57 protein-coding genes and 1 riboswitch (2 of these 58 only partly in view) are annotated in these 56,526 nt (G+C 55.6%); of the genes, 15 read left to right on the top strand and 42 right to left on the bottom strand.

Annotation, left to right across the window (positions count from 1 at the left end; all coding sequences use genetic code 11):
- The 10 genes from HCR00_RS05045 to HCR00_RS05000 form a co-directional block, all read right to left on the bottom strand.
- On the bottom strand, window positions 1–432 hold the 5' portion of the coding sequence (locus HCR00_RS05045) for an NlpC/P60 family protein (protein WP_166985731.1). 294 nt of this gene lie to the left of the window's left edge; only the first 432 of its 726 coding nucleotides appear in the window; the start codon lies at window positions 430–432; the stop codon falls past the left edge of the window.
- A 203-nt stretch (window positions 433–635) separates the two neighbouring features.
- On the bottom strand, window positions 636–1,664 hold the full coding sequence (locus tag HCR00_RS05040; protein WP_167143317.1) for an HAD-IIA family hydrolase: 1,029 nt from the start codon (window positions 1,662–1,664) through the stop codon (window positions 636–638).
- Window position 1,665: 1 nt separating this feature from the next.
- Window positions 1,666–3,096: a primosomal protein gene (locus HCR00_RS05035; protein ID WP_167143316.1), complete on the bottom strand. Its 1,431-nt coding sequence runs from the start codon at window positions 3,094–3,096 to the stop codon at window positions 1,666–1,668.
- A gap of 163 nt (window positions 3,097–3,259) precedes the next feature.
- A complete protein-coding gene (locus HCR00_RS05030; RefSeq protein ID WP_167143315.1) occupies window positions 3,260–3,946 on the bottom strand; it encodes an N-acetylmannosamine-6-phosphate 2-epimerase in 687 nt (228 codons plus the stop codon).
- Window positions 3,943–4,836: an ROK family protein gene (locus HCR00_RS05025; protein ID WP_167143314.1), complete on the bottom strand. Its 894-nt coding sequence runs from the start codon at window positions 4,834–4,836 to the stop codon at window positions 3,943–3,945. The genes HCR00_RS05030 and HCR00_RS05025 overlap by 4 nt, the downstream gene beginning before the upstream one ends.
- 11 nt (window positions 4,837–4,847) lie before the next feature.
- Window positions 4,848–5,768, bottom strand: coding sequence for a dihydrodipicolinate synthase family protein (locus tag HCR00_RS05020; protein ID WP_166985743.1), 921 nt, complete (start codon window positions 5,766–5,768; stop codon window positions 4,848–4,850).
- Window positions 5,769–5,879: 111 nt separating this feature from the next.
- Entirely contained in the window at window positions 5,880–6,695 is an 816-nt protein-coding gene (locus HCR00_RS05015; RefSeq protein ID WP_166985745.1) for an ABC transporter ATP-binding protein, read from the bottom strand.
- A 2-nt stretch (window positions 6,696–6,697) separates the two neighbouring features.
- Window positions 6,698–8,737 carry a dipeptide/oligopeptide/nickel ABC transporter permease/ATP-binding protein gene (locus HCR00_RS05010; protein WP_167143313.1) on the bottom strand — a complete coding sequence of 680 codons (2,040 nt, stop codon included), beginning with the start codon at window positions 8,735–8,737 and terminating at the stop codon, window positions 6,698–6,700.
- 5 nt (window positions 8,738–8,742) lie between these two features.
- The gene (locus tag HCR00_RS05005) at window positions 8,743–9,690 is read right to left on the bottom strand and encodes an ABC transporter permease (RefSeq protein WP_167143311.1); all 948 of its coding nucleotides are present in this window, start codon (window positions 9,688–9,690) and stop codon (window positions 8,743–8,745) included.
- Window positions 9,691–9,787: 97 nt separating this feature from the next.
- On the bottom strand, window positions 9,788–11,395 hold the full coding sequence (locus HCR00_RS05000) for an ABC transporter substrate-binding protein (protein ID WP_167143306.1): 1,608 nt from the start codon (window positions 11,393–11,395) through the stop codon (window positions 9,788–9,790).
- 182 nt (window positions 11,396–11,577) lie between these two features.
- On the opposite strand from HCR00_RS05000, the gene HCR00_RS04995 reads away from it, so the two are divergent.
- The gene (locus HCR00_RS04995) at window positions 11,578–12,300 is read left to right on the top strand and encodes a FadR/GntR family transcriptional regulator (RefSeq protein ID WP_208317301.1); all 723 of its coding nucleotides are present in this window, start codon (window positions 11,578–11,580) and stop codon (window positions 12,298–12,300) included.
- A 15-nt stretch (window positions 12,301–12,315) separates the two neighbouring features.
- On the opposite strand, the gene HCR00_RS04990 is transcribed toward HCR00_RS04995, so the two are convergent.
- Window positions 12,316–13,326 carry a hypothetical protein gene (locus HCR00_RS04990; protein WP_167143305.1) on the bottom strand — a complete coding sequence of 337 codons (1,011 nt, stop codon included), beginning with the start codon at window positions 13,324–13,326 and terminating at the stop codon, window positions 12,316–12,318.
- Window positions 13,327–13,383: 57 nt separating this feature from the next.
- Complete coding sequence (locus HCR00_RS04985) at window positions 13,384–14,280, bottom strand: UTP--glucose-1-phosphate uridylyltransferase (protein WP_166985758.1); 897 nt, start codon at window positions 14,278–14,280, stop codon at window positions 13,384–13,386.
- Window positions 14,281–14,367: 87 nt separating this feature from the next.
- On the opposite strand from HCR00_RS04985, the gene HCR00_RS04980 reads away from it, so the two are divergent.
- Window positions 14,368–14,982 carry a 5-formyltetrahydrofolate cyclo-ligase gene (locus HCR00_RS04980; protein ID WP_167143302.1) on the top strand — a complete coding sequence of 205 codons (615 nt, stop codon included), beginning with the start codon at window positions 14,368–14,370 and terminating at the stop codon, window positions 14,980–14,982.
- Window positions 14,982–15,662 (top strand): NUDIX hydrolase, encoded by a 681-nt coding sequence (locus HCR00_RS04975; RefSeq protein WP_167143299.1) that lies wholly within the window; start codon window positions 14,982–14,984, stop codon window positions 15,660–15,662. Before HCR00_RS04980 ends, HCR00_RS04975 begins: the two co-directional genes overlap by 1 nt.
- Before the next feature lie 9 nt (window positions 15,663–15,671).
- Here HCR00_RS04975 and HCR00_RS04970 read toward each other — a convergent pair whose 3' ends face one another.
- Complete coding sequence (locus HCR00_RS04970; RefSeq protein WP_167143296.1) at window positions 15,672–16,286, bottom strand: class II aldolase/adducin family protein; 615 nt, start codon at window positions 16,284–16,286, stop codon at window positions 15,672–15,674.
- A 41-nt stretch (window positions 16,287–16,327) separates the two neighbouring features.
- On the opposite strand from HCR00_RS04970, the gene HCR00_RS04965 reads away from it, so the two are divergent.
- Window positions 16,328–17,563: a MalY/PatB family protein gene (locus HCR00_RS04965; protein WP_167143293.1), complete on the top strand. Its 1,236-nt coding sequence runs from the start codon at window positions 16,328–16,330 to the stop codon at window positions 17,561–17,563.
- Between the two features lies 1 nt (window position 17,564).
- Entirely contained in the window at window positions 17,565–19,247 is a 1,683-nt protein-coding gene (locus HCR00_RS04960) for an FAD-binding dehydrogenase (protein WP_167143290.1), read from the top strand.
- 81 nt (window positions 19,248–19,328) lie between these two features.
- Here HCR00_RS04960 and HCR00_RS04955 read toward each other — a convergent pair whose 3' ends face one another.
- From HCR00_RS04955 to tilS, 14 genes are all read right to left on the bottom strand, one after another.
- Window positions 19,329–21,845, bottom strand: a complete 2,517-nt coding sequence (locus HCR00_RS04955) for an ATP-dependent Clp protease ATP-binding subunit (RefSeq protein WP_167143287.1) — start codon at window positions 21,843–21,845, stop codon at window positions 19,329–19,331.
- A 90-nt stretch (window positions 21,846–21,935) separates the two neighbouring features.
- Complete coding sequence (gene cls / locus HCR00_RS04950; protein WP_167143285.1) at window positions 21,936–23,411, bottom strand: cardiolipin synthase; 1,476 nt, start codon at window positions 23,409–23,411, stop codon at window positions 21,936–21,938.
- Window positions 23,412–23,414: 3 nt separating this feature from the next.
- Window positions 23,415–23,585: a hypothetical protein gene (locus HCR00_RS04945; RefSeq protein WP_166985783.1), complete on the bottom strand. Its 171-nt coding sequence runs from the start codon at window positions 23,583–23,585 to the stop codon at window positions 23,415–23,417.
- Between the two features lie 10 nt (window positions 23,586–23,595).
- The gene (gene lysS / locus HCR00_RS04940; protein WP_167143282.1) at window positions 23,596–25,137 is read right to left on the bottom strand and encodes a lysine--tRNA ligase; all 1,542 of its coding nucleotides are present in this window, start codon (window positions 25,135–25,137) and stop codon (window positions 23,596–23,598) included.
- A 131-nt stretch (window positions 25,138–25,268) separates the two neighbouring features.
- The gene (locus HCR00_RS04935) at window positions 25,269–25,970 is read right to left on the bottom strand and encodes a DUF2520 domain-containing protein (RefSeq protein WP_167143276.1); all 702 of its coding nucleotides are present in this window, start codon (window positions 25,968–25,970) and stop codon (window positions 25,269–25,271) included.
- The gene (locus HCR00_RS04930) at window positions 25,960–27,501 is read right to left on the bottom strand and encodes a PH domain-containing protein (RefSeq protein ID WP_167143273.1); all 1,542 of its coding nucleotides are present in this window, start codon (window positions 27,499–27,501) and stop codon (window positions 25,960–25,962) included. The genes HCR00_RS04935 and HCR00_RS04930 overlap by 11 nt, the downstream gene beginning before the upstream one ends.
- Before the next feature lie 6 nt (window positions 27,502–27,507).
- On the bottom strand, window positions 27,508–28,095 hold the full coding sequence (locus HCR00_RS04925; RefSeq protein ID WP_167143271.1) for a PH domain-containing protein: 588 nt from the start codon (window positions 28,093–28,095) through the stop codon (window positions 27,508–27,510).
- Window positions 28,096–28,155: 60 nt separating this feature from the next.
- Window positions 28,156–28,689 (bottom strand): DUF3180 domain-containing protein, encoded by a 534-nt coding sequence (locus tag HCR00_RS04920; RefSeq protein WP_166985794.1) that lies wholly within the window; start codon window positions 28,687–28,689, stop codon window positions 28,156–28,158.
- On the bottom strand, window positions 28,676–29,203 hold the full coding sequence (gene folK, locus HCR00_RS04915; protein WP_167143268.1) for a 2-amino-4-hydroxy-6-hydroxymethyldihydropteridine diphosphokinase: 528 nt from the start codon (window positions 29,201–29,203) through the stop codon (window positions 28,676–28,678). Before folK ends, HCR00_RS04920 begins: the two co-directional genes overlap by 14 nt.
- Complete coding sequence (gene folP, locus HCR00_RS04910; protein WP_208317300.1) at window positions 29,191–30,414, bottom strand: dihydropteroate synthase; 1,224 nt, start codon at window positions 30,412–30,414, stop codon at window positions 29,191–29,193. The genes folK and folP overlap by 13 nt, the downstream gene beginning before the upstream one ends.
- Window positions 30,411–30,989, bottom strand: a complete 579-nt coding sequence (gene folE, locus HCR00_RS04905; RefSeq protein ID WP_167143265.1) for a GTP cyclohydrolase I — start codon at window positions 30,987–30,989, stop codon at window positions 30,411–30,413. The genes folP and folE overlap by 4 nt, the downstream gene beginning before the upstream one ends.
- Before the next feature lie 5 nt (window positions 30,990–30,994).
- Entirely contained in the window at window positions 30,995–32,929 is a 1,935-nt protein-coding gene (gene ftsH / locus HCR00_RS04900) for an ATP-dependent zinc metalloprotease FtsH (protein ID WP_167143467.1), read from the bottom strand.
- Between the two features lie 192 nt (window positions 32,930–33,121).
- Window positions 33,122–33,673, bottom strand: coding sequence for a hypoxanthine phosphoribosyltransferase (hpt, locus tag HCR00_RS04895; RefSeq protein ID WP_167143260.1), 552 nt, complete (start codon window positions 33,671–33,673; stop codon window positions 33,122–33,124).
- Between the two features lie 9 nt (window positions 33,674–33,682).
- Window positions 33,683–34,690 carry a tRNA lysidine(34) synthetase TilS gene (tilS, locus tag HCR00_RS04890; RefSeq protein WP_167143257.1) on the bottom strand — a complete coding sequence of 336 codons (1,008 nt, stop codon included), beginning with the start codon at window positions 34,688–34,690 and terminating at the stop codon, window positions 33,683–33,685.
- A 79-nt stretch (window positions 34,691–34,769) separates the two neighbouring features.
- Here tilS and ppa point away from each other — a divergent pair, with 79 nt between their 5' ends.
- The gene (gene ppa, locus HCR00_RS04885) at window positions 34,770–35,264 is read left to right on the top strand and encodes an inorganic diphosphatase (protein ID WP_167143254.1); all 495 of its coding nucleotides are present in this window, start codon (window positions 34,770–34,772) and stop codon (window positions 35,262–35,264) included.
- A 77-nt stretch (window positions 35,265–35,341) separates the two neighbouring features.
- Here the strand turns inward: ppa and HCR00_RS07025 are convergent, their stop codons facing one another.
- From HCR00_RS07025 to glyA, 5 genes are all read right to left on the bottom strand, one after another.
- On the bottom strand, window positions 35,342–36,706 hold the full coding sequence (locus HCR00_RS07025) for a peptidoglycan DD-metalloendopeptidase family protein (RefSeq protein WP_167143251.1): 1,365 nt from the start codon (window positions 36,704–36,706) through the stop codon (window positions 35,342–35,344).
- A 129-nt stretch (window positions 36,707–36,835) separates the two neighbouring features.
- Window positions 36,836–37,747, bottom strand: coding sequence for a mycothiol synthase (gene mshD, locus HCR00_RS04875; protein ID WP_167143249.1), 912 nt, complete (start codon window positions 37,745–37,747; stop codon window positions 36,836–36,838).
- Window positions 37,748–37,773: 26 nt separating this feature from the next.
- Window positions 37,774–38,304 carry an adenine phosphoribosyltransferase gene (locus HCR00_RS04870; protein WP_167143244.1) on the bottom strand — a complete coding sequence of 177 codons (531 nt, stop codon included), beginning with the start codon at window positions 38,302–38,304 and terminating at the stop codon, window positions 37,774–37,776.
- Window positions 38,301–39,179: a bifunctional methylenetetrahydrofolate dehydrogenase/methenyltetrahydrofolate cyclohydrolase gene (locus HCR00_RS04865; protein ID WP_167143242.1), complete on the bottom strand. Its 879-nt coding sequence runs from the start codon at window positions 39,177–39,179 to the stop codon at window positions 38,301–38,303. Before HCR00_RS04865 ends, HCR00_RS04870 begins: the two co-directional genes overlap by 4 nt.
- A gap of 64 nt (window positions 39,180–39,243) precedes the next feature.
- Window positions 39,244–40,527, bottom strand: coding sequence for a serine hydroxymethyltransferase (glyA, locus tag HCR00_RS04860; protein ID WP_167143239.1), 1,284 nt, complete (start codon window positions 40,525–40,527; stop codon window positions 39,244–39,246).
- Window positions 40,528–40,571: 44 nt separating this feature from the next.
- Window positions 40,572–40,653, bottom strand: a riboswitch (ZMP/ZTP riboswitch).
- A gap of 37 nt (window positions 40,654–40,690) precedes the next feature.
- Between glyA and purU the strand changes: the two genes are divergently transcribed.
- The 7 genes from purU to HCR00_RS04825 all read left to right on the top strand — a co-directional run bounded on the left by purU (window position 40,691) and on the right by HCR00_RS04825 (window position 46,558).
- On the top strand, window positions 40,691–41,551 hold the full coding sequence (gene purU, locus HCR00_RS04855) for a formyltetrahydrofolate deformylase (RefSeq protein WP_167143236.1): 861 nt from the start codon (window positions 40,691–40,693) through the stop codon (window positions 41,549–41,551).
- Window positions 41,552–41,567: 16 nt separating this feature from the next.
- Window positions 41,568–41,927 carry a DUF2568 domain-containing protein gene (locus tag HCR00_RS04850; protein ID WP_166985827.1) on the top strand — a complete coding sequence of 120 codons (360 nt, stop codon included), beginning with the start codon at window positions 41,568–41,570 and terminating at the stop codon, window positions 41,925–41,927.
- A 20-nt stretch (window positions 41,928–41,947) separates the two neighbouring features.
- Window positions 41,948–42,409: a GNAT family N-acetyltransferase gene (locus tag HCR00_RS04845; RefSeq protein ID WP_166985830.1), complete on the top strand. Its 462-nt coding sequence runs from the start codon at window positions 41,948–41,950 to the stop codon at window positions 42,407–42,409.
- A gap of 11 nt (window positions 42,410–42,420) precedes the next feature.
- Entirely contained in the window at window positions 42,421–43,443 is a 1,023-nt protein-coding gene (locus HCR00_RS04840; RefSeq protein WP_167143233.1) for an EamA family transporter, read from the top strand.
- Between the two features lie 89 nt (window positions 43,444–43,532).
- A complete protein-coding gene (gene ppk2 / locus HCR00_RS04835; RefSeq protein ID WP_243854563.1) occupies window positions 43,533–44,453 on the top strand; it encodes a polyphosphate kinase 2 in 921 nt (306 codons plus the stop codon).
- A 142-nt stretch (window positions 44,454–44,595) separates the two neighbouring features.
- Window positions 44,596–45,813 (top strand): cobalamin-independent methionine synthase II family protein, encoded by a 1,218-nt coding sequence (locus tag HCR00_RS04830; RefSeq protein ID WP_167143227.1) that lies wholly within the window; start codon window positions 44,596–44,598, stop codon window positions 45,811–45,813.
- 109 nt (window positions 45,814–45,922) lie between these two features.
- On the top strand, window positions 45,923–46,558 hold the full coding sequence (locus tag HCR00_RS04825) for a hypothetical protein (RefSeq protein WP_167143223.1): 636 nt from the start codon (window positions 45,923–45,925) through the stop codon (window positions 46,556–46,558).
- A gap of 3 nt (window positions 46,559–46,561) precedes the next feature.
- Here the strand turns inward: HCR00_RS04825 and tsaD are convergent, their stop codons facing one another.
- From tsaD to glmS, 7 genes are all read right to left on the bottom strand, one after another.
- Window positions 46,562–47,626 carry a tRNA (adenosine(37)-N6)-threonylcarbamoyltransferase complex transferase subunit TsaD gene (gene tsaD / locus HCR00_RS04820; protein ID WP_167143221.1) on the bottom strand — a complete coding sequence of 355 codons (1,065 nt, stop codon included), beginning with the start codon at window positions 47,624–47,626 and terminating at the stop codon, window positions 46,562–46,564.
- Window positions 47,610–48,098, bottom strand: coding sequence for a ribosomal protein S18-alanine N-acetyltransferase (gene rimI, locus HCR00_RS04815; RefSeq protein ID WP_167143218.1), 489 nt, complete (start codon window positions 48,096–48,098; stop codon window positions 47,610–47,612). The genes tsaD and rimI overlap by 17 nt, the downstream gene beginning before the upstream one ends.
- Entirely contained in the window at window positions 48,095–48,763 is a 669-nt protein-coding gene (tsaB, locus tag HCR00_RS04810) for a tRNA (adenosine(37)-N6)-threonylcarbamoyltransferase complex dimerization subunit type 1 TsaB (protein WP_167143216.1), read from the bottom strand. The genes rimI and tsaB overlap by 4 nt, the downstream gene beginning before the upstream one ends.
- Window positions 48,763–49,284, bottom strand: coding sequence for a tRNA (adenosine(37)-N6)-threonylcarbamoyltransferase complex ATPase subunit type 1 TsaE (gene tsaE, locus HCR00_RS04805; RefSeq protein WP_279586801.1), 522 nt, complete (start codon window positions 49,282–49,284; stop codon window positions 48,763–48,765). The genes tsaB and tsaE overlap by 1 nt, the downstream gene beginning before the upstream one ends.
- 73 nt (window positions 49,285–49,357) lie before the next feature.
- Entirely contained in the window at window positions 49,358–50,494 is a 1,137-nt protein-coding gene (gene alr, locus HCR00_RS04800; RefSeq protein ID WP_243854552.1) for an alanine racemase, read from the bottom strand.
- A complete protein-coding gene (locus HCR00_RS04795) occupies window positions 50,495–50,857 on the bottom strand; it encodes a holo-ACP synthase (RefSeq protein ID WP_166985854.1) in 363 nt (120 codons plus the stop codon).
- A 5-nt stretch (window positions 50,858–50,862) separates the two neighbouring features.
- Window positions 50,863–52,707 carry a glutamine--fructose-6-phosphate transaminase (isomerizing) gene (glmS, locus tag HCR00_RS04790; RefSeq protein ID WP_167143212.1) on the bottom strand — a complete coding sequence of 615 codons (1,845 nt, stop codon included), beginning with the start codon at window positions 52,705–52,707 and terminating at the stop codon, window positions 50,863–50,865.
- 95 nt (window positions 52,708–52,802) lie between these two features.
- On the opposite strand from glmS, the gene coaA reads away from it, so the two are divergent.
- A complete protein-coding gene (coaA, locus tag HCR00_RS04785) occupies window positions 52,803–53,756 on the top strand; it encodes a type I pantothenate kinase (RefSeq protein ID WP_166985858.1) in 954 nt (317 codons plus the stop codon).
- Window positions 53,757–53,762: 6 nt separating this feature from the next.
- On the opposite strand, the gene glmM is transcribed toward coaA, so the two are convergent.
- The 3 genes from glmM to rplM are packed head-to-tail and all read right to left on the bottom strand — an operon-like array spanning window position 53,763 to window position 56,088.
- Complete coding sequence (gene glmM / locus HCR00_RS04780) at window positions 53,763–55,112, bottom strand: phosphoglucosamine mutase (RefSeq protein ID WP_167143209.1); 1,350 nt, start codon at window positions 55,110–55,112, stop codon at window positions 53,763–53,765.
- 21 nt (window positions 55,113–55,133) lie between these two features.
- Complete coding sequence (rpsI, locus tag HCR00_RS04775; protein ID WP_166985862.1) at window positions 55,134–55,610, bottom strand: 30S ribosomal protein S9; 477 nt, start codon at window positions 55,608–55,610, stop codon at window positions 55,134–55,136.
- Between the two features lie 31 nt (window positions 55,611–55,641).
- Entirely contained in the window at window positions 55,642–56,088 is a 447-nt protein-coding gene (rplM, locus tag HCR00_RS04770) for a 50S ribosomal protein L13 (RefSeq protein ID WP_166985864.1), read from the bottom strand.
- Between the two features lie 200 nt (window positions 56,089–56,288).
- Between rplM and HCR00_RS04765 the strand changes: the two genes are divergently transcribed.
- A protein-coding gene (locus HCR00_RS04765; RefSeq protein ID WP_167143206.1) for an acyltransferase family protein crosses the window boundary here: on the top strand, window positions 56,289–56,526 show its 5' end (the start). Its footprint extends 1,670 nt past the window's final position; 238 of the gene's 1,908 nt are visible here — the first part of the coding sequence; it begins with the start codon at window positions 56,289–56,291; the stop codon falls past the right edge of the window.

The raw sequence follows: 56,526 nt of genomic DNA, 5'->3' as shown, positions 1-56,526 counted from the left end.
ACCGATCTGCGCGTATGCAGCAGCGAGCAAAGCAGCGCCACTGCCGCTACCCGCAGCTACCGCAGGAGCCTTAGACTTAGCAGCAGCCACCTCGCCGCCATTGCCAGCAGCCGCCTGTGCATCACGCTCGTTAGCAGGGGTGGTCTCTTCGAGTGGCTCCGGAGCTTCAATCTCAGCGAGCTCGAGAGCAACGTTTGGCAGAGCAACGTCTGCTTCAGCAGCAACGAAGTTCTGTGTCAGGCCGCCAGTGCGCACCGCGAAGGCGACCGGATCCTGGCCGTCCTCACCTGAGTTTGCGTAGGCAGGAACTGCGAAGGTTGTTGCAAGGCCAAGTGAGAGCACGGCTGCAGCTAGTGAACGCACACCACGACGGCGTGGTGCTGGGGCGGATTTTGATACTAGATCAACCTCGGTGCTTGGGGTGAAGTTCATACCTTTAGCTTCCCTACTCTGCCTAAATTACAAAAGTTTTATTACGGTCTTATAACCGCACTTGAATAACAATAGTGGAAAATAACGGAAATGTCACACTCAGATAAATAAATTCGTTATTTTTCTAAAGTTTCCCCGCTTCAGGCCCGTATATATAAGGAAAACTTTTTATAAAAAATTTTGCGAAGAGTTACAGCGCGCCACTACTTCCAATGGTCTTTGACCAAAATTTCCGGCACTTTAAGACCATAAATTGCCAGCCCTGAAGCGTAGATCGCTGAGCAGGCAGCGCGCAACAGATTCAGCGGGCTGTCTCCCTCAGCAACAATTTTCACGATGTGACCCTGCATTCGCACTTTTGCGCCACCAACTCTGTGCACGCCATCGCGCGTTACCCGAGTTTCCGGGTATGGCTCAAACAGTTCTGCGAGCGATCCAACTATATAGTCTGGCTGCATATCCTTTGAGGCAGCCAGCAGCTGTTTCGGCCTGTCGACACCGGTGAGCACATGCAGGGTTTTAATGCCGGCGGCACGGCCACCTTTAGTGTCGGTGTCGAGACGGTCACCAATCATCAGCGCGTTTTGTGTTCCAAACCGGGCGAACGCCGTCTCATACATCGGCTTTTCTGGCTTACCGGCGAACTCCGGCAGTCGCGCCACCGCTGTGTGCACGGCAGAAACCAGTGTGCCGTTACCGGGAGCGAGGCCGCGGGCGACCGGAATCGTCCAGTCAGTATTTGTCGCAACCCACGGAATCAGCGGCCTTCCCTCTACTTCTGCGAGCGCAAAAGCAGCCTCTGCTAGATGTTCCCACCCAACATGCGGCGCAAAGCCCTGCATCACCGCGTCAGGCTCATCATCAGCACTGCGGGTCACCACATAACCCGCTTTTTCAAGCTCAACGGTGATCCCCTCACCACCAACAACCAAAACTTTCGCGCCCGGCTGCACATGTTTTGCAAGCACAGTCACCGCCGCTTGCGGGCTTGTAACAATATCTTGCGCTGCAACACGTAAGCCAAGTTCACGCAAATGCTCTGCCACCTGTTCATCGGTGCGTGAAGCATTATTTGTGAGATACGCTAATCTCGTCTCGTTTGCCGCCCTGTTTAAGCACTCGACAGCACCGGGGATGGCGTCCGGTCCACGATAGACAACACCGTCGAGGTCTGCCAACAGCAGTTCTACGCCTGCAAGCGGAGTCGCACCATCTTTCCGAAACAACGCCACGCTACACCTCTTCCGCTTCGGCTTCTTCTCCGGCTTCGGTTTCGGCCTCGGCTTCCCCGGGATCCTCTTGTGTTAGCGCAGCAGTTTCTGCAGTATCTTCTGCGACATCCTCTGCTGCAACAGTTTCTGCAGCGGCAATCTCGGCCTCAATTTCTGCCAGTTCGCGCCCGTATGCGGCAGCGTCAGTAACTTCCAGACGGTCACCTCCTGCGTGCTCTAGTAGGGCCTCACTAGCTCGGCTAGCCAGCTGTTCCCACTTAGCAGCTTCACCGGCCCGCCCAAGATCTTCGAGCACAGCAGCGTAGGCGCTAAAGAGTTCGGGGCTCCACGGAAACACCTTTTTCGGGTTTAACTGTGGAATCTCGAGCTCTGCCAAAGCAGCATCCAGCTGGCCAAGGTCGAGTCGCGCGCCAGAAACAGCGATAGCTAGATAAACGCGCTCTTGATCCGAAAGTTTTTTCGGATCAACCTGACGGGCAACCTCAAGCGCCTTCTCCGGGCGCCCCAAACCACGCTCACAGTCAACCTCAAGCGCAATGTGCATATCTTTTCCGCTGATCCTGCGATAGGTGCGCAATTCGCGTAGCGCCATCGCAAAATCTTCGAGGGCGTAGGCTGTCATCGCCAAGGTTTCGCGCACCACTGGAATACGACCGGCTTTGCGTGCTGCGCTAATTGCGTGCTGATGCGCAAGTTCAGGATCGATGTTGATGACTAAGCTCACCATCGCAAGGTGCCGCGCAACCCGCTCAGCGTTTTCTTTCTCAAGTGTTTTCAATTCGTTGCGGGCACCGGGATTAAGGTCTTTCGCCGTTACTTCCTGTGGAATCTCCGGGTCGCGGTGCTCACCACGCACCGGGCGTAGCTCATGCTGCAGGCGCTCGGCTTCGGTAAACTCACGCTTAATGCCGCCGCGGTCACTGCGGTTGTTGCCGCGTGTGCCGCCACGGCCAAGTTTGCTTGCGGATCCGCGCTTGCCACCATCATTAAAGCGGCGTTCACCGCGGTCACTGAAACGACGTTCACCACGGTCACTAAAACGACGCTCACCGGAACGACGGTCACCGCGATCATCCTGTCTATTGCTGCCGTGCGAGCCCCGGGGTGCGCGACTGTCATGCTCAGTTTTTTTACCGCCGCGATGCTCACCACTATTGCGGTCACGATAAGAGCGGAATTCTCCCCTCCCGCCGCCGCGGAAATCACCGTCACGGCGCTGCCCACCAGCGCGAGACGAGCGCTCCTCGCGTCGTGGCCGGTCATCTCGACGGGGACGATCATCTCGACGGGGACGATCATCCTTGCCTGGCCTGTCACGCTCGAACCCGCGGGAACCACCCGCCCGCGAGGATCCACGACTGTCTCGGCTACGATCATTCGGCCCGCGACGCTTCCCGCGATTTTGCGGCGCGTCAAAATTCTTCTCAGTCATGGTGTCCTCTGTTAGATTGTGAGCCCCGCAGGAGATTGCGAGTGCGCTAGCGCCAGAAAATGCGCGATCAGTTCTCTTCCATCCTTGCACACTCAGCTTTAAGTAGCGCGACAAAAGTTCAGATTGTCTGTTTCGCGCTCAGACAGAAAATAATCTTGCCGGCTTAAGCCCGGCTAGCAACCGCATCAGCAAACCAGCTAGTAATCGTGGTTGGATGCGTAATAGCTGTCCCAACAACAACCGCCCAGGCACCCAAATCAATCGCCTTTGCCGCTTCTTCTGGCGAATAGAATCGCCCCTCAGCAATAACCGGAATATCGAACTCCGCGACGCACTGCTCGAGCAGCTCAAAATCGGGGCCGGCAGTCTTTTCACGCTCACCGGTGTAACCGGCAAGTGTTGTTGAAATAATATCGCTGCCCGCCGCAGCAGCCATCCGCGCATCTTCGAGCGAGCCACAGTCTGCCATCACAAGAATTTTTTCGGCGTGCAGTGCCGCAACGACCTCTGCATAGCTCAACCCGTCTGGGCGCGCACGACGGGTCGCATCAACCGCGACAATATCAGCCCCAGCCAGTGAGCAAGCGCGCGCATGCCTAAGAGTCGGGGTGATGTAAACTCCTGCATCCCCCTCTTTCCACAGCCCAATAACGGGCACACTAACCTGCCCTTTGACGGCAGCAATATCAGCCAAACCCTGACAGCGGATCGCTGCAGCACCGCCCTGTTCGCAGGCGGCAGCCATGCGTGCGATCGTTGCAGGATCCCGCAGCGGTTCGCCCGGATAAGCCTGCACAGATACGATTAGCTTGCCCTGCAACCCGGCGATCACCGGCTCTAATTCATTCATTTTGCATGCTCCCTTCGGTAGTGCACAGCCGCACCAATTAGAGGTGCATTCTCTTGCAATTCGCCACGCACAATCGGCGTTTGTAACGCTACCGGAATGACAGAGGATGCGTAGCCCTCGCGCACCGCCTGCCACCAATCGGCACCGGCGTTCACAACCGAGCCACTCAGCACAACCGCACCCGGGTCTAACAGATTTACAGAATCACCGATGAGCACTCCCAGCGCACGCGCCGATCCGAAAACTATTTTTGCTGCCACACCATCACCGGCAGCCGCGCGAGCTGCGATTTCGGCACCGCTGAGCTTCTCTCCGGTTGCCTTCTGGTAGCGCGCGATTAGACCGGAGCCGGAAGCAAGCGGTTCAATATGCCCGATATGCCCACAGGAACACACAAGTTTCTCTGCAACAGCGTCCGGCACGGTCATATGCCCAAAATGACCGGCCAGCCCAACCACACCGCGCTGCACTCTATCGCCTTCGGTGAATGCGCCACCGATGCCGGTTCCTAAGCCGATCGTAAGGCAGGACGCAAACCCTCTGCCGGCACCATAGATTGCTTCACCGAGACCGTGCGCATGCACATCACCCAAAGCTGCGACCGCACACCCGGCAGCGTCCGCAAGCTCTCCAGTAATATTCGTGCCCTGCCACCCCGGCAGCAGCGCACTCGACGAGACAACCACGCCGTCCTTTATGACGCCAGCAGCAGCCACAGCGATACCCTCATAAGCGGTGTAGGAATTAGCGATCTGCTGCAGCTTTGCCATAACTTGGCGGCCACCAAGATGCGCCTCAGTGGGCACAACACGGGGGTCTACAACCTGATCTCCATCAACCAGCCCGGCACGAATCTTAGTTCCGCCAATATCGAACGCGAGAATGCTCACGCGCTACCTCTTTAAGAAACAAGTCCGTGCCGCAGGAGCACCTGCCGCACCGCTTCCGCATCATCACCTGTAAGCGCCGCAACAGGTTCTGGCATTGCGTTAGTTTCGAGCACACCCATCTGCCAGAGGGCCGTCTTAAAACCGCCGACACCCGCGCCGTAGCCGACTATGCTGCGAGCACAAAACGCGAGCGACATCAGGTCTGCGAGCCGATCCTGCTCCGCCCGCACAGCCTCCCAGTCACCCGCCTGGAAGGCATTCCACTGCCGCACATAACCCTCGGGATCAACGTTTGCGAGACCCGGCACTGAACCGTCTGCACCAGACATGTAGGCACCGTCAACAACAATCTCATGCCCGGTAAAAAGCTGCAGCGGATGCCCAACAGCTTCGTTCCGCAGCGCCAGCAGGCGAAAGTTGACGTCGTCACCCGACGAGTCTTTAACACCCTGGATTACTCCGTCTTGGCCGAGGGTGATGAGCATATCCAACGGTAACTTCACATGCACACAAATCGGGATGTCGTAGGCATAAATTGGCAGCTGTGTTGCCTCGCGCAGCGCACGGAAATGGCGCTCGACCTGCGCAAACCCACCCAAGGCATAAAATGGCGCGGTCGCAACAACCCCGTCAGCGCCATACTCTTCAGCCATTTTAATGTGCTCAATTACGCGCTCTGTCTGTGTGTCAATAACACCCACCAGCACCGGCACGCGGCCGGCGACAACACGCTGGGTCGTCGCCATAACCTCACGACGGCGTGCAGTTGTAGAAAATGCCACCTCGCCAGAGGATCCCAAAATAAAAAGCCCGTGCACTCCAGCCGCAATTAACCGCTCTAGTTGCCGCTCAAACGAAGCCTCATCAAAGCTGCCGTCGGCTCGAAGCGGAGTAATCACCGGCGGCACAACACCGCGAAGCTTTTCAGACATTTCACGCGCACTTTCTTTGGTATTAAATTAGTGAGTTTTTCAGTGGTTTATAGAGGCTTGCGGACACGCGGCGCTCTGGGTGGGGGGTAAACCGCCGCGCATCACGCAAATCTAAACCTGCTGTGGCGGGTGCAGCAGTGATGGGGCTGCGCCAAGCAGTTTCTTGGTGTAGGCATCCCGCGGGTTGGCAAGCAAAGCCTGTGCCTCACCGGATTCAACGATTTTGCCAGCGTTCATCACAACGATGCGATCTGAAACATAGCGCACAGTCTGAATATCGTGCGAAATAAACACCATCGAGAGGCCGAGTTCTTCTTTCAGATCGCTCAACAGATTCAGAATTTGCGCGCGCACCGACACATCTAGCGCGCTGGTTGGCTCGTCAGCGATAATCGCGTCTGGGCTTATCGAGAGCGCTCGCGCGATTGCAACACGCTGTCGTTGACCGCCTGAGAGCTGCCCGGGCAGGGCGTCAAGAGCGGAATCTGGCAACCCAACCATCGCAATAAGGTCTTTAACTCGTGCCTCACGCGACTCCTTGGTGCCAATCTTATGCACAAGCAGCGGATCTAAAAGTTGGTCACGCACAGCCATCCGAGCGTTGAGTGCGGTGGCTGGGTCTTGGAACACAACAGACACCACCCGCCCGATGCGACGACGGTCGGCGGCTGTACGTTTCGTGACAGACTTGCCTTTGAAAAGCACTTCACCGCTTGATGGCGCCAAAAGGCCGCACATTACGTTCGCGGTGGTTGACTTGCCGCAGCCTGATTCGCCAACGATACCGATAGTTTCTTTCGGCATCAACGCCAGATCTATTCCCGCTATCGCGTTCACCTTGTTCGGCTTGAAAATCGAACCAGTGCGAGCGTTGTAAGTGACGCGCACATCTTTTAATTCAATAATTGGGGTGCTATCTTGAGTCATCACTATGACCCTTCCTGATCACGGTCTGCGAGCACTTTCTCAACCGGGTTGAGAGGCTTTCCATCCGCGTCTACGGCGCTGGAGTAGAAATGATCGGTGCCCGGAATATGCAGGCGTATCGGCGGCACATCAAGACCAACATCTGGGTGCGATGAGCGGGGCACAAAGCGGTCACCAATCGGGAAATCCTTCGGCGATGGGACGGTGCCGGGCACCTGATGCAGACGACCCTCCCCCGCTTCAATTGAGAGCACGGATCCGAGCAGACCGCGGGTGTATTCGTGCACTGGATTCTGCAGTAGTTCGCGTGTTGGCGCCTGCTCAACAACCTGTCCAGCGTACATAACTGTAACCGCATCAGCCACCTCTGCTTCGAGCGCGAGGTCGTGTGATACGAAAACCATTGCGAATCCAAGTTTGTGCCGCAGATCATTAAGCAGCTCAATTACCTGTTTTTGCACTGTTACATCAAGCGCGGTTGTCGGCTCATCGGCGATAATGAGCTTCGGGTCGCGTGTCAGCGCCATAGCGATGAGCACCCGCTGCCGCTGACCGCCCGACAGCTCATGCGGATATGACGCAAGAGTGCGTTTCGGATCGAGACCCACCAAAGTTAGGAGTTCTTCCGCAGTGCGGGTGCCGCCCCGGCTGGTCAGCTGCTTCAACTGTGACCGAATTAGCATCGACGGATTCAAAGAGCTAAGCGCATCCTGATAGATCATGGCGAACTCATGCCCAAGCAGCGACTGGCGCTCTTTCTCTGACATTTGCAGTAAATCTCGACCTTGATAGAGGATCTCACCCGAGATTTCCGCCTGCGGGTCGAGCAGACCCATAATTGCCAAAGAGGTGATCGATTTGCCACAGCCGGATTCACCCACAAGACCCATAGTCTCACCCGGTCGCACTGCGAAGCTCACGTGATCAACCACATTTACATCACCGTGTCGTGGGAACTTAATGCAGAGGTCTTTAACCTCTAGCAGTGGCTCACCATCGAATGTTTTGTGGGTGCGATCAGAACGGTGGGATTCTGTGACACGCAAGGCCGCCAGTGATGCAGCAAGCGCACTCTCCTGTGCCGCGTGTGCTTTAACCGGGTCGTTGAGCAAACGATCTGCCTCACGCTCGGCGTCTGAGCGCGGCGCATCGCGCAGCTTCCCTTTCGGCGCAGCAACCATCGCGTCGGTAATGCCCTCAGACAGAATGTTGAGGCAGAGCACTGTGATCATGATCGCAAGGCCGGGGAACAGGGCCTGCCACCACCAGCCGCGAATCATGCCAGCCTGCGCACCGGAGAGAATATTGCCCCAAGTTGCGATAGGTTCTTGCAAGCCAGCGCCAATGAAGGTGAGTGAGGCTTCAAGAATAATCGCGTCAGCAACCAGCACAGTGGCAAAAACCAGTACAGGTGCCGCAGTGTTGCGCACAACATGCTTTGCAAGAATCCACGGCGCACGCGCACCAGACACGACAACTGCGTTGACATAGTCCTCGCCGTACGCGGCTATCACATTAGCTCGCACAATACGTGTTAGCTGCGGCACATAGACCGCCGCGATCGCCATGATAATAACGAAAACCAGTGATTCAGGGTTTTTTGCATCGCGGAAAACCACTACGAGCACAGCCGCGAGGGCTATCCCAGGCACGGCCATAACGATATCCATAGCGCGCATAATTATTTCAGACAGCGATTTTCGCACAACCGCCGCGACCGAACCAATAATCGCGCCAAATATCAGCGCAATCCCTGTTGCAGCTAGACCCACTGCAAGTGAGTAACGACCACCGTAAAGCACCCGGCTAAAAACATCACGACCGAGATGATCCGTGCCAAACCAGTAGGTGCTGTTGGGCGCGATGCCTTTAGCATCAATAAACTCAGGATCGTGTGGCGCTATAAACGGCGCGATAACTGAGATCACAACCACAAGCGCCAACACAACCAACGCAACCTTTGAGCTGCGATTCATGCGTGAGAAGGGTTTGAGACGCACCCCTGGCTGAGCCATTTTTTCGGTGAGTTGTTTACGGCTCATGATATTTAGACCCCCCGAATTCGTGGGTTAATGACCACATAGAGCAGGTCAACCAAGATGTTTATGATGACGAATGCAAGCGCAACCACTAACGCTGCCCCCTGCACAACTGTGACCCAGTTCTGTTGAATCCCCTCAACAAGCACCCGGCCCATGCCGGCCAAACCAAAGATGATTTCAATCACAACTGCGCCACCCATCAGATAGCCCACCCGCAAACCAATTACTGTGACTGGAGTGATGAGCGCGTTACGCAGCACATTACGGCCGATAACAATGTTCTTTGGAATACCCGCGCCGAGAGCGGTGCGCACATAGTCACGATTCAGCTCTTCCACCATCGACGTGCGCACAACACGCGTCAGCTGTCCGATCACCGGCACTGCGAGAGCACACGCCGGCAGGAGCATTCGGAGCAGCCAACCGCCGGGATTGTCAGAGAATTCAGGCAGCTTACCGGAGACGGGAAGCTTGCCGATGAACGTAACAACTAAAAGAATGGCAAGCCAAAAAGACGGAGTTGCAATACTTGCCACCGACAGCAGTCGGATCACCTGGTCGGGCCACTTATCCCGGAAAATAGCTGCGATAATGCCCAGCGGGAATGCCACGATAAGCGCAATTGCCAGACCTAAAAAGGTCAGTTGTATTGTCAGCGGTAGCGCAGTAAAAACCTTGTCGGAAACAGACTGTGAAGCCTGACCGTAGACACCTAGATCGCCCTGAAACAGATTAACAATGTAGTTGAAGTACTGCACGAGAAACGGTTGGTTTAGACCGTGCAGTTCGCGATACGCGTCAAGTTGCACCTGCGATGCTGTATCACCAAGCGCTGAATATGCCGGATCAATGGGCGACAGCGACATCAGCGCGAACACTAAAAAAGTGACGCCAAGGATGGTGATCGGCAGCATCAAAAGTCGGCGGCCAATCAGTCTGAGGAGGTTATTCACCGGTGGGCTCCCTCTAACAAGTTGTTCTGTGTGACGGTTACGGCGGGAGAGCAAAAGCTCTCCCGCCGTAACAGCTCAGCTGTTAAAAGCTGCTTCTTTATTCAGCTTTATGAGCGCCGAGCAGAGTCAGACCTGTGGTTCCAATCGCCTTGAAACCAGAAACATCTGCGCTGTAACCGGTCAGGATAGAACGGTGGAAGAGTGGATAAATTGCTACTTCCTCAGATGCGAAATCCTGCACAGCTTCCCACTTCTTCTGTGCATCTGCAGCGTCTGTTGCAGACGCACCAGCATTCAGCAACTCCTGGAATTCAGCGAACTTCTCAGGATCGCTGTTCTTCCAGTTTGAACGTTCCTGAGTCCAAGCATTATCGCCAAGCCACCATCCGAACAGCAGAGCCGGGTCGGTGCCAAACACTGAAGGATCACCAGGAGCCACGATGACATCGAAGTTAGGCACATTGCCCTCAGCTGCGTTACCAGCTGCCCGGTTTGGGTAAAGGTCTGCAGTAGCCATGCTCTCGATGGTTGCTTCAATACCAGCAGCGGCCAAATCGTTCTTGATCTGTGGCGCAAGCTCAGCAACCCATGGGTGATCGGTGGTCAAAATGTTAACAGTGAGACCAGAAACACCCGCGCTTGCCAGCAGTTCTTTTGCTTTAGCGGTGTCGTGGGTGTAAACGTGTGATGCACGCTTGTAGTTCGGGTGCCCTTCATTCAGGAATGAGCTTGCCTCAGTAGCTTCACCACCGAGGTTGTTGTCGATCAACTTTTGGGTGTCGATTGCATAGTGGAATGCCTGTCGCACCTTAGCGTTGTCGAAAGGAGCCTTAGCGGTGTTAAACATCATGAACGCAACGCCGAAGCCCGGAGTTGAGTCAACTTTAAGGCCGGCTGCTTCAAGCACCTCACGGTTTCCTGCTGGCACATTCTCAATAACATCGATCGTGCCGTCAGACGCTGCCGTGGTGCGAGCGGTGTCGTCTTTCTGCACCAACCAAGTGAGTTTCTCGGAGGTAGCAGGGCGTGGACCGTTGTAGTGCTCGTTCGGCACAGCGGTGACTTCAGCAGCGCCGTCAACAGACTCGTACTTGTAAGGCCCTGAACCAATCGGCTTTGCAGTAAGCTCCTCATCGGTCGCCGCTGAAGGAACGATCTTAATCAGCGCAAGACGTTCTTTCAGCTGCCCGAAAGGTGATGACAGGGTTACAGTAACAGTCATGTCATCTTTAGCCTCAATGGACTTGATGAAGGTGAGGAAGCCAGCATACAAGCTGCCCGCTTCAGGATCGACGATACGCTTGTATGAAGACTCAACATCTGCTGCGGTAACAGGTGTGCCATCAGAGAACTTTGCTCCATCACGCAGCGTAATTTCGTAGGTGTTCTCACCGACCTCTACCGGGTCGCCCGCTGCCAGAGCTGGCACAGCAGAAGCGTTATTTGTGTAGTCAAGCTCCCAAAGACCTTCAACAACGTGCAGGTTGGTGCCCATTGCGAGAGCTGAAGTGGTGTTTGACGGGTGGAAATTAGTGGTGTCATATGCAACACCGGCCGTCAGCGGAGCACCAATAGTGTTAGTTTCTGGTTTAGCGGCTGCATCCTCTGATGATGAGCCACCCTTGCTTGCGCAAGCAACCAGTGACGCAGCAAGCGCAACTGAGGCAACAGTCACGAGTGCTTTTCGAGTGCGGGTGAATGACATCGACCCCTCCTCTTCCTTGAGTTTGAGTTACTTTTGGTATTAACTTGTCAGACATCAGACAGATCGTACTAACAGCCCTATGTTAACTTATGAAACGAGTTAAATTACAAATTTTGCAAACATTTTCTATTGCGTGACCTAACTGTAAACCTGACGAAACTCACGCAGATAGCGAGTCTCCTTTGATTTCAAGCCGCAAATTCGATGTCGGATCACGTTTTAACGCGACCGCGCGGGCGATTGAAGAGTACATTCTGCAGCACCAATTAAAACCGGGTGATGCTCTGCCGAGCGAAAGCGAACTGTGCCAAGCACTCGGCGTGTCTAGATCGTCTGCGCGTGAGGCTCTGAGGCAGCTTGAAGCCCTCGAAATTGTTTCTATTAAGCAAGGGCGCGGCGCGGTAGTCGGAGAAATGAGTTTGCGTCCACTGGTGCGCACCCTCTTAATGCGCTCATCAGCTGCGCCCGATTCCGCCGAGGCGCTGCTGCAGGTGGTGCTGCTCCGAGAAGTGCTGGAGCTTGGAATGGCTGAAGAGGTTGTTGCAAAACTGGCTGGCACTCGTAATGAAGAACTGCACGCCACCGTTTCAGAGATGCAGAGTCACGCCAACCAAGGGCGCAGTTTCTTAGAAAAAGACATTGAATTTCACACAAAACTCAGCGCTTGCCTTGATAATTCGGTGCTTGAGCAGATGCAAATAGCGATGTGGACGGTGCATCAGGAAAGTATCGTGCTGAACAGCACCCCAACACCCAGCGATCTAATGGATACTGTTAACGCACACGCAGCCATGCTGCGCGCCGCCGAATCTGGCGATTTAGAGGGTTATCGCACAGCAGTGCGAGCCCATTTTCACCCGCTCAAAGCCGTGTTACGAACGGTCATAGAGGAAGCTAAAAGCTAGTTTCACAAAACAGTTCTAGCTCGCGCGGCGGCGGCGCAGCGCGGCATCAAGGTTAACCCCACCGCCCTGTCTCGGGTCGATAACTCCAACCTCGTGCAGACGACGCTTAAGCTCAGTTGTTGGGGCAGTATTAGCAGTTACCGGCGCAGGTGTCGAGGTTGCCTCAGCGGCGACTGCTTTAGATGCAGTTTTGGGGGCTGCTTGCCGCAACAGAATTGAGTCCGTCTGGTTCTCTAGCACCACTTCCGGTCGCCGCACACGCGCCAACTGTTTGGCACGAGCCTCTGCGATCCGCTGCGCTGCAGCCGCCTGAGCTGCAGCATGCTGACGCGCCTGCGCGCGTGCTACTTCAGCAGCACTGAGAATCGGATTAGCTGCGTTTGTCGCAGGCTCTTGCTTCACCACAACAGCAGAGTGGCTCCCGCCGCCAGTAGAAGCCGCCCGCAAGGAGCGCGCATCCCGCCGAGCCCGCTGCGCACGCTGGGATGCACGACCGGGGGCCAGCAGCACAAGCATCGCTAAACAGACGATAAAGGATCCGCCGGAGGCGACAAGCAGCGCAGCACCCTGACCGCCGAGCGCTACACCGATTCCGACGACTGCGGCGATCAGTGACAGCACACCGATCGCCAGGAACACGAGGCGAAGAGATTTTGGCAGAGCGCCACGCAGTTTTTCCGCGCGCACAAGCGCAGCCTGTGACCGCATTTGTCGTTTAGCCGCCAGCTCCGCGATGCGCTGTTCAGCTTTTGCCTGCGCCAGATCGGCACGTCTTGCCGCTAACGCTGCTTGCTGTTCAGCGTGCAGTTTTCGTTCCTTCTGCAGCACCTGTTTAGCCTCTTCAACAATCGCTCGCTCGGCTGAGATCTCAGCCTGACTCGCGAGCCGCCGCATCGCCCGTTGGAGACGTCCGGCATACAGCTCAGCCTTCAGAGTGCGACGACGTTCAATTAACGCCGGAATCAGAATTCCAGCCCACAAAATAATAGCTAAGCCAACCAGTAATCCGCCGCCAATTGCACCCATAGCCACAACTGTATTCGGAAACTAGAATATATCCGCTTTTAACACGCGGAAGACATGCTACAACTGTGCTGCAAACTCTTTCAGCCAGGCTTTTAGATCGTCACCGACACCGGGGCTTTCGATCCCCACCTGCACATTTGCTTTGATCCAGTCGCCTTTATCCCCGGTATCGTAACGGCGGCCGCGGAAAATTACTCCGTAAACAGGGCCAGCGCTCTCCCCAGCTTCACCGCGAGCCAGTGTGTTTAACGCGTCGGTCAGCTGAATTTCACCACCACGCCCGGGTTCTTGCTTTGCGAGCAGCTCAAAAATTTCTGGCCGTAACACATAGCGGCCAATCACGGCGAGGTTGGAGGGCGCTTCTGCTGCCGTCGGTTTTTCAACGAGCGAGGTGATTCGCACAACTTCCGAGTTCTCCGTCGGCTCAACCGCGGCGCAACCGTACATGTGGATCTGCTCCTGCGGCACCTCCATCAAAGCGATAATGGTCGCACCGCGCGCGTCGTGCTCAGCAATCATCGTTGGCAGCAGAGGATCACGTGCGTCGATCAGGTCGTCACCGAGCAGCACCGCAAAACTTTCCTGCCCAACATGCTGCTCTGCGCGACCGACGGCGTGGCCGAGGCCGAGCGGCTGCCCCTGCCGCAGGAAGTGCACGTCAGCGATATCGCTCGCGTCTTTCACCATGCCGAGTTTGGTGTTATCACCTTTTTTATGCAGAGTCTGTTCAAGCTCAGGCACGCTATCAAAGTGGTCAACGATGTTGCCTTTGTTGCGGCCAATAATTATCAATACATCATGCAGTCCACTGGCGGCCGCCTCCTCAACCACATACTGGATTGCTGGCTTATCGACAATCGGAAGCATCTCTTTCGGAGTGGCTTTTGTAGCAGGCAGGAAGCGGGTTCCGAGCCCGGCAGCGGGAATTACTGCTTTGATCACTGACTTACTCATACCCCGAGGGTATCCCAAATATTCTAAATTTCCTGAGAAGTGCGAGGACTCCAGCAACATTTGAGCGGATTTTGAGAGAATTGAGACATGCAGATTGACAAGATGCACCAAATTAAGCGCGAGATTCGAGCGACCGTAAAAGCTAAACGCTTAGCGCTGACAGATGCACAAAAATCTGCCGCGGCCCAAGCCCTCACAGCCAACCTGCAAGAGTTGGTTGTTGCGCGCGGCGCCCGCACCGTCGCCGCCTATCTCCCGGTGCGCTCAGAACCAGACACAAGCCAATTTATATCCTGGGCGAAAGAAAACAGCGTTCGAATCTTGCTGCCGTCATGCAGACCTGACATGCTAATGGACTGGATCGAGCCGAGCAGCTCAGAAACTATTATCGGCGCGAACGGCATCCCCGAACCTATTGGCAAAGTTTTTAGCCCAATGGAGATAGACAACTGTGATCTAATTCTGCTTCCCGCTGCTGCGGTTGATGAATCCGGCACCCGACTCGGATGGGGTGGCGGCTACTACGACCGCACACTCGGTTCAACGCAACAGGTGCCCGATACTTTCGCACTGCTCTATGACGATGAGTTGGTTCCCGATCTACCGCGCGAAACACACGATGTTCCCGTCACCGGCGTAGTGCAGCCGCAGGGCATCCGCTACCTAGACCGTAAACCGTTAAAACTCGATCTCGAAAGCTGATGCCCAGAACGGAATTCGATCCGGTAGCTCAGCTGAAATTGCTGGGCACCAGGGATTTCAAAATACCGTTTAAAGCGCTAGCGGCTGTGCCAGATGACGCGGGAGCGATCCGCAAATCTGCGGTGTTGCTGCTGTTTGGAGAATCAAGCAACCACCTCCCGCAAACTCCAACAGACCTTGATATTCTGCTCATTCAGCGCAGCCCGAATCTGCGCTACCATGCTGGGCAAATATCCTTCCCGGGTGGCGGTGTTGAGCCGCAGGATCAGAACCACACAGACACCGCGCTGCGCGAAAATCATGAAGAAACTGGCGTACCAGGCTCGCAAGTAACTCCCCTGGGTGAGCTACAACCGTTGTTTTTACCGGTGAGCAACAACCTGGTCACTCCTGTGCTTGGGTGGCGACACACGCGAAGCGAAATTCGTGCGGATCAGGTAGAGGCGATAAGCGCCTTCCGTGCTTCACTCGCTGAACTGCTAAACCCTGAGAACCGCGGCACACTGACTTTAAAATTTGACGGTCATAAGGTCGGCACACCGGCCTTTGAAATCTCTTCCCCGCACGGTAAAACCCTGCTGTGGGGTTTTACCGCGATGGTTTTTGACGGTGTAATATCCGAGCTGGGCTGGGAGATTCCTTGGGATGAGAGTCGCCAACTATATTTACCAACCCGCTAGGTGCCCTATTTATGCGTGATGCGCAGCTGCGACATCGGGGAACACCGTTTCGCTATCTTGCAACTGGAGTGCGTTAAAAGACATTCGCGCAGCCCCCTCTAAATTGAGAGCGCGCCGGTAGGCCATCTCAACGGTGTCCGCAACAACCGAACACCCGTGATGCTTCATAATTACGCAGTTTTTAGTTTCCAGTTCGGCAGCTGCCGTTTCGGCCAGCGCGTCAGACCCATTCGGGTAAAACTCTGTCACACCTATCTCACCCGCATAAAACGCGTGATCGAGTGTTAAAAGACGGATTTTGTGCCCCAGTGTTGGCAGCAGCGTCGCGTATTCCGGATGCAGATGGAGCACGCATTTAACATCTGGCCGTCTCTTATAGACCTCGCGGTGTAAGCGCCACTCACTCGACGGGGTGACACCTCTAAGATGCTCACCCGTCAAATTCATTGTCGCAAAATCAGCGCGGGAGAGCCGGTCAAACCAGACTCCCGAGCCTGTTATCGCAAAGGTGTCATCGCTCAGCCGCACAGAAAAATTACCGGCGGAGGCCAACACAAGCCCCCGCCTAGCTGCGTCAGCGCCCACAGCGATGAGTTCATCTAAGAGGGTCTCGTCGTGCTTCATGATGCTCAATTATCTCGCACACTCATGGCAGAATTAAAGACATGAGCAACGGAGGTCAAGTGTCGTATCCAAATTCAAATGCGCCAGAACCCAGCGGAACAGCTTGGGATGAGCTCACCTCCCCACTGCTGCACACACGTTATGACAACGCAAAATACCAGATGGTTGACAGCGATGTGCTGCCGTTCTGGATTGCTGAAATGGATTTTCCGCCAGCGCAAGAGATTCGCGATGCGTGGACGGATGCAATTGCGAGCGGCAGTATCGGCTACGTGCACGAAAGCCTGCGCCTGCGCGAGGGGTTCGCGGCCTTCGCCAAGCGACGCTGGGGTTGGGATCTTAAGTTAGAGCAGATGCATGCGACCCGAGACGTTTACCAGGCTGTGCGCGATGCTCTGCATTTATTTTTACCGGAAAATGGCGGGCATATCGCCCTGCACACCCCAAACTATAACGGTTTTGCAGTGATGTTTTCAGCGCTCCCGCAGGCCAAAGTCAGCCAGCTCGAATTGCAGCAGACGATAGCGATAAGTGACGGCCGTCAAACGATTTCAGTTGACATTGATTATGCGGCTCTTGAAGAGTATTTCCGCACTGCAAGCGTAGACGTCTTTGTGCTCTGCAACCCGCATAATCCGTTCGGGCGCGTGTGGAGCGCAGCTGAATTGGAACGCCTGGCACAGCTGTGTGCAAAATACCGCGTTGCAGTTGTTTCTGACGAGATCCACGCCCCGCTGACACACCGAGATGCGACATTTATCCCGTTCGCGCCCATCGCTGCGAAACACGGTGTGCCCTGTTTCGTCACAACATCAGCTAGTAAAAGTTGGAACATCCCGGGCACAAAGTGCGCGCTCCTCATCGCCGCTGGCACAGCTGAAACCGCGATCCTCGCAGACTTTCCAACACCTATCAACGCTGGATTTGACCGCTTTGGCTATCTCGGTAACCTTGCAGCTTTTACAGCAGGCGAAGCCTGGCTTGAGCGCGCTATTGAACGGATCGAGGCCAACCAGATACTGCTGCGCGAAACTCTCGATCCTGCCATTCCAGTCTCAACACCTAACGCCAGCTATCTGGCGTGGCTAGATTTAAGAAATCTTGGTCTGGGAGATTCCCCCACCCAAACACTCCTCTCGCAGCAGCGCATTAAACTCGCCGATGGTGATGTCTACGGGCGCGGTGGGCAGGGATTTGCACGCTTTAATGTCGGGTGCGCCCCAGAAATGGTGATAGAGGGCGCACGCAGGATAAATACTGCTATCGGAAGGAACTAATATGGCGCACGACGTAGATGCGATTGTGATCGGCGCGGGTCTTTCAGGGCTCGTCGCTGCCAGAGAGATGTTTCTTGGCGGAAAGCAAACTCTAGTTCTTGATCAGGAGTCTGAGCAAAATCTTGGCGGCCAGGCGTGGTGGTCATTTGGCGGTCTCTTTTTAGTGGACTCGCCGGAGCAGCGCCGGCTCGGGGTGAAAGATTCTTTTGCTCTCGCTTGGCAGGATTGGAAGGGCTCTGCTGCGTGGGATCGGCTTGCTGGGAAGCATCCGGAAGACGAATGGGCGGCCAAATGGGGCCGCGCCTATGTTGAGTGGGCTGCAGGCGAGAAGCGGTCATGGTTGGATCAGGTGGGAATTAAGCTGACCCCCGTCGTTGGATGGGCTGAACGGGGCGATTTAAGCCCCACCGGACACGGTAACTCAGTGCCCCGCTTTCACGTGCCATGGGGCACCGGCACAGGTGTTGTTGGCCCTTTTATTGACGCACTGCACGAAGCAGTCGCAGCTGGGAAAACTGAGGTGCGCTACCGGCACAGGGTCGAAGAAATAATCATTGAAGATGGCAGGGTGGCAGGCGTGCGTGGCAGCGTGCTCGCAGCTGATAACTGTGCCCGCGGCGAAGCCTCAAATAACACCGTGGTAGACGATTTTGAACTGCGCGCCGCAAATGTTATTGTCGCCTCTGGCGGTATCGGCGGAAACCACGAACTCATCCGTAAATACTGGCCAGAACGCTTAGGAAAGCCACCGCGCAAAATGCTCACCGGTGTTCCTGAGTATGTTGACGGGCGCATGCTTGATGTTGCTGCAGCTGCTGGCTCCCGGCTGGTTAACCGTGACCGCATGTGGCACTACACCGAGGGTGTCAAAAACTGGGATCCCGTCTGGCCCGGGCACGCAATTCGGATACTGCCCGGCCCTTCTCCTCTGTGGTTGGACGCACTCGGGCGGCGTCTACCGGCGCCCGGTTTACCGGGACACGACACTTTGAGCACTCTGCGCATGTTGCGCACCGATCCTGCTATTGCCGACTACGACCACAGCTGGTTTATTGTTTCAAGCACAGTGGCGGCAAAAGAGTTTGCCTTAAGCGGCAGTGAACAAAACCCCGACATCACAAACCATGATCGTAAACTGCTGCTCAAAACTCGCTTAGGGAAGGGTGTCCCTGCGCCGGTGCAGGCATTTATTGATTGGAGCGAAGATTGGGTTAGCGCTAATACTGTGACCGAGCTGGTGGCGAAGATGAATGCGCTAACCGATGAAGATTTACTTGATGCAGACAGCGTGCACCGGGTAATCGGGGCGCGGGATAATGAATTTGTCAACCCCTTCGCAAAAGACGCGCAGGCGATGAGCGTGCACAATTCACGCCGCTACATCGGAGACAAGCTATCGCGCACAACAAAACCGCACCGGCTGCTTGATCCAGAACACGGCCCGCTTATCGCAATAAAAATGTATATGATAACCCGGAAGTCGCTGGGTGGTATCCAGACCGACCTGCACTCACGCGCGCTCGACAGCTCAGGCAGTGTGATTCCCGGACTCTACGCCGTTGGCGAGGCTGCCGGATTCGGTGGCGGCGGCGTGCACGGATACAACGCACTAGAGGGCACTTTCCTCGGTGGTTGCCTGTTTAGCGGCCGAGCCGCAGGCCGCGCTGTTGTAGCAGACGGGTAGTTATAAATCACAAAACGGGGTGCGAGCCGTTTCCAGCAGATGGAAAACAGCTCGCACCCCGCTCTAAACGCAGTACTACCCCTACTGCTCCTGCCCGTTCTGCGCGATCGCTGCTGCGGCATCCGCCGCTGCCTGGCCGGCATCAACCTGCTGGCCCTCAATCTCGAAGACAAACTCACCGTCGACAAAATCAACCTTCAAGAGGCTGTTATCGGTAATCTCACCGGCAATAATCTTCTCTGAGATCGGATCTTCGATCATCCGCTGCACAGTGCGACGCAACGGACGCGCGCCCATCGCAGGGTCATAGCCAACTTCAGCCAGACGTTCGCGGGCTGCGTCAGTAACCTCCAGACCAATCTCACGGTCGAGCAGTCGCTCGCGCAGGTGTCGTACGAAGATACCAACAACCTGCAGGAGTTCGTCCTTCTTCAGCTGCGGGAACACGATGGTCTCATCGACACGGTTCAAGAACTCAGGCTTGAAGTGCTGCTTCAGCTCTTCGTTTACCTTACCGCGCATTGCTTCATAGCCGGCCTCGGTGTCTGCTCCCATTGAAAAACCGACCGGGCCGCCCGCAATGCCCTTTGAGCCGAGATTGGTGGTCATGATGATTACAGTGTTCTTGAAGTCAACTTCGCGCCCCTGACCGTCTGTCAGACGCCCCTCTTCGAGTATCTGCAACAGCGTGTTGAAAATATCCGGGTGCGCTTTCTCAACTTCATCAAACAAAATGACTGAGAATGGCTTGCGACGCACTTTCTCGGTCAGCTGCCCGCCCTCTTCATAACCGACGAATCCTGGTGCTGCACCAAACAGACGTGACACAGTGTGCTTCTCACCGTACTCTGACATGTCGAGAGAAATGAGTGAGTCTTCGTCGTCAAAGAGGAATTCAGCAAGCGCCTTAGCAAGCTCGGTTTTACCAACACCTGTGGGGCCAGCGAAAATGAATGAGCCTGAGGGGCGCTTCGGATCTTTCAAACCAGCTCGCTGGCGGCGGATCGTGCGAGAAAGCGCTGAAATTGCTTCGTTTTGGCCGATCACGCGTTCGTGCAGAGCATCCTCCATAAAACGCAGCCGAGCTGTCTCCTCCGCGGTCAGCTTAAAGACTGGAATGCCCGTCGCATTAGCCAGCACCTCAGCGATCACGCTCTCAGTTACGACACCAAACTCGCCGCCGTTGCCCGCCCGCAATTCTTTTTCAAGCTGCAGACGTTTACCGGTGAGCTGTTTTTCTTCGTCACGTTTTGTTGCGGCGAGGTTGTAATCCTGATCCTCAATAGCCTTTTCTTTGGCGGCGCGAGCGAGTTTAATCTGCTCTTCGAGCTCTTGTAACTCAGGCGGATTTGACAGTGCGCTCAGACGCAACCGAGCCCCGGCCTCATCAATAAGGTCAATAGCCTTGTCTGGCAGGAAGCGATCCTGAATATAGCGAGCTGACATATTTACAGCAGCTTCGATTGCCTCATCGGTGATCTTAACTTTGTGGAATTCCTCGTACTGCTTGCGCAGCCCCTTCAGAATGTTAATAGCGTGCGCCGGGGTTGGCTCATTCACCATTACCGATTGGAAGCGACGCTCTAAGGCGGCATCCTTCTCAAAGTGCTTGCGGAACTCATCAAGCGTTGTCGCACCAATAGTCTGCAGCTCGCCGCGTGCAAGCATTGGCTTCAGAATGTTTGCGGCGTCAATCGCGCCCTCTGCCGCACCCGCGCCAACCAGGGTGTGAATCTCGTCAATAAAGATAATGATGTCACCGCGGGTCCGGATCTCCTTCATCACCTTTTTCAAGCGTTCTTCAAAGTCACCGCGGTATCGACTACCGGCGATCAGAGAGCCAAGATCGAGCACATACAGCTTCTTATTTTTCAGAGTCTCCGGCACGCTGCCGCTCACAATAGCCTGCGCAAGACCCTCAATAACTGCGGTCTTACCGACCCCCGGTTCACCAATTAATACCGGGTTGTTCTTAGTGCGACGCGACAGAATCTGCATCACACGCTCAACCTCTTTTTCTCGCCCAACTACAGGATCGAGCTTGCCGTCACGCGCAGCCTGTGTCAGGTTGGTGCCAAATTTATCGAGAACCTGAGAGCCCTTTTCTTTGGCAGCATCAGACTCCCCGCCACCGACAGCCACTGGCTCTCGGCCGCTATCTTGATTGCCAGACAGCAGTTGGATCACGGTCTGCCGCGCACGGTTTAAGTCTGCGCCGAGTTTTACCAGCACCTGGGCTGCAACGCCCTCACCCTCACGCAACAAGCCCAGCAGCATATGCTCGGTGCCAATATAGTTGTGGCCGAGCTGGAGAGCTTCACGCAGGCTGAGCTCGAGCACCTTCTTTGCACGCGGAGTGAACGGGATGTGCCCTGACGGCGTTTGAGACCCCTTACCGATCATCTCAGTCACCTGTTCCCGCACGGCCTCGAGCGAAATCTCGAGCTGCTCGAGAGCCTTCGCGGCTACACCGCCGCCCTCATGAATCAGGCCGAGCAGGATGTGCTCAGTGCCGATGTAGTTATGATTGAGCAGTTTTGCCTCTTCCTGGGCAAGCACAATCACACGGCGCGCACGGTCTGTAAATCTCTCAAACATAGTTTCCTCCGTTTATCTGGTTACCACGATACGGGGGTTTAGCTTGAAATTGGGCGGTGTTCGCCGAGGGCTTACGTGAGCTGAAAATTACTACTGTAAAGAGCTAGTGAGACGGGCAACATTGTCAGCAAGCTGCGCAAAAATATTGCGCTTATTCCACTCTTCAAGAGTGAGCTCGCGAGAGTGCTCACGATAGTAGTCGTTCACACCGTCAAGGTCTGCCACAAAATCAGCTCCGTGCACCACGAGAGAAATTTCAAAGTTCAAGTTAAAGGAGCGCTGATCCATATTTGAGGATCCGATAACCGCGACATCATCATCCACCGTGAAATGTTTTGCGTGCAGGATAAAGGGCGGCCGGAACATGAAGATGCGCACATTCGCTTCTAACAGCTCCTCATAGTAAGAGCGCTGCGCATGGTAGACAACCGGTTGATCACCAATCTCTGAAACAAACAGCTCAACCTCAACACCCCGCGCAGTGGCAGCTTTAATGGCTGCCATAAGCGCACCATCCGGCACAAAATACGGGCTGGTGATGCTAATCCGGCGTCTGGCAGTGTACAGCAGCGCAACAAACACCTGCAGGTTGTTTTCTGTTGCATAACCAGGGCCAGACGGCAGCAGCTGTGTTTCTAAGCGAGATTCTTGGTGCACAACAGGAAACTCGTCGGTCGCAAAATCAAGCAGCTCCCCGCTCTCGGCGTACCAGTCTTTTAGAAACATCATGTCTAAGGCGAGCACAGTAGGCCCCTCAACGCGCACCATCAGATCTTTCCAGTGCAGACCACGCCAGCGGTTTTTAAGTTTGTTGTAGCTTGAGTCAATGAGGTTTTGCGAGCCCATAAAACCAATGCAGCCGTCAACGGTAAGCAGCTTGCGGTGGTTGCGCAGATCTGGGCGCTGATACTGCAGCCGCCAGGGCCTGAGCGGCAGCATGTAATAGAGTTCAGCGCCAATCTCATGCAGCTGTCTGCGGGTGCGCAACATGCCCGGGTTCATGATTGCAGCGACGTGGTCAATTAATACTCGCACTTTCACGCCTCGCGCTGTTGCGCGGCGGAGGGCAGAAAAAACCGGTTCAGTTGTGCTGTCGCTAACCAGAATATAAAACTCAACGTTAACGTGCGACTGAGCTAGATCTATCGCATCAGCCATCTGTTGAATCGACTCTTTGTAGTCGTAGTGCAAAGAGGCCTTATTGCCGCCGAGCATCGGGAATGCACCAAGTGCGCGGCCGATCCGCACCGCGTTTTCGAGCCCCTCCGAACGCGGCTCTGGGGGCAGCGGGAAACTCGCCACAGCTGCGTCGGTAATCGCCGCCTGCAATTTTTCGTGAATAAAGTCGTGTCGTGCACGACGGATCGCCGGCAAACGCCTGCTGCCGATAACGGCAAAAAGCAGTGCGCCAGGAATCGGGAGCGCAAAAATAAACAGCAGCCAGGCAGTGCCCGATGAGGGGCGACGATTTCGCGGCACAATAAAAAGCGCAAGAATACGAATAATCGTATCGATGACGACAACAAAAAGCGGCAACTGTTCCAGTAGTTGCAAGAGCAGACGCATAAACTACTCTTTCGGAGGCAGCCCCGCCTTTGCCCGCTCTTCAGCCTCAATTTGCTTATAAACTCGGCGCTCAGTGCGATCTGCGCGCAAAACAGCCCGCAAGATAATCCAGAGCACCAGACCCGCAAAAATTGTCGGAATCAGCGACCAAACAGCGTTACTCAACCAGTCCATACCTGCCACCCTACTTTACAAGCGGGAAGAGAATTGTTTCACGAATACCAAGACCCGTCAGCGCCATCAACAGACGATCCATGCCCATACCCATACCACCGGCGGGCGGCATACCATGCTCCATTGCGCGCAAGAACTCCTCATCAACGCGCATCGCCTCATCATCGCCTGCAGCACCCATTTTTGCCTGCTCGACAAAACGCTCCCGCTGCACAACAGGATCGGCAAGCTCTGAGTATCCGGTCGCCAACTCAAAACCGCGCACATAAAGATCCCACTTTTCGACAACACCCTCAATCGAGCGATGATGCCTGGTCAGCGGGCTTGTTTCTACTGGGAAGTCCATGACGAAAGTTGGCCTGTCGAGACCGTCTTTTACAAAGTGTTCCCACAGCTCTTCAACCAGCTTGCCGTGATTCGGAAGTTTCACCTCCACACCCTCCTTATCGGCGATTGCCTGGAGGTCAGCTGCTGAGGTTTGCGGTGTAATCTTCACGCCACAGGCATCTGAGAGGGTGTCGTACATTGAGATTCGATCCCAGTTGCCACCAAGATCAAAGAGCGTACCGTCTGCCCACTTCACAACATGCGTGCCCTCGCGGTCTGTGCCCTCATTAACCGCAAGCGCAGCATTTTGAATCAGCTCTTGAGTGAGGTCGGCGATGCCGTTGTAGTCGGTGTATGCCTGGTAAGACTCAAGCATCGCAAACTCAGGTGAGTGGGTTGAGTCGGCTCCTTCATTGCGGAAGTTGCGGTTGATTTCAAAAACTCTTTCCAAACCACCAACTAGCGCACGTTTTAGGTAAAGCTCCGGCGCGATACGCAGATACAGCTCAGTGTCAAAAGCGTTTGAGTGAGTGACGAAAGGCCTAGCTGAGGCGCCACCGTGCATCGTCTGCAGCATTGGGGTCTCAACCTCTACGAAGTCTTTCTCGGCGAAGGTTTTGCGCAAGCTCGCCATTGTTTTAGCGCGCGTCAGCACGTTTACACGCGCCTGCTCACGCACGATCAGATCAAGGTAGCGCTGCCGCACACGGGTTTCCTCGTTGAGGTCTTCGTTAAAGGCGTTTGGGAGCGGCGCAAGAGCCTTCGAAGCAATCTGCCAGTCAGCGACCATAACCGACAGCTCGCCGCGCCGACTGGAGATAACCTCACCTTTAACAAAGAGGTGATCACCCAGATCGACGAGCGCCTTGAAGTCTGCGAGTAGCTCTTCGCCCAATTCTGCTTGGCTAAACATTGCCTGAATACGGGTGCCGTCACCCGCCTGCAGCGCAGCAAAGCAAAGTTTACCGGTATTCCGCTGAAACACAACCCGGCCTGCGATACCTACAACCTCGCCAGATTTTTGATCCGGGCTTTCTGTCAGATGCTCCCACTTAGTGCGCACATTGCGAATTGTGTCTGTTACCGGCACTGTGACCGGATATGCACCACCTGCGAGGTCACCTGCAGCAATCAATTTTTCACGTTTTGCCATGCGCACAGCTTTTTGCTCGTGCACGTTCTGTTCGACACCCGATTCTGCTGCCTGCGACCGCTGCTCACCCATGTGTAGCAATCCTCCATTTGATAAAAATCTTTACCCGCCAATCTTAGCGCTTCCAGCTGTTTTCTAGCCTTGAAATCACAGCGTAGAAAAGCGGTGTGCCGAGCAACGCAGCACACGAGAATGCGCAAATATTATTCAGCCGAATACTGTTCCGCTACTCGCAGGGCTTCTGCGACAGCTGCGTTCACAACTCCGGCAACTATGCGCTCAGGCATTGCAACCCCGAGTTCGCGCAATCCGCTCACAGTTTGTTTCACAATTGCTGCGCTCATTTCGCGGGCGGCGTCTAGCATGTCGGCGTATGCCGGGCGATCCGTATCAGATATCACAACCGGCTCACCGCCCATTTCAACTGCGAGCGCCTGCCCAATAGGGAGCACTATATCGGGCGCAGTAACTGCAATTGTAGCCTCGTTCAGGCGCGCTAAATCGAGGCTCGTGCCAGTGAAAACCAGGGCCGGATGCAGCGCAAGCGGGATTGCTCCGACGGCCGTTGCGGGACTAAAAACTGAGTATCCGTGCTCTGGTGCGGTGTGCACGAGAAGCTGACCCGGCTGCCAAATTTTTGCCGTGGTAAGACCGGCAACTAACTGGGGCAGCTCGTGCCCGGGAATCGCGAAAAGCACCAACTGGGAGTTGCGCACAACAACATCCAGGGGCCTAACCGGCACACCTGGAAGCATTGATTCAACCCGCTCGCGGGCGGCGTCGTCACTTGCTGTAATCGCAGTAATCTCATGCCCCGCGCCGGCTAGCGCGCGCGCAAGCACCGGGCCGACTTTGCCGCTCCCGACAACGCCAACAGCCAAGCGTCCCGGCTTTTTATTCGGCACTCATACTCTCCCGTTTAATTGCTTCAACAATCTCGCTATTCACGCTCGTGAACGCTTCTTTCGCCGCAGCAATATCGAGAGCGTGCACAGTGTTCTTATTTACCGCACCAGTGCAGTGCACTGTTACCGCAGCTAGCCCAAACAGCCTGTGCCCGAAACTGCTGGCTACCGTTATCCCCTGCGCTAGCTCGAGTTTAATTAAGCTTGTCTGCCGCGGGGCGATTCCGCCACGCAGCGCCAGAAGCGGTGTTTTATCTTTCTCAGAAAAGATAAGCTCAGCACCCTCTCGATTTGGAGACCATAGCAGCAGTGGGAAGGCCTTCCGCTCGGCTTTATAGTTAAGTGGCTCAAGCTTCGCAAACTGCGCAACACGGGCAAGCTCTGTTTCTGTTACTCGACCCGGCAGAATCCAGGACACCAGCTGCTGCACTTGGGAGGCTGAAGCCGTTGGCATTACCTCATAAGACCGGCCAGCACCGACTGTTTGAAAACCTGAAGTGTAAATCCGCACTTTGTACCAGCCGGGAATTCGCCACAGCAACGGCTGGCTAACCGCAACAGTGTGCACACGATCCAACTTCACCGATTCTGACTTTGTCGTGGTCAGACCTGAGCGCATCCTTAGCTCGCGCTCCTGCACCTGAACTGCGGTATTCCACTGCTTATTCAACGCTCCTATTAACTGCGCGCCGAAAACAAACAGCATCGGCACCACAACAGGTATTAAGAGCAGGAGCGAATCACCTTTATCTTTGATGAAAAACCCAAGCACAATTGACCCAACGGTCAACGTAAGCACGATAATAATAAGCGGCAGCTTCAGGAGATAGCCCAAAATTAAACGCCCGGTATCCTGTTTTAATGCTTCGCCGTCAAGATCTTGGTCGATAACGTCTTTGGCGCGATCCGCAAGCAGAGAAGATTGCGTCTCTGCCACACCTGCGTCCTCAGCTTCCTGCACGGCGGCAGCAACATCGCTATCGGACACGATGTCTTTTTCTACCAGTAACAGCAAAAGATCCCGTCGCAGCTCAACAGCCTCAGCGTGCGCTAAATACTGCAACTGCATATCTCCTGCGGCTGTGCCGATGCGCAGAGCTGTCAGCCCGAATACGCGAGCCAAAAAAGGCCGCTCTAAGTCAACAGCCTGAATCCGGTTGAGCGTTGTTTCTTTGCGCCCGCGAAAGATCACACCCGTGCGAAGCTCAATCGTGTTCTCGGTGATCCGGAACTTAGTGAACCGCCAACTCAGCCACGAAAAAAATGCGATCAGCAGCAAAACCGCGAGAACACCGCCGGTAATAATCAACCAACCCAGCTGCGCATGACTGGCAAACTGCAGAGCATCATCAACCGGGTCGCCGCCCTCGACTGCATAATCGTCAACTCCGAGCACTTTATAAAGATTGTTTAAAATCAGGTCTCGCATGTTTGCTAGCAACAACCCAATAACAATCAGCAGCGTGAAACCGGCACGCAAAATAGGTGACAGCGGATGCAGCTTCCGCCAGTCGTGAGTCATCTCAGCCATTTATGCTTAAACCCCGCTGCGTCGAGATTCAGCTACGCTAATCAGCTCATCACGCAAGCGATCAGCATCTTCAGCTGACAGTCCGGGCAGCACCTGTGTGCCGCTTGCTGCCGCAGTTAAAAACTTTAGTGACGCTAAGCCGAGCTTACGCTGCAGCGGCCCCTGGCTGATATCCACCAGCTGCAAGCGCCCGTAAGGCACCGCACTGGTGCGCTGAAAGAGGAGGCCGCGCCGAAACACAAAATCATCCTGACGCATCACCCAGCCCATTGTGCGCACCCTCCTAAAGGCAAGGGCGGCGTTACAGAGAAACAACCCCGCGATAACTAGCGCCATATATCTAGCCCACGCAGGGATCCACTCGAAAAAACCACCGAGCCCGTGCTCCGCGTCAATTATGGGCAGCACAAACACGAGGGCAAAAAGGAGAACAGGAATTAAATTGCCCACCAAATCAACCCACGCGTAACGCGCATCAAGACGATTCCAGACGCCACGCTCATAGGGCCAGTCATCCTTCGGGCCGAGTGGTTTCACCGCAGAACCGGTGGTTTTAAACGCCCGAATTTCGGGATCTTCTGGCACCGCATCCATAAATGTCTCCCTCAGTTTAAGACTACCCGACCCATTATAGTAAGCAGCAAATGCGCTATCTCAGAGCTTCGCTTCACTGGATAATGACTCGGGAACAACATCGGGCAGTGTATCCGGATCCGCATCACGCCCGCTGTCTCCATCGTCTGAGCCCGGCGGCACTTTGCACATCCGCTCTACCAGCGGTGCAATAACCCAGAGCAGCGCTCCTGTTAGCAGCAGCGCCACCATCGGCAGCCACAGTTCGGCAGCCGTTTCAGCCAAGCGCGGCGCCACCCAAATAAAGAGACCAAGCCCGAAACCAGTCCAGAATGCCCCGAGAATCTGCCCTGCGCGACTCGCCGCCAACAGCCGAACTGCCACAAACGGATCGGGCCGTTTCTCTCGCTCTAACAGACGCTTACGCAGCTGCAACCCCGTGATCAGCAGCACCACTGCGACAGCCACTAACAGCACCGCCAGCAGATAGCTCGGTGAGAGCAGGGGATGCCCGAAGTTGGTGCGCAGTTGCTGCGCGAGGTAGCCGGCTGCTACGGCAAACACTGCTGTCAAAAAACCCCACCGCAGCGGTAGCGTCTGGTTATACACGCTCACCACCCGCGCTTTCATTTTCTGTGTAGGGAAGTGTTGTATCGCCGATCCGCTCGAGCAGATTCGCCACACGTCCGTGCCTGAGCAGCACCGCATTCGGATCGAGCGCGAGCCACGGCGACAGCACAAAGTCCCGCTCGTGTGCGTGTGGATGCGGCAGGGTGAGTTCCGGGGTGCGCTGCACCAGACCGGCATAGCTAATCACATCAATATCTAGTGTGCGATCTCCCCACCGGGCTGTGCGGGTGCGGCCGTATTTTGTTTCCACCTGCTGCACAAGTCGCAGTAGCGCCAGAGGTTCTAAGGTGGTGACAGCCTGCGCCACCCCGTTTAAGTAGCGCGGCGCTTCCGGGTCGGGGCCGTGCTCAGTAAGCGCGATTGTTTCACGCAAGGGGCTAGATTCAAACTCATGAATCTCGAGGTGCGCGGCCAGTTCAGCCTGCGCAGCACGAATTGCACCAGCACGATCGCCGAGATTGGCACCGAAGGCCAGCAAAATAGGCGCTATCTGTCGCACTGCTCCCCCATTTTTTCTCTGCTTATGGTGATGCTCACATCGGTAAAATTCTTGCGGATCGGCGCTTCGGGTTTGTGCACAGTGATCTCTGCCGCCGCTACACCAGTGAATTGCAGTGCCACATGAACGAGACGGTCAGCAAGCGTCTCGATCAAATCTACCGGCGCGGTGGCTGCTGTTTTATGCAGAGCCTCTGCCAAATCTCCATAGTGCACAGTGTTTTGCAGACTGTCTGCCGCATCGCCGGCAAGCTTCTCGAGGGTGACCGTTGCGTCTATCAAGAATTTTTGCCCTTTTTCGCGCTCGAAGTCGAAAACTCCGTGATGGGCAAAAACTTCCAGACCGGTCAGCGTTATACGGTCTGCGACCGGTGCTTTATGCTGCGCAACAGAGGCGGGAATATCAGCAGGCAGACCTGCTTTTACAGTGTGCAGTTTCTGCGCAACTTTCACGGTATCGCTCGAAGCTTTAACATTGTGCACGCGCACACCCCACACACCCGCTGCAGCACAGTGCATGGAGACTGCTGCAGTGGCGACATCTCGCGCATCTGGTGGCGCACCGTGCAAGAGGTCTGCGAGCATTCGTTTGCGGCTTGCTCCGATTAACAGCGGGACGTTCAATACTTTAAACTCTTGCAGGCGGCTTAAAATTTCCCAACACTGTTCGGTGTTTTTATCGAATCCGAGGCCCGGATCTAACACGATCCGTTCTGGCGCAATACCCGCAGTGATCGCGTCAGCTACGCGATCCGCAAGATCCGCAATAACATCTGTAACCACATCACGATACTGATCTCGATACTCGGTTGCGCTTGGAAAACCTCGCCAGTGCCCCGCAATATAGTGTGCTGCGCTGTCGGCTACCACTCGTAAAATTTTCGGATCGTGCAAACCACCGGAAACATCGTTAATGTACTGCACACCCGCAGCAATCGCGCGCTGTGCAGTTGCTGCGTGCACGGTATCGACAGACACGGTGATACCGAGCGACACCAGTGTTTTTACAACGTCAGCGATCCGCTCCCACTCTGTATCTGGGTCGACACGCACTGAACCGGGCCGGGTGCTCTCACCCCCGACGTCAATAATCTCGGCTCCGGCCGCAACCATCTCGCGCGCCCGTGCAACAGCGGCGGCAGTATCGACATAACTACCGCCATCACTAAAGCTGTCCGGGGTGAGGTTTAGCACCCCCATAATAAGTGTCATGGCTCACTCCTGCGCAGTTGTTCGAGCGCGATTAGTCGCTGCGCTGGCTCATCTAAAACGCCACGCGACACGGTCGTCACAGCGGTTGCCTGTGTTTCGCGCGGGCCGCGCGCCGAAACACAGCCGTGCCGGGCTTCTATAAACACCAGCACGCCGCGGGCGTCAAGCCCCGCCATCACTCCGTCAGCAATCTCCGATGTGATGCGCTCCTGCATTTGCAGACGCAGCGCGACGGTCTGCACGAGACGCGAGAAAGAACCAAAACCGGCAACCCTACTGCCTGGCACATAGGCAATATCGATACTGCCGCTAAAAGGCAGCAGATGATGCTCGCACAGGCTCGTGAACTGCAGGCCTTTGAGCGCCACTATTTCATCTTTGGCAGCAACCTGCTCCAGTTGCATTGCGGTATCGAAAACAGCGGCTGCGTCGCGGTTTTTCCCAGAAACAAATTCGGCTAGAGTGTCAGCGACCCTGGCTGGCGTGCCACTCAATCTGGCTGATGTCGGATCCTCACCAAGGGCGTGCAACAGCTGCGCAACAGCTGCAGCTGCGGCCCTATGATCCACAGTCATTTCGATTACTCTGTTTCTGATTCTTCGTCGCCGTCTGCCTGCGCCTCTGAGATCTCAGCAACCGGCACATCGGTTATAGCAGCAGTGGGTATCGCAATCGGGGGTTGCGTTGAAACCGGACGGTCCGCGCTTGACAGCCAGGTTGGGCGCGGCGCGAGCTTCTCGACATCTTTGAAGATCTCGGCAATCTGGTTGTGGTCGAGAGTTTCTTTTTCGAGCAGTTCAGCAGCAAGCCGGTCGAGGATGTGGCGGTTCTTAGTGAGCACCTCATAGGCCTCGTTGTGCGCCTGCTCAATAATTTCACGCACCTCTTCGTCGATACGCTGAGCTACCTGCCCAGAGTATTTTGGCGCGCCACCTCCAGCTGCCCCCATAAACGGTGACACGTCTGCATCGCCGAATTTGATAGGGCCGAGCGTTGCTGACATACCGTAGTCGGTAACCATGCGGCGCGCTGTTGCGGTTGCTTTGTCGATATCGTTTCCCGCGCCGGTTGTTGGATCGTGGAAAACAAGCTCTTCGGCAACGCGCCCACCAAGCGCGTAAGCGATCTGGTCGAGCAGCTCATTGCGGCTGACAGAAACCTTATCGTCAAGCGGCACAACCAGGGTGTATCCGAGCGCCCGCCCGCGCGGCAGAATTGTGATTTTTGTGACGGGGTCGGTGTGGTTGAGACCGGCCGCCACCAGCGCGTGACCGCCCTCATGATATGCGGTCACCAGGCGCTCGTGATCTTTCATAATGCGCGTGCGACGCTGCGGGCCCGCCATCACACGGTCAATTGCCTCATCTAAGGCGCGATTATCGATTAGTTGCGCGTTAGAGCGTGCGGTGAGCAGAGCTGCCTCGTTCAGGACGTTTGCCAAATCAGCTCCCGTGTAGCCGGGAGTTTTGCGGGCAACCGCTTCTAGATCAACGCTTGGAGCAAGCGGCTTCCCCTTCGCATGCACCTCAAGAATTGCTTTACGCCCCTTTAGGGATGGTGCGTCAACACCGATCTGACGGTCAAAGCGGCCGGGGCGCAGCAGCGCTGGATCGAGGGTGTCGGCACGGTTGGTAGCCGCGATCACAATAACGTTAACTTTCGGGTCGAAACCGTCCATCTCGACAAGGAGCTGGTTCAGCGTCTGCTCACGTTCGTCGTGGCCGCCGCCCATGCCGTGCCCGCGGCGCTGGCCAACAGCGTCGATTTCGTCAACGAAAATAATCGCAGGCGCGTTTGCTTTCGCTTCTTTAAAAAGGTCGCGCACGCGACTAGCGCCAACGCCGACGAACATTTCAACGAAATCTGAGCCTGAAATGGAGTAGAAAGGCACCCCTGCTTCACCCGCTACCGCTCGTGCAAGCAGCGTCTTACCTGTGCCCGGAGGCCCGTAGAGCAGCACTCCCTTTGGCACGCGCGCACCGACTGCTTGGAAGCGTGCGGCGTCCTGCAGGAAGTCTTTGATTTCCTCAAGCTCTTCAACGGCCTCTTCAGCGCCGGCCACATCTGTAAAGCGCACCTGCGGGGTTTCTTTCGAGGCAAGTCGGGCGCGAGATTTGCCGAACTGGGCCATTCGACCGCCGCCACCTGCAGCATTCATGAAGAACCAGAATAAGAGCCCCAGCATCAAAAGCGGGAACAGAAGTTGCAGGATCGTCCACAGTGCGCTTGGGCGAGCTACCGAGTCAGTGAATTCTTCATCGATGTTCGCGCTGTTTACCGCTGCGATAACGTCAGGCTGACGGCCGTCGACGTAGAAGAAGTGGACGCTGGTAGCGCCGGTTTTTTCTTCGGGTCGTGTAAGCTCCAGATTTACTTTTTGCTCACCGTCAACTATTTCAACTTTTTTTAGTTCTGCGTCTGCTAATAGGGAGAGCCCCTGCTCGGTGCTAATGCGCGGATTATTGCCCGCTGTCAGCATATTTAAACCGATTAGGGTAATCAGCACCGCAACCATCGCGTAAATAAATGGGGCACGCTGGAAAAACTTCCGCTTCTTTTTAACTTCAGCCACGCAGAAGCCTCACTTTCGAAAATATCGTTGCTGCCTAATTTATCCCAGCAAATGCTGCCCGCGCCTGAATGTTTGCCAGAGGCGAACTGCAAACAGTGTCACAGTAACTAAAGATTCGTGCACAAAAACACAGTTTTATGAGTAAACGTACGGTGCGAGAATCGCCACATCACGTAAATTGCGGTATTTTTCGGCGTAGTCGAGGCCGTACCCAACAACAAACTCATTTGGAATGTCAAAGCCTACGTATTCAACATCAATGTCTACTTTTAGCGCATCTGGTTTGCGCAGCATTGTGCAGATTTTGACACTCTTCGCGCCGCGAGTGAGCAGATTCTCTTTCAGCCATGACAGCGTAAGACCCGAGTCAATGATGTCTTCAACGATTAGCACTGCACGATCTGTTAGGTCAGCATCCAGGTCTTTTAGAATGCGCACCACACCGGAAGATTTTGTGCCCGCCCCATAGCTTGACACCGCCATCCAGTCCATTTCGGCTTGAAAACGCAATTCGCGAGCGAGATCTGCCATAACCATCACCGCGCCTTTTAGCACACCAACCAACAGCGGTGGTTGATCCCCATAGTCTGCCTCGATGTCGCGTGCGAGCTCACTCAGCCGCTGTTTCAGCTCAGCCTCGGTGTGCAAGATTTCAGATAGTTCGTTTCCTAGTGCGCTTGCGTCCATAAATTCAGTTTACTGTGCCGCTGACTGCAACACACGGAGCATAAAAAGTCGCTTCCCCTGCCGCCAGACACGCACTCCGGGCAGCTGCAGCATCTGCTGGCCGTGCCAATTTTCTAAAAGCGCCATAACCTCTTCTGTGTGCTTAAAAGTAACTTCTTCGGCACCCGCATCGATGAGCAACTGCCGCAGCACACGTTTTGCAATCGCCCGCGGCTCACTTTCAAGGGTGCGGATCGGCACAACTGTCGGTGTATCCTGCCCGCCCTGCACAAAATGGTCATGCTGCTGTAGTGCGTCAAGCACCTTGGCGGCGAACAGGTCGAGCGCATCAGCATCTTCACGCGCAAGCTGCGCCGAACGCGCCAACCCCGCGATTACGCCGCTGCCAAGCTCCCTGGCAAATACTGGCAAAACTGTTTGGCGCACACGCACGCGAGTGTATCTCGGATCTTCGTTGTGCGGATCACTCCAGTAGCTAAGCCCCTGCGCCAGGCAGGCAGCTTCTGTTTCAGCGCGGGTTACGCTTAAAAATGGTCGTTTAATTATGCCCCGTTCGGGCGCAATACCCGACAGCGCACGAGTTCCCGAACCGCGCACCAGGCCCAAAAGCACCTGTTCTGTTTGATCGTTTTTGGTGTGCCCCGTAAACAGTGCGGTAGCACCGATTTTTGCGCAGTAATCCGCGAGTGCCGCATAGCGGGCCCGGCGCGCGTCAGCCTCTATGCCTTTACCGGAATATGTCACCTCGACAGCCTGAACCTCGCTAATTAACCCCATGCCGCTAGCCTGCTGCGCTGCCGTTCGAGCAACGCGCGCTGAATCAGGCTGTAGTTGGTGGTCGACAACCACAGCATGCGCTTGCAGCCCCCGGCGAGGCGCTTCAAACGCAACAGCGGCTGCGAGCGCGAGCGAGTCTGCACCTCCTGAGAGCGCGACCACTAGAGGCCCGAATTCCGGCAGGTTTTTACGCACTGCGTTACGGGTTTTTGCAACAACCGGAGCTAATTTACCGCCCATAGGTCTTAAGCGTAGTCGGAAAATAAACAGGCACTTAGTAAACTGGCGCAGTAGGCGTTTTTGCGATGAAAGGAAAAAGATGGCTAGCTACGATGCCGTTATCGAGATCCCAAAGGGAAGCCGCAACAAATACGAGGTAGATCACGAAACCGGTCGTGTTTACCTCGACCGTGTGCTGTACACCAACTTTGTTTACCCGACCGACTACGGTTTTTTTGAGAACACTCTCGGGGAAGATGGTGACCCGCTCGATGTGCTTGTGCTGCTCGACTACCCGGTATTCCCGGGGGTTGGCATTAAAGTGCGCCCGGTTGGGGTGCTGCGCATGAGCGATGAGGCTGGCGGTGACGACAAGGTTATCGCGGTGCAGGCGAAGGATCCACGCTGGCAGCATATTCAGGATGTTGCAGATATTCCTGAATACACCCGCAAGGAGATCGAGCATTTCTTTGAGCGTTACAAAGATCTTGAACCGGGTAAGTGGGTCAAGGTTGATGCTTGGGGTTCGGCTGCTGACGCAGAGAAGCTCATCGAAGAGGCAATCGAACGGTTGCAGTCAGAGGGCGGTCACTAAACCGTTAGGCTGTCAATATAAGTTGGCTCCCGCTTGAAATGCTCAGGCGGGAGCCAACTTATTTACTGTTGTTTGCTCTATATGTAGATACCCTGCTGGGCCATAAAGCCGTCAGCCGGGGTTGGGGTGCCCCAGATGCGAACTTCAAAGTGCAGGTGCGGGCCGGTTGCCAACCCGGTTGACCCAACGTAGCCAATAATTTGGCCGGGCCCTACCCACTGGCCGTAGCTCACTGATGGTGCTTGCACCATATGGGCGTACCAGGTGTGCACACCGTTACCGTGGTCGATAAACACATAGTTGCCGTTGATACCCGTATAGCCTGCAGCAATAACAACTCCCGCCCCGGCAGCGTATATTGGAGTCCACGGGGAGGTGGCCATGTCGTGACCGTTGTGTCCCGGATAGCAGCGCCACGGGCAGCTGACGCTATAGCTTCCCGGCGTCAGCGGAGCTGTCCAGTTTCCAGACACCACCGGTGCTGGAGGGGCTGGCCGCGGCGCCGGGGCTGGCGCCTGCCACTGGCTGGCCGCCGCTTTTCGCGCAGCTTCCTGGCGAGCAGCCTCCTGTCGTGCGGCTTCCGCCGCAGCACGCCGGGCACGCTCAGCCTCTTCGGCCGCACGTCGACGCGCTTCCTCCTCAGCCTTGCGGCGCTGCTCTTCTTCAATGCGCAGACGCTCCTGATATCCGGCAACGGTTTCAGCAGTTTTGTCTTTTAGCGCAGCCAGCTGTGTTTCCAGCACACGCTGGTTGGTTTCAGCTGTCTGCTGGCGCTGCCGTGCCGCTTCAACAGCCGAGGCAGCCGCCTCAAACTCGCCCTGCGCTACCTCGTAAAGCTCCTGTCGCTTAACAGCCGCCTCTTCCGCTTGGCGCTGCAAATCAGCGACCGTAAGCTGTGCTCGCGTCGCTTCCTGCGCAACACGAGTGTTACGTTCGGTAGCTTTTGACATCATTGCCAACCGCTCGAGCAGCGCATCTGAAGCATCGGGGTCACCCTCGAGGAAGAACTCCATGCTGCGGTCTACACCGCCAGAGCGATACATTTCCGCAACAACGTTAGCTGCTGCATCGGCGGCACGATTCGCCTCCGCTCTCTTCTCCTCTACCTGACCGTATAAAGCCTGTTGCCGCTGATCGGCCGTCTCAAACTCAGACTGCGCAGTCATCGCTATCTGCGATGCAACCTCAGCCGCAGATTGCGCCGATTCGACCTCTGTGCGCACCTGTCCGAGCAGCTTTTCAACCTCAGCGATCTTTGCAGCAGTGGCCGCCTCGTCCTGCTTTGCCGCTTCAACATCTGACCAAGTGGGCAGATCAAGAGCAAAAGCGGCTGAGATCGTGTGCGTATTCGGAGCGATATTTAAGGTCGCTCCGAGCAGTGCCGCCCCAGCGCCGATTGCGATAAGACGCGTAGCACGCAGACGTTTTCCGGTGTGCTTCAAACTTGATCCCCTTCCGGGACTGGTACACAAAGCTTAAAGGTTAGCTTTAAAGATTCCTCAGTAGAGCTACCCTATCAGGCACACCTGAATTAGCGCACTATCCGCACCGTAGGCAGCAGAATTAAGAAACTATCGCGACAGCAAATACAAGCCGTCGCGCCATACCGGCGCAAAATTCTGGCTGTTATAAACCCTCAGGGCGGGCGCATTATCGCCCTCCACATACAGCGTCAGCTCGGCATAGCCGCGCTCCGCCGCCACCGCTTTTGCTAACTCTACGAGTTTTTTACCAAGCCCCCGCCCCGCAATCTCTCGAGCTACTCCGAGCACATAAAGCTCTGCTTCTGAGCTGGTGAGCTTCAGCCAGGCGTAGGCCAGCAGCCGCCCTTCCTGGCGCACTAAGAAAAACGCGGTCGCGTCAAACCAATCCGTTTGGGTGTAGCGTTCGAGCGCTGCGAGGGTAACCGCTCCCTGTTCTGGATGATCGGCGAACACCTTAGAGTTAAGCGCCACCCAATCGCTGGCGTCCCGCTCATAGTTGAACGATGCAACCGCAAACCCGCTTTTTTCAAGCTCATCAACATGGGCGTCAGCAGAGCAGCTTGCCCAGCCAGCTAGCGGGGTTGACATTTTCAATAACTGCCGCATGCGACTCGCGCCCAGCGCCCCCAGAAAAGCTGTCGCCGCTTCTGACTCACCGTGCGCCCACAAGTGCAGGGCAGCTTTATTCTCGCTGGCATAGTTTCTGAGCGCCGCGGTCAGGCGAGCACCAAGCCCCTGACGTCTGACCTCTGGGTGCACGAAAAGCTCTGCCTCTAGCCGTGTTTTATCGGCAGTCACCCAGGCTACAGCGACACCAGCTGGCGCACTCCCAGACTCCGTCTGCACAGACTCTGCGGTAGTAAAGACTGTGCGAGTATCCAAATTTCGCAGCGAATCATCGTTAAAAGGTATCGCCTCGCCAGCATTCTCTGCTGCCTTAATAGCGGCGGTAACCGCGACCTTAACCTCAGGTGAGCCACTCTCTAGGCGTTTAACCATATAAACTCCGAACAGCGCCAGGGGCGTTAGGGGAAAACCACGTGGATTGGCAGATCCCCAAGTTTTTCTCTGCCGCCTAAGCCAGCAACTTCGCAGAGCATACCAAACCCGACAACCTCGCCGCCTATTGCCTCAATGACGCGCCTGGCGGCATCGGCTGTGCCACCGGTCGCGAGAACGTCATCGAGAATCAAAACCCGCGCGCCTGGTTTGATATCCTGCTGCACCTCCACCGTCGCCTCACCGTATTCAAGTGAGTAGCTGGCCGCTGCAGCCGGGGCGGGCAGTTTACCGGCTTTACGCACAGAGAGCGCACCGCACTGTGTGTGCACACCGAGCGCACCCGCAAGAATAAAGCCTCGCGCTTCAATGCCGGCAACCACATCAAACTCAGGGCAGTGCGCCGCAAGATCTGCAACCACGGCCGCGAGCGCGGGACCGTCTGCGAGCACCGGCGTGATATCACGAAACAGCACGCCGTCTTCGGGATAGTCTTCGATCAGGCGAATTTGTGCTGCCGCGTGCTGCAACTCCTGTGAGAGCTGACGTTCGGTCATGCGGCACGCTCCGCCATCTCAACAACATTTTTTAAAAGCAGTGCACGAGTCATCGGCCCAACGCCGCCGGGGTTAGGTGACACCCAACCGGCAACCTCTGCAACAGCCGGATCGACGTCACCAACAACACGCGATTTGCCAGTTTCCGGATCAGTCTCGCGTGACACACCAACATCGAAAACAACGGCCCCCGGCCGCACATCTGCAGCTTTAATTAGGCGTGCCACACCGGAAGCAGCCACTATGACGTCTGCTTCACGCAGCAGTTCGGACAGATTCTGCGTGCCGGTGTGAGTGAGCACAACTGTTGCGTTGTGTTCGCGGCGAGTGAGCAGCGGGCCGATTGGACGCCCCACGGTGATACCTCTTCCAACCACAACAACGTGCTTACCGCTCCAGTCAAGGCCGTAGTGTTCCGCTAGCTCTATTACCCCACGCGGTGTGCACGGTAGCGGCGTATCGATCTCGCTATTCACGTTCAACACCAGTTTGCCGAGGTTTGTTGGGTGCAGACCGTCAGCGTCTTTGGCGGGATCGATCAATTCCAGCACTCTGTCGGTATTCAGGTGCTTCGGAAGCGGTAACTGCACGATGTATCCGGTCACCTCAGGGTTTTCGTTAAGCTCAAGAATTACCGCTTCAAGCTCTTCCTGGCTCACCTCTTCTGGCAGGTCGCGGCGGATCGATGCGATCCCCACCTCAGCACAGTCCCGGTGCTTACCGGCAACATACCACTTAGAACCGGGATCCTCGCCGACGAGCACAGTAGCTAAACCGCACTGCTTACCGGCAGCGCTTAGCGCCGCAACCCGGCCGTGCAGATCCTCTTTAATCGCGGCGGCGGCAACTTTACCGTCAAGAATATTTGCAGCCATAATCTTCTCCTCACAGTCGAAATCTCCCAACCGCACAAAGCAGCTGGGAGAGACCGTTCTAGATTTACTTCAAAAGTTTTTCAATGCCCGGGTACAGCGGGAATTTAGCGGTCAGCGCCGCCACACGCTCGCGCTGCTCAGCCGGATCAGCCCCCTGCAGTGTCTTGGCCACGATGTCTGCAACTTCAGCAAACTCCGCCTCGCCGAACCCGCGGGTTGCCAATGCTGGGGTGCCGATGCGCACGCCACTGGTGACCATCGGCGGGCGTGGGTCAAACGGTACCGAGTTGCGGTTCACTGTGATGCCCGCAGCGTGCAGTGCATCTTCGGCCTGCTGGCCGTTCATCTCTGAATTACGTAGATCGGCAAGCACAAGGTGCACGTCAGTGCCGCCGGTGAGCACGTCAACACCCGCAGCCTTCGACTCCTGACTGGTCAACGCTTCGGCCAGCAGTTTTGCGCCGGCGAGTGTGCGCTCTTGGCGTGCTTTAAACTCAGCAGTTGCCGCAAGCTTAAAAGCAACAGCTTTACCGGCGATAACGTGCATCAGCGGGCCGCCCTGCTGCCCCGGGAAAACATTGCTGTTAATACGCTTGTAAATATCGAGATCATTGGTCAGAATGATGCCCGAGCGCGGGCCGCCAATGGTTTTGTGCACGGTTGATGACACAACGTGTGCGTGCGGCACTGGGTTGGGGTGCAGGCCAGCGGCTACGAGACCGGCGAAGTGCGCCATATCGACCCAGAGCGTGGCGCCAACTTCGTCAGCAATTTCACGGAACAGTGCAAAATCAAGCTGACGCGGATATGCCGACCAGCCTGCAATAATCACGTTCGGTTTGTGTTGACGGGCAAGATCGCGCACATTATCCATGTCGATGCGCATAGTTTCAGCGTCCACGCCGTAGGCAACCACGTTATAGAGCTTGCCTGAAAAGTTCAGCTTCATACCGTGCGTAAGGTGCCCGCCGTGTGCCAGGTCGAGACCGAGAATAGTATCGCCAGGTTCAGCAATTGCGCTGAGCACAGCAGCGTTTGCAGACGCACCCGAGTGTGGCTGCACATTCGCATAGGCTGCGCCGAACAGGCTCTTAACACGGTCGCGTGCAAGATCTTCGGCAACATCAACCGCTTCGCAGCCGCCGTAGTAGCGCCGCCCCGGGTAACCCTCCGCATACTTGTTAGTGAGCACACTGCCAACAGCCTCGAGCACAGCACGGGGCACGAAGTTTTCGCTCGCGATCATCTCAAGGGTGTCGCGCTGCCGATCTAGCTCAGCATCGAGCACACCAGCAATCTCAGGATCAACCTCTGCCAGCGGCAAATTGAAGAATGAATCGGTAGACATTTTTGACCTCTCTGTTGCTGCAAATGGAGCAAAGTAGCAATATTTCTTGCGACCCAGGCGAGCGGCCTTTTCATGCTTGTCGCTCCCCGATGGTTAGCCATCTTTACGCCAGTTGCGACTGTCATAATTCTATCGGAGTTTGCGCCGTGTAACATCACTACTTATGGAACAGGCGTGGGTGTTAAAACTTAGATGCGTAGACCAGCCCGGAATCGTGCACGCCCTGAGCGGTGCTGTGGTAAATGCTGGCGGCAACATTGAGCAGAGCCAGCAGTTTGCGTCGGGCGATACCGGTATTTTCTTTATGCGCATCGAGGTTTCCGCCGTTAACGCAGACGACAGTTTTGAAGAGAGATTTCGCATCCTGCTCGCCCCAATCGTCGCTAAATACGATATGCAGTGGGAGCTCACGCGCGCGGGCAGACGTCTGCGCACGCTGATTCTGGCTTCAAAAGCGACCCACTGCATCAATGACCTGCTCTATCGCCAGCGCAGCGGCCAGCTCGCAATCGATGTGCCGCTGATCCTCGCAAACCATACGGATCCAGCAGAGCTCGCTAATTTTTACGGTGTGCCGTTCGAGCACATCGCAATAACCGGCGACGCTGATAAACAGAAATTTGAGGATCGCGTGCGCCAGATCATTGCCGAGCACAGCATTGAATTGGTTGTGCTCGCACGCTATATGCAGATCCTCTCCCCCGAGCTCTGCGCAGAGCTTGCCGGTAAGGCAATCAACATCCATCACTCCTTCCTGCCCGGTTTTAAGGGCGCAAACCCCTATCGGCAGGCGCACGCGCGCGGTGTGAAACTTATTGGCGCAACCGCACACTTTGTTACCACAGACCTTGACGAAGGCCCTATTATTGAGCAGGACGTAGTGCGGGTAGACCACACCTTCACGCCGCAGCAGCTACAGCAGCTGGGCCAAGATGAGGAGGCGCGCACCCTGCGCCGGGCGGTTGGCTGGTTTGCTGAAAACCGGGTGCTGCTCGATGGTGACCGCACCGTAATTTTTAAATAATTAAGGAGAGCAGGCTTTGGCACGCACCGACAAGCAAGTCTCGATTATTGCCACGATCCGCACCGCACTTGACTTAGTGGCTGTTGTTGCCATTGGAGCCTGGGGTCTTTTGCGCTGGCCGCTCCCGCTGCCGGGAATCGCAGTAGCTGTGGGAGCGGTGCTTGCGGCTGTGGTTGTGTGGGCACTCTTCCTGTCGCCCCGCCCGGTGCTGCACACTGATAGATATGTCCGCGCGCTACTCGGCCTGGTGTTCAGCACTGTTGGCGCTGCCGCTGCCTTAAACGCGGGCGCGTCCTGGTTTGTTGTGGCCCCTCTTCTGCTGCTCGCATTCGCTGTTAGTTATATGGAGTTGACAGCGGTTGTGCGCCGCCGATAGGTATCCGCTAGAGTGCTACTATGAGCGAGCTGCGATTAGAAGAACTAAGTGCCTCAACGATTGTTGCTGTAAACCGCCTGAGCTTAAAACCCGGCCAGGAACAGTTCATCACCCCAGTGTCTTATGCCGCCGCTCTGGCGGTCACACCAGCTAACACAGCCTGGCAGCGCGTCGCCGTGCGAGATGACCGCGTGGTTGGCTTCATTCACGCTAATTTTGATGCTGAGAACTCACGCCCTGAGTTCCGTGCGGCGCTCTGGCGCATCAACGTTGATGCCAAGCAGCAGGGCACCGGTGTTGGCACATTTATCGTAAACGAGCTCATCAAAGAGGCACGGTCGCGCGGAATTGAAAAGCTCACAGTGCTTTACGAAGCAGGCGATGAGGGGCCTGAGCAGTTCTTCCTGAACGTTGGTTTCAAGCCTGAGGGTGAAACCGAATACGGCGAGATTATCGCAGCCTACGATCTCACTAGCGCATAGCAATAACGAGCATGAGCGCCGCGCAACAGCAGGAATACGCGATCGGCCGCGGCACACTCCTGTCTGTTTTAAGTTCGCTTGGTTTCGGGCTGCTCTACCTCTGGACGCCACTAATCGATCCGCTGGATCCGGCTTTTTTGGTGGCGATGCGCCTGCCGCTCGGCGTGCTATCGCTGATTGCTCTCTTTGCGGCGCAACGGCAGCCGCAGCTTATCGCTGACAGCTGGCGGCACCTGTGCGCAAAACCGGTGCGTTTTTTGGCGCTTATTTTGTGCGGATCGATCCTCACCTCGCAACTGTGGTTGTTTGCTTACGGACCGATGAACGGTCTCGGTCTGCAGGTTGCGCTCGGATTCTTGCTGCTGCCGCTCGCGCTGGTGGTTGTCGGCCGAGTTTTGTATAAAGATAAGCTGAGCGTCTGGCATTGGGTGGCGATCGGGCTTGCCGCGGTGGGTGTTACCCAAGAGGTTGTGCGCGCTGGCGGGCTGTCACCGGCGGCCTTATGGGTTGTGGGCACCTACCCTATCTACTTTATTTTGCGTCGTGCAATAGGCATGAACAACCTTGGTGGCATGTTCTGGGAGATGCTAGCCATGTGTGTTCCGGCATCAATTTTCATTATCTGGTACATGCCGCAGGTGTCAAATCTCGAGCTGCCCTCAAATATCTGGCTGGTTGTTCCCGGCGTCGCTTTCATTGGATCCGCTTCGCTCGTGAGCTGGATCCTGTCTTCTAAACTGCTTCCGATTAGCACTTTCGGAATGCTTTCGTATCTCGAGCCGGCTCTGCTTATGGGGGTGTCACTGCTGCTCGGCGAACGAATCACCCCAGCGGAGTACCCGCTCTACATCTGCATTTGGGTCGCGATCATCATAATCATTGCGGTGAGTGCCAAAGAAATGCGGATCGAGAGGCGGCGCGCGCGTGAAATCGCAAAACTCGGCAAAGCAATCACGCCAGTTATCACAGATCAACCGGCACCAGCCACCGGCAGCATCCCAATAATTCAGCCAGAGAACGAGTCTGAAAATTAGCTGTAAACTGGGTGTATCCCCGTTTCTACATAGAAAGAGGCCCTATGTCAGGAGAGCACACCCAGTCAGTTAACGGCGACAGCTTTGAAATGGCGGATGCCGCCCAACCAGACGTTACTCCCGAAATTGACGAAATTTCTGAGCTGGAGCACCTGCTAGATCCGGACTCCGAAGACGCCGACCCAGATGCGTGGCGCATCGGATACCCCTACGACAAAAAAATTAGTCGCAAGGAGTATGAGAAGCAAAAACGAAAACTCCAAATTGAGCTGCTGAAGTTCCAAGCGTGGGTAAAAGAAAATAAGCAGAAAGTTGTGATCATCTTTGAAGGCCGCGACGCAGCGGGCAAGGGTGGCGCGATTAAACGGTTTATGGAGCACATGAACCCACGTGGCGCACGCACTGTTGCTCTTGAGAAACCGACAGAGCGCGAACAGACACAGTGGTACTTCCAGCGTTACGTGCAGCACCTCCCCGCCGGCGGAGAGATCGCGCTATTTGACCGCTCTTGGTACAACCGCGCCGGTGTTGAGCGCGTAATGGGGTACTGCACACCGCAGGAATATCTCGAATTCACCCGGAGCGCGCCTGAGTTTGAGCGTATGCTCGTGCAGTCTGATATTCACCTGATTAAGTTCTGGTTCTCCGTTGGGAAGGCTGAACAGCGTTCACGCTTCCTGTCTCGCTCAACAGATCCGGTTAAACAGTGGAAGCTAAGCCCAACCGACCTTGCCTCACTCGATAAGTGGGACGCCTACACAGAGGCGAAAGAGGCGATGTTCTTTTACACTGACACCCCGCACGCACCTTGGACTGTCATCAAGTCAAACGATAAAAAGCGCGCACGCCTCGAAGCTATCCGCTGGGTGCTGAACCAGTTTGATTACACCGGTAAAGACGCAGACGTGGTTGGCACCCCCGACAAACTCATAATCGGCAGCCCGGTAGATATTTACGATCAGGGTGAAGCCCCTAAGACCGGCGCTTTTCCAATTGTGAAAAATAGCTGAAACTAGGGCGCTACCCTAAAGATTAATGGGCTGTTAGCGGTTTGCTGGCAGCCCATTATTACGTAATGCTACAGTCGGCTTGAAGCCCTATTTATTCGTTTTTAATCTGTTGTCACTGGCACTTTTAGAGAAAGCAGACAGAATGACGAACAAGATTGAAACCTCCCACGCCGGCAGCCTGCCACGCTCAGCAGAGCTAATCGCAGCCAACGCCGCCCGCACTTTTGCCGAAGACGGTCTCACCCTCGAACGCACTGCGGAGTTTGATGAGCTGCTTGCAAACGCGGTCGAACAGCTGGTTGCGAGACAGCTTGCCGCGGGAATCACCATCCCGGGCGACGGCGAATACGGCAAAGCAATGTCTAGCGCAGTCGACTACGGTGCCTGGTGGTCCTATTCATTTCAGCGCACCAACGGTCTTGAAGTAACCGGCGCAGAAATCTGGGAGCAGCAGCCGCTGCGCTCAACCCCCGGAAATGTGCGTCTCACAAGCTTCCCGGACCGTCGCGACCGCAATCTTTTTGCCGCAGCCTACAGTGATACAGAGCATCCAATCACTACCGGTAAAATTGCAACCGCGTTTCCCACCACTACCGGCCCATTGAGCTACAAGGGGCACGAAGCTGTTGCTAACGATGTTACAAACTTGCGTTCAGCCCTAGACGCACAGGGTGTTGAAAATGGCTTTATCACGGCGCTCTCGCCAGGCTCTGGTGCGCGCATCGCTGATCAATACTACGGCAATGATCGCGACCACCTCTGGGCTTGGGCAGAAAGCCAGCGCGAAGAGTATCGGGCGATCGTTGATGGCGGCCTGATCCTCCAGATTGATGATCCTTCAATCGCCGAAAACTGGGATCAAATCAATCCTGAGCCGACCATCGATGAGTATCGTGAGTTTACCCAGTTGCGGGTAGACGCCTTGAACTACGCACTCGAGGGGATCGACCCTGAAAGAGTGCGCTTCCACCTCTGCTGGGGGTCATGGCACGGCCCGCACGTTACCGATATCGAGTTCAAGCACATCGCCGACCTGATGCTCCAGATCAACGCAAAGTACTACTCTTTTGAGGCGGCAAATGTGCGTCACGAGCACGAGTGGAAGATTTGGAAAGATATTGAGCTTCCTAAGGGTAAGGTGCTTGTGCCGGGGATAGTCAGCCACGCCACCAACGTAGTTGAGCACCCAGAGCTTGTTGCGGATCGTATCGAAAACTTCGCAAATATCGTCGGGCCAGAAAATGTTATCGCCTCCACCGACTGCGGTCTTGGTGGGCGGATCCACCCCGACATCGCATGGGCAAAGCTTGAATCATTGGGTGAGGGCGCACAGATCGCCGCCAAACGTCTCTTCGGTTAATTAAAAGCTTCGTCGCTAACAAGAATGTGCGCTGTTTAGTTTTTAGACAACGCACATTCTTTTTTTCTTCATTGACCTAATTCATAGACAGCCGTTTTAGTCTCTAGGGATGAAGAAAAACACAAAAATTTTAGCTGGGGTGTTGATTGGCATCACCGGTATCGCTCTCGGCAGCGGGATTACCGCGTTGGCGCTCTCAAACAACAATAATTCTGCCCAACCAAGTGCTGGCTCAGCACAGTCACAAACCACGATGCAGGCACCGACCCAGAGTAAAACAACCACAGGCTCACAGCAGCAGAACACAAATTCAACAGGCGCTACAGCCAATACTGTTGCGCCCGGCGGCACTCGTGAGTCGTTTGAAGCTGCGTTAAATACGGTTGCGCAGCAATCAAACAATGCCCAAATTATTAAAGCTGAATTTGATAGCAGTGATCAGCACTGGGATATAGAGGCATTCGATGGCACCAATGAGCTTGAATACACTGTTAGCGCTGACGGCACCTCTGTGTTCAAGAGCAAGTCAGAAATGGCCGATAATGACGATCGTGCAAAATATGCAAGCGCCACCGTCGATATTCTTGCCGCAGCTAATTTTGCGGCACTCCCTGCCGACGCTCTAATTGATGAATTCGATCTCACGCACCACAACAGGCAAATAGCTTGGAAGGTTGATTATTACAGCAGCGACAATAAACAGGTGAGAACAATAGTCGATGCCACAACTGGTGCTCTGCTCTAGCAGCTACACCTGAATTTCAGTGACCGGCAGCGTTGAGTCGGCTCCGAAACTAAGACCAGAGGGCTCACGCCCTGCCGCAATTAGCTGCGCTGCAAGCGAGGCAATCATTGCACCGTTATCGGTGCACAGGCTGAGCGGCGGAATGCGCAATTCGATGCCTTCCGCCGCGCAGCGCTCCTCTGCATAGTCACGCAACCGCGCATTGGCAACCACACCACCGCCGAGCAACAGCCGCGGCACACTGTAGGCTTTACAAGCCGCTATAGCTTTATTAATTAACACATCAACAACTGCTTCACGAAAGCTTGCCGCAACATCAGCAACCGGAACGGTGTTACCCGCCGCCTGTTCGCGCTCTACCCAGCGTGCAACGGAGGTCTTTAATCCTGAAAAGGAAAAATCATAGCGGTGCTTAATTAGATCATTTGCTTTGGTTAACCCGCGCGGAAATTTAATTGCTGTGGGTGATCCGGTAACGGCGACTCGATCAATATGCGGCCCACCAGGGTACGGCAGCCCAAGCACACGCGCGACCTTATCAAACGCTTCTCCCGCAGCGTCATCTATCGTTTCGCCAAGCATTTCAACGTCAGTGACCAGATCTCTGACAAGCAGCAGAGACGTGTGGCCGCCGCTCACAAGCAGCGCAACGGTCGGCACTTCTAACTCAGCCTCGCTCGCTAACAGCTCTGCTCCAACATGCCCGACCAAGTGATTGACACCGTAGAGCGGCACATCGAGCGCGAGGGCAAGCCCCTTCGCCGCTGCCACTCCAACCATCAGCGCGCCAGCTAAGCCGGGGCCAGCGGTGACCGCAACAGCGTCAATCTCTTGCAGTGTCACACCCGCAACTCGCAGCGCCTCTGCAATTGTGCCCTGCAGTGCCTCAAGATGTGCGCGCGCGGCAACCTCAGGAACAACTCCACCAAATCTGGCATGCTCGTCCATTGAAGAAGCGATAACATTCGCGAGGAGCTTGCGGCCGCGCACAATGCCCACACCAGTTTCATCGCAGCTGGTTTCGATCCCCAGCACAACAGCGTTGTCCGTATCAACGATCCTGCGCATCCGCTATCTCCTTCCATTTGAGCGGTAGCTGGGCCCGCATAATGAGAGCATCAACACCCGCCGGCTGATAGTACTGTGGTCGCACCGCTATCTGTTTAAAGCCGCTGTGCTGATACAGCCCGATTGCTGCGGGATTATCAGCCCGCACCTCGAGAAAAATCTGTTTCGCCCCCTGTGAAACCGCCTCATCTGCAAGGCGCTGCAACAGTTTTTTACCCCAGCCCTGACCGCGCAGCTCTGAAGAAACCGCAATTGTTTGCACATCTGCTTCATCGCCCACAACTAAAACACCGGCGTATCCAACAAGCTTTGCGTCTTGCTCAAGTTTAAAGTAACGGCGGTAGTTTGCCGTCAGCTCATCTTTTATCAGCGCAAGACTCCAGGCGTCTTCAGTAAATATCTGCTGTTCAAGCGCAAAAATCGCTGCGGCATCAGACTCTGCAGCGGGAGCTAGCGTCATATTTGCGCTCATCGCACCACCGGTTTTACGCCCGCTGGCGGTCGCACATCTGGATCCCGTAGATAGAGCGGATCGCGGCTGCCGAACTCTCCCCCGGCCTGCAGCCGCAAATGTGCTGCGCTGAGCAGCCCCACGCCGGAAACAGCTTCCGGCCAAAACTCTGGCAGGCTCTCCTGATGCTCGGTGCGTTTTACTACATAGGACTCACGCAAGTGGTTTGGAATTGTATGCGCATCTGCAATTTCGTAGGCGGTAATAAAAAGTTCTTTACGTCGCGCATCCTGCACAACAGCGAGCGCGCCTGTATAACCGGTCTCGATAGCTTTTCCAAGCGCACCAGCCTCATGGCTCACGACCGGCAGCAGCGGTAGGTTTGCGCCCAATGCGTAGGCTGTGGCAGCCGCCATACCGATCCGCAGACCGGTAAACGGGCCCGGCCCCACACCCATAACAACACCTGTGAGTGTGGCAGAGTTAAGATCCGCAGTATCCAGAGCGCGGGAAATTAACTCGCTAATTACCTCAGCGTGTGCGAGTGGATCGCTGCTGCCAAACTCCCAGTATTTGTTTCCGTTGTTAACAGCAACAAGGCTTCCGAGGGAGGTGTCGATAGCTATCAGGTTCTGGTTGCCTGCCAGATTTTCAAGTATTCCAGATTTTGCATATATTTCTGGCATTAGTTCTCCTCTGCGGCGATTGCGGCAAAATCTACGCTCTGCCAACGCTCCCCAACGCCTGTAATCTCAAGGAGTCGCGGCTCAACCAGCTCCATATCATCAGCTGCCGCACTCGCTTCAGTTGCAGCACCGACCGGTCTATGAATCACAATTTCGAGCGCAACAGCTTCCTCATCAACAAGCCCTGCTCCCCACTCAGCAACAACGACAGCGTTTTTAAAGTCGATATCTAGATCTTCAAGCTCGCTTGAGTCGCCGAGACGGTAGGCATCGATATGCACAAGCTGTGGCCCACCGTTCAGCGACGGGTGTGTGCGCGCCAGCACAAAAGTTGGGCTGGTAACAGGCCCACGCACGTTTAGTCCCTCGCCGATACCGCGTGTGAGCGTGGTTTTTCCTGCGCCCAACTCGCCGGTTAAAAGAAGCAAATCACCGGCACGCAACACACGCCCCAATTGCACACCAAAATCATGCATTTGGTCTGCTGTTTTGATCTCGACTGTAACGGTATCCGTGCGCACCCTTCAACCTTACCTGAGCAGCATTTGGGGCGAATAAAAATTAGCCCAGCTAACTGATTAGAAAGCTCGAGAATTAGTCGGCAGCGATGCGATGCAGCCGCGCGCCGAGCCTGGCGATAACCTCATAATTGATTGTGTGCAAACGATTCGACCACTCTTCTACCGGCGGCTCACCAGCTGCTGCGTCGCCAAACAGCACCACTCTGTCACCGAGCCTCGCTTGCGCGCCAAGCTCTTTACCTAAATCGATAACACACTGATCCATACCGATACGCCCAACAATCGGCCGCTTCACACCCCCGACGCTGACTGTGGCGTCGGTGTTGTTAAGCGCACGCGGCATTCCATCGGCGTAACCAACCGGCACTAGTGCGAGCACCGTATCGGCCTCGGTTCTGTAGGTGGATCCGTAAGACACACCTGTGCCGGCAGGCACCTCTCGCAACGCAACAATCTCTGCAATCAGCTTCAGCGCAGGGCGTAACCCCAGTTCTGCGGAGGTGCGATCTGCAAAGGGGCTGAGGCCGTAAATTGCAACCCCAACGCGGACCGCATTGTAGTACAGCTGCGGTCTTGTGAAACTAGCGGCCGATGCGGCCACATGCAAAAGTTCTGGCTCGATGCCGCTCTTTCTGGCAAGCGCGACCGCCGCATCGAAGACTCGGCCCTGTTCGAGGTCTGCTTGCTCACTGGTGTTTGCAAGGTGGGTAAATATACCGCGCACCCACACAGTGCCGGTGCTCTCGAGTTCAGCTGCCCGAGCGAAAAATTCGCGCCATTCTTCGGGGCCAGCACCGTTGCGACTCAAGCCGGTATCCAACTTCAAATGCAGCACCGCGGTTTTATTCAACTGTATTGCAGCATTTGCGACCGCCTCAAGCTGCTCAACATGGCTGACACCCAACTCAATATCCGCCGCCACCGCAGCAGTGAAATCTGCATCGGCGCCGTGCAACCAGCATAGAATGTCTGCACGATCAGGCAAAAATCCCGCTTCTCTAAGCGCTAAAGCCTCTTCAATGTCAGCCACCCCAAGAATTCGCGCACCGCCCGCGAGCGCAGCCTCAGCAGCTATATTCGCACCGTGTCCGTAACCGTTGGCTTTCAAAACCGCAATAACATTCGCGCCGGTTACCTCTTGCACACGGCGCACGTTGTGGGCAATAGCACTACGGCTCACCTCAGCAAAACGCATACTTCCTGTGCGCATTTAACCCCCTTCCGCGACCACATAGGCAATGGCTGTTTCAGTTTCGTGACTGAGACTCAAATGTAGGCGTGCGACACCGAGATCCGCAAGCCGCTGTTGCAGCGTCGCGGTGGCCGAAAAACTCGGGCGCTCATCTGCCACTCGAGGCACTTCAATATCGTGCCAGCGCAGCCCGTGATCACCGCCGAGAGCTTTAATTAACGCCTCTTTTGCGGCGAATCGCGCAGCCAGACTGCGTAGGGGAAGCCCAATCTCTGCGCTCGTGAAGAGCCGCGCTTTCAAGCCAGGGGATTTTTCGAGCTGGGCCGCAAAACGCGACACATCGACAATATCGCAGCCGATGCCGAAAATCCCCTGGCTCATAAGCTTTACTCAACCGTCACGGACTTTGCAAGGTTGCGAGGCTGGTCAACATCAAGACCCTTCGCAGTTGACAGCTCAAGCGCAAACCACTGCATCGGGATAATGTGCAGCAGCGGTTCAAACAGCGGATCGGCCAGCGGCACACGAATTACCTCGTCTGCATACGGCAGCACCGCAGTGTCACCAGTTTCAACGATCGCGATAACACGCGCACCGCGTGAGCGAATCTCCTGGATATTAGAAACAACCTTAGAGTGCATGGTTGGTGAGGTACGGGGGCTCGGAACCAACACAAAAACGGGTTGACCGTGATCAATGAGCGCAATCGGGCCGTGCTTCAGCTCACCGGCAGCAAAGCCTTCGGCGTGAATATACGCAATTTCTTTGAGCTTGAGCGCTCCTTCAAGCGCGACCGGGAAGCCCACATGCCTACCGAGGAAGAGCACAGATCTGGTGTCAGCCATCCAGTGCGCGAGCTGCTGAATCTGTTCCTGCGATTCAACCGCCTGCTGCACCTTATCCGGCAGTGCCTCAAGCTGCGTAACAGCGCGCCGGTGATCCGAGTCTGCCAGCACACCACGCACCCGCCCAAGATGCAGCGCGAAAAGCTGGAGCGCAACAACCTGCGCCATAAACGCTTTTGTAGACGCCACCGCAACCTCAGGGCCAGCATGCGTATAGATCGCTGCGTCGCTCTCACGCGGGATAGTTGCCGCCTGCGTGTTGCACACCGAGACAGTCTTTAAGCCCAGCTCTTTCGCATAACTGACTGCGAGGAAAGTGTCCATCGTCTCGCCCGACTGGCTAATTGAAATAACCAGGGTGTTCTCGTCCACGATCGGATCACGGTACCTAAACTCATGGCTGAGTTCAATCTCGACCGGTACACGCGCCCATTTTTCAATCGCATAGCGGCCCACCTGACCCGCATATGCGGCTGTGCCGCAGGCGAGGACGATAATGCGGTTGATGTTCTGCAGATAGTCATCGCCGAGTGCGGCCAGCTCTGGAATCTCAACCAGCCCATCTTTAATGCGGCCGCGCACAGTGTTTGCGACAGCTTCAGGCTGCTCGCTGATCTCTTTTGCCATAAATGACGGCCAGCCACCCTTGTCAGCCGCTGCCGGATCCCAAGCAACCGCAAATTCTTCTGTCGCTACGGTATTGCCGTCAAAATCGGTAACCTGCACGCTGTCGGGGGTAATCACAGCAATGCTGTCTTCTTCAACTGCGATCGCGCGACGAGTGTACTCAACGAAAGCGGCAACATCGGATCCGAGGAAATTCTCGCCCTCGCCAAGCCCAATCACAAGCGGCGAATGATGCCGTGCTGCAACAATTTTGCCCGGCTCTGCGGTTGCAAACGCAAGCAGCGTAAAGGTGCCGTGCAGACGTTTTACGATGTTGCGAAACGCGGTTTCTAGATCGCCGGTTTGCGCCAGTTCACGGCCTAGTAAAACCGCCACAACTTCGGTGTCGGTGTCGCTTTTAAACTCAGCGCCAGCAAGCTCTTCGCGCAGTTCAGCAAAATTCTCAATAATGCCATTGTGGATCAGCGCAACGCTGCCGTCTTCGCTCAGGTGCGGATGCGCATTCTCGTCAGTAGGGCCGCCGTGCGTTGCCCAGCGAGTGTGCCCGATACCGGTGTTGCCCTGCTTTATTGGGCTGTCTTTGAGCAGCTCACGCAACTCTTTTAGCTTCCCGGAGCGTTTGCGCACATCAATCTCATGCTCGCTATCAAGAATCGCTATACCGGCTGAGTCGTAACCTCGATACTCAAGCCGCGCTAAACCAGCGATCAAAACCTCTGAGGTGCTGTTTGGGCCTACATAACCTACTATTCCACACATAGCGCTAATAATAATCGGCAAAACCTCCGTAAACGATGAGGCATTGGGCGCGCCCAAATGCGAAGCAGCGCTAAGGTCTGGCACGATTAACAGTGATGACTGAGAAGCACAGCCAAACAGCCGAACTCCCCTCTCCCTACACCGAGATTCCGCGACAAAAGTGGGCTGAGCTCGCACAGGGGATGCGTTCACCTCTCACAGATAGCGACCTGGCGCGCCTGTCAGGCATCGGGGAACGGCTCGACACAAATGAGCTGACCGATGTTTATCTGCCGCTCAGTCGGCTGCTCAATCAGTATGCGATCGCTGCCCAAGAGATGCACCGTCGCACCCGCAACTTTCTAGGGCAGCAGGATGAGCGCAAAACACCTTTCGTGATCGGTATCGCCGGCTCAGTTGCTGTGGGAAAGTCGACGGTAGCGCGCGTGCTCCGCGACCTCTTGGCGCGCTGGCCGGAAACTCCGCGCGTCGATCTGGTCACAACTGACGGGTTCCTGCTTCCAAATGCAGAGCTCGAAAAACGCGGTATCGCTGCCCGCAAGGGTTTTCCTGAATCTTATGATCGCCGCGCCCTGCTCAGGTTTGTCGCGCAGATTAAAGCCGGTGTTCCGACGGTGAAAGCACCCGTTTACAGCCATTTAATTTATGATGTTGTGCCCGACCAGTTCACCGTTGTTAAGCAACCAGACATCGTAATTATCGAGGGCATTAACGTGCTGCAGCCACCGGGTGCCGGCCGCCCACTTGCCGTCAGTGATCTTTTCGACTTCTCGATCTACGTAGACGCCAGGCAGTCAGATATTCGGCGCTGGTTCCTGGAGCGCTTCCTGCGACTGCGCGAAAGCGCTTTTACCGATCCAGACTCTTACTTTAAACCCTTTGCAGCTCTGTCAGATGATGAGGCGATTCAAACCGCGTTAGGGTTTTGGGATGACATTAACCAGCCGAATCTGATCCAAAATATTCGCCCAACCAGAGCGCGTGCGTCGCTAATTTTGCGGAAAGAGGCGGATCATCGCGTCCAAAAAGTGCTGCTTAGAAAACTCTAGCGCGAACTAAATCGCAAGCCGCTCTTTAACGATTGCGGCAAGGTCGTCTGCGAGCTGCTGCGCTTGCTCTTCAGAGGCGGCCTCAACCATTACGCGCACAACCGGCTCGGTGCCGCTCGGGCGCAGCAATACACGACCGCTGCCCGCAAGCGCGAGCTCAGCCTGGTGCACAGCCTGTGCGATAACCTCGTCACCGTTGACACCATTACGATCAACGCCGCGCACGTTCACGAGCACCTGCGGGTAGACCCGCATACAGCTAGCAAGCTCGGCAAGAGTTTTACCTGTGCGTGCAACTTCAGCAGCAATGTGCATACCTGTGAGGATGCCGTCACCGGTTGTCGCGTAATCGCTCATAATGACGTGACCAGACTGTTCACCGCCGAGCGACAGGCCGTGTTCGTTGAGTGCCTCAAGCACATACCGGTCACCGACGCCCGTCTCAACGATGTCGATGCCGTTATCGGCCATCGCAAGTTTTAAGCCGAGGTTGCTCATAACGGTAGCAACGAGGGTGTTGCGCTCGAGTTTGCCGCGGTTTGACATTGAGAGGGCGAGAATCGCCATAATCATGTCACCGTCAATTATGTTGCCGTCTCCGTCAACGGCGAGGCAGCGATCGGCATCTCCGTCGTGCGCGATCCCGAAATCCGCCTGCTCTTTCACCACCGTCTCTTGCAGGAGCTCGAGGTGGGTTGAGCCGATCCCGTCGTTGATGTTAAAACCGTCTGGATCGTTGCCGATAACAACCACCTGAGCGCCTGCATCACTGAATGCGTCAGGCGAAATACCGGCGGCAGCACCGTGCGCGCAGTCTAAAACAATCTTTAAACCATCAAGGCGCTGCCCTTCAAGCGTGCCGAGCAGGTGCACAAGGTAGCGATCTTCGGCGTCTGAGAAGCGGCGGATCCGCCCAACCTCACGTCCGGTTGTGCCGGCCAGCGGGCGCGCGAGAGCGGCTTCAATATCGTCTTCGATATCGTCAGCGAGTTTCTTTCCGCCGCGGGCAAAAAACTTGATGCCATTATCTGGAGCGGGGTTGTGTGACGCAGAGATCATCACCCCGAAATCTGCCTTTGTATCTGCCACAAGGTATGCGGCAGCCGGTGTCGGCAGGACACCCGCATCTAACACATCGACGCCGGCGCTGGCGAGGCCGGCAGCAACCGCTGCTGAAATAAACTCACCGGACACACGCGGGTCGCGTGCAAGCACAGCAGTGGCTCGCCTGCTTTCGAAGCGAGCTTCGCGTCCGAGGACGAACGCGGCCGCTTTGGAGAGGTTCAGCGCCAGCTCGGCGGTAACATCTACCCCGGCTAGGCCCCGAACGCCATCCGTACCAAACAGACGAGCCATTGCAGTAATACTTTCCAGCGCTTAACGCTTTGAGTACTGTGGTGCCTTACGTGCCTTCTTGAGACCGGCCTTCTTACGTTCCTTGATGCGCGCATCGCGGCTCAAGAAGCCAGCCTTCTTCAGGGTTGGGCGGTTGTTTTCAGCGTCAATCTCGTTCAGTGCACGAGCGATCGCAAGACGCAAAGCACCGGCCTGGCCTGATGGGCCGCCGCCTACGATGCGTGCGGTCACATCATATGCGCCACCAAGCTCGAGCACGGTGAATGGATCGGTGATTAGCTGCTGGTGCAGCTTGTTTGGGAAGTATTCTGCAAACTCACGGCCGTTAACGGTGATGGTGCCGCTGCCTGGAACCAGGCGCACACGGGCAACTGCCTGCTTGCGACGGCCAATCGCCGCACCCGGAACGGTGAGCGCTGGGCGATTCGCAGCTGTTGCAGCTTCGCTTGCAGGGGTCTCGGTGGTGTAGCTCTCTGCTACTGTCTGCTCTTCGGTCACTTTAATAATCCTTTACTTGCTCGCCGCGGGGTTACTGTGCAACCTGGTCGATGTTGTATACGGTCGGCTGCTGTGCGGCGTGCGGATGCTCTGCACCTGCGTACACCTTCAGCTTGCGGAACTGGTCACGGCCAAGTGAGTTCTTTGGCAGCATGCCGCGGATAGCCTTCTCAACTGCGCGCTCAGGGTTCTTGTCGAGCAGTTCGGTGTAGCTGACTGAACGCAGACCACCTGGGTAACCTGAGTGGCGGTAGGCAAGCTTCTTTGTAGCCTTGTTGTTGGTCAGAACAACTTTGTCAGCGTTGATGATGATTACGTAGTCACCCATGTCCATGTGCGGAGCAAAGGTTGTCTTGTGCTTGCCACGGAGCAGAGCTGCTGCCTGTGAAGCAAGACGACCAAGAACTACATCTGTTGCGTCAATGATCAGCCAATCATGCTGCTGATCAGCTTTCTTTGGTGAATATGTGCGAGTCACTGAAGTGCTGCTTTCTGTCGAAATGGAGATGTTCGTGGATCCCACTCCTGACACTTCGCAAAGGCGCTGGTGCCGGCGGAGGGCTCACATTCGGGCGCAACAACGTGCACCAAGGGTTTAGACTATCACGTGAATCGGGCAGCAGACAAATTCCATATAATTATTATCTATGCTCCCTCAAACGCCAGTGAGGATACCAATTGTCTCAGCCCCAAAAACCAGCAGCCGCTAAATATCGGGTTTTCCCCGGCCTTGACGGCTTGCGCGCAATTGCCGTGCTCCTGGTGCTGATTTACCATCTCCTCCCTGATGCGCTGCCGGGTGGTTTTCTTGGTGTGGATGTTTTCTTTGCAATTTCAGGCTTCCTGATTACATCCCTCATCCTGCGTGAACACACAATTTCGGGCAGCATAAATCTACCTGCGTTCTGGCAGCGAC

The organism is Canibacter zhoujuaniae (assembly GCF_011752005.1).
GTDB classification, from domain to species: domain Bacteria; phylum Actinomycetota; class Actinomycetes; order Actinomycetales; family Microbacteriaceae; genus Canibacter; species Canibacter zhoujuaniae.
This window is presented reverse-complemented; position numbering and strand designations above follow the sequence as displayed.

What these genes read in the sequence shown, in the direction of transcription:
- HCR00_RS05010 (WP_167143313.1), bottom strand. Translation starts at nt 8,737, where the DNA reads ATGAGCCGTAAACAACTCACCGAAAAAATGGCTCAGCCAGGGGTGCGT.
- HCR00_RS04965 (WP_167143293.1), top strand. Translation starts at nt 16,328, where the DNA reads ATGAGCAACGGAGGTCAAGTGTCGTATCCAAATTCAAATGCGCCAGAA.
- ppk2 (WP_243854563.1), top strand. Translation starts at nt 43,533, where the DNA reads ATGGCGGATGCCGCCCAACCAGACGTTACTCCCGAAATTGACGAAATT.
- purU (WP_167143236.1), top strand. Translation starts at nt 40,691, where the DNA reads ATGGAACAGGCGTGGGTGTTAAAACTTAGATGCGTAGACCAGCCCGGA.
- glmS (WP_167143212.1), bottom strand. Translation starts at nt 52,707, where the DNA reads ATGTGTGGAATAGTAGGTTATGTAGGCCCAAACAGCACCTCAGAGGTT.
- HCR00_RS04830 (WP_167143227.1), top strand. Translation starts at nt 44,596, where the DNA reads ATGACGAACAAGATTGAAACCTCCCACGCCGGCAGCCTGCCACGCTCA.
- HCR00_RS05015 (WP_166985745.1), bottom strand. Translation starts at nt 6,695, where the DNA reads ATGACTCAAGATAGCACCCCAATTATTGAATTAAAAGATGTGCGCGTC.
- HCR00_RS04845 (WP_166985830.1), top strand. Translation starts at nt 41,948, where the DNA reads ATGAGCGAGCTGCGATTAGAAGAACTAAGTGCCTCAACGATTGTTGCT.
- HCR00_RS04975 (WP_167143299.1), top strand. Translation starts at nt 14,982, where the DNA reads ATGCCCAGAACGGAATTCGATCCGGTAGCTCAGCTGAAATTGCTGGGC.
- HCR00_RS04960 (WP_167143290.1), top strand. Translation starts at nt 17,565, where the DNA reads ATGGCGCACGACGTAGATGCGATTGTGATCGGCGCGGGTCTTTCAGGG.
- HCR00_RS05020 (WP_166985743.1), bottom strand. Translation starts at nt 5,768, where the DNA reads ATGTCTGAAAAGCTTCGCGGTGTTGTGCCGCCGGTGATTACTCCGCTT.
- HCR00_RS04865 (WP_167143242.1), bottom strand. Translation starts at nt 39,179, where the DNA reads ATGGCTGCAAATATTCTTGACGGTAAAGTTGCCGCCGCCGCGATTAAA.
- mshD (WP_167143249.1), bottom strand. Translation starts at nt 37,747, where the DNA reads ATGGTTAAACGCCTAGAGAGTGGCTCACCTGAGGTTAAGGTCGCGGTT.
- HCR00_RS04825 (WP_167143223.1), top strand. Translation starts at nt 45,923, where the DNA reads ATGAAGAAAAACACAAAAATTTTAGCTGGGGTGTTGATTGGCATCACC.
- lysS (WP_167143282.1), bottom strand. Translation starts at nt 25,137, where the DNA reads ATGGGTGAGCAGCGGTCGCAGGCAGCAGAATCGGGTGTCGAACAGAAC.
- ftsH (WP_167143467.1), bottom strand. Translation starts at nt 32,929, where the DNA reads ATGGTTGCGGTGCTGATTACCCTAATCGGTTTAAATATGCTGACAGCG.
- HCR00_RS04795 (WP_166985854.1), bottom strand. Translation starts at nt 50,857, where the DNA reads ATGAGCCAGGGGATTTTCGGCATCGGCTGCGATATTGTCGATGTGTCG.
- folE (WP_167143265.1), bottom strand. Translation starts at nt 30,989, where the DNA reads ATGACTGTGGATCATAGGGCCGCAGCTGCAGCTGTTGCGCAGCTGTTG.
- HCR00_RS05035 (WP_167143316.1), bottom strand. Translation starts at nt 3,096, where the DNA reads ATGACTGAGAAGAATTTTGACGCGCCGCAAAATCGCGGGAAGCGTCGC.
- HCR00_RS04945 (WP_166985783.1), bottom strand. Translation starts at nt 23,585, where the DNA reads ATGGACTGGTTGAGTAACGCTGTTTGGTCGCTGATTCCGACAATTTTT.
- HCR00_RS04990 (WP_167143305.1), bottom strand. Translation starts at nt 13,326, where the DNA reads ATGGGTGCAATTGGCGGCGGATTACTGGTTGGCTTAGCTATTATTTTG.
- HCR00_RS04840 (WP_167143233.1), top strand. Translation starts at nt 42,421, where the DNA reads ATGAGCGCCGCGCAACAGCAGGAATACGCGATCGGCCGCGGCACACTC.
- HCR00_RS04925 (WP_167143271.1), bottom strand. Translation starts at nt 28,095, where the DNA reads ATGGATGCGGTGCCAGAAGATCCCGAAATTCGGGCGTTTAAAACCACC.
- tsaD (WP_167143221.1), bottom strand. Translation starts at nt 47,626, where the DNA reads ATGCGCAGGATCGTTGATACGGACAACGCTGTTGTGCTGGGGATCGAA.
- HCR00_RS04980 (WP_167143302.1), top strand. Translation starts at nt 14,368, where the DNA reads ATGCAGATTGACAAGATGCACCAAATTAAGCGCGAGATTCGAGCGACC.
- cls (WP_167143285.1), bottom strand. Translation starts at nt 23,411, where the DNA reads ATGCGTCTGCTCTTGCAACTACTGGAACAGTTGCCGCTTTTTGTTGTC.
- ppa (WP_167143254.1), top strand. Translation starts at nt 34,770, where the DNA reads ATGGCTAGCTACGATGCCGTTATCGAGATCCCAAAGGGAAGCCGCAAC.
- alr (WP_243854552.1), bottom strand. Translation starts at nt 50,494, where the DNA reads ATGCGCACAGGAAGTATGCGTTTTGCTGAGGTGAGCCGTAGTGCTATT.
- rimI (WP_167143218.1), bottom strand. Translation starts at nt 48,098, where the DNA reads ATGAGCGCAAATATGACGCTAGCTCCCGCTGCAGAGTCTGATGCCGCA.
- hpt (WP_167143260.1), bottom strand. Translation starts at nt 33,673, where the DNA reads ATGGACGCAAGCGCACTAGGAAACGAACTATCTGAAATCTTGCACACC.
- HCR00_RS04930 (WP_167143273.1), bottom strand. Translation starts at nt 27,501, where the DNA reads ATGGCTGAGATGACTCACGACTGGCGGAAGCTGCATCCGCTGTCACCT.
- HCR00_RS04870 (WP_167143244.1), bottom strand. Translation starts at nt 38,304, where the DNA reads ATGACCGAACGTCAGCTCTCACAGGAGTTGCAGCACGCGGCAGCACAA.
- glmM (WP_167143209.1), bottom strand. Translation starts at nt 55,112, where the DNA reads ATGGCTCGTCTGTTTGGTACGGATGGCGTTCGGGGCCTAGCCGGGGTA.
- HCR00_RS04985 (WP_166985758.1), bottom strand. Translation starts at nt 14,280, where the DNA reads ATGAGTAAGTCAGTGATCAAAGCAGTAATTCCCGCTGCCGGGCTCGGA.
- tilS (WP_167143257.1), bottom strand. Translation starts at nt 34,690, where the DNA reads ATGGGCGGTAAATTAGCTCCGGTTGTTGCAAAAACCCGTAACGCAGTG.
- coaA (WP_166985858.1), top strand. Translation starts at nt 52,803, where the DNA reads ATGACTGAGAAGCACAGCCAAACAGCCGAACTCCCCTCTCCCTACACC.
- HCR00_RS04970 (WP_167143296.1), bottom strand. Translation starts at nt 16,286, where the DNA reads ATGAAGCACGACGAGACCCTCTTAGATGAACTCATCGCTGTGGGCGCT.
- HCR00_RS05030 (WP_167143315.1), bottom strand. Translation starts at nt 3,946, where the DNA reads ATGAATGAATTAGAGCCGGTGATCGCCGGGTTGCAGGGCAAGCTAATC.
- tsaB (WP_167143216.1), bottom strand. Translation starts at nt 48,763, where the DNA reads ATGCCAGAAATATATGCAAAATCTGGAATACTTGAAAATCTGGCAGGC.
- glyA (WP_167143239.1), bottom strand. Translation starts at nt 40,527, where the DNA reads ATGTCTACCGATTCATTCTTCAATTTGCCGCTGGCAGAGGTTGATCCT.
- HCR00_RS05000 (WP_167143306.1), bottom strand. Translation starts at nt 11,395, where the DNA reads ATGTCATTCACCCGCACTCGAAAAGCACTCGTGACTGTTGCCTCAGTT.
- folP (WP_208317300.1), bottom strand. Translation starts at nt 30,414, where the DNA reads ATGACACTTATTATGGGGGTGCTAAACCTCACCCCGGACAGCTTTAGT.
- HCR00_RS04955 (WP_167143287.1), bottom strand. Translation starts at nt 21,845, where the DNA reads ATGTTTGAGAGATTTACAGACCGTGCGCGCCGTGTGATTGTGCTTGCC.